General features: G+C 42.8%; 55 protein-coding genes and 1 pseudogene (1 of these 56 cut by a window edge). 36 read left to right on the plus strand and 20 right to left on the minus strand.

The window, feature by feature from the left end; translation table 11 throughout:
• On the plus strand, positions 1 to 446 hold the 3' portion of the coding sequence (coaE, locus tag JMY06_RS01020; protein WP_201615577.1) for a dephospho-CoA kinase. The gene continues 256 nt to the left of window position 1, outside the view; the window shows 446 of its 702 coding nt (coding positions 257–702); its start codon lies beyond the left edge, outside the window; its stop codon occupies positions 444 to 446.
• On the opposite strand, the gene rlmB is transcribed toward coaE, so the two are convergent.
• Together rlmB and JMY06_RS01030 are read right to left on the minus strand one after the other, a co-directional pair.
• Complete coding sequence (rlmB, locus tag JMY06_RS01025; RefSeq protein WP_201528751.1) at positions 409 to 1,179, minus strand: 23S rRNA (guanosine(2251)-2'-O)-methyltransferase RlmB; 771 nt, start codon at positions 1,177 to 1,179, stop codon at positions 409 to 411. The genes coaE and rlmB overlap by 38 nt on opposite strands.
• Before the next feature lie 208 nt (positions 1,180 to 1,387).
• On the minus strand, positions 1,388 to 1,723 hold the full coding sequence (locus JMY06_RS01030) for a pyrimidine/purine nucleoside phosphorylase (protein ID WP_201615578.1): 336 nt from the start codon (positions 1,721 to 1,723) through the stop codon (positions 1,388 to 1,390).
• Between the two features lie 655 nt (positions 1,724 to 2,378).
• On the opposite strand from JMY06_RS01030, the gene recN reads away from it, so the two are divergent.
• From recN to JMY06_RS01075, 9 genes are all read left to right on the plus strand, one after another.
• Positions 2,379 to 4,061, plus strand: a complete 1,683-nt coding sequence (gene recN, locus JMY06_RS01035) for a DNA repair protein RecN (protein ID WP_201615579.1) — start codon at positions 2,379 to 2,381, stop codon at positions 4,059 to 4,061.
• Between the two features lie 99 nt (positions 4,062 to 4,160).
• On the plus strand, positions 4,161 to 4,724 hold the full coding sequence (locus tag JMY06_RS01040; RefSeq protein ID WP_201615580.1) for a YqgE/AlgH family protein: 564 nt from the start codon (positions 4,161 to 4,163) through the stop codon (positions 4,722 to 4,724).
• 86 nt (positions 4,725 to 4,810) lie between these two features.
• A complete protein-coding gene (ruvX, locus tag JMY06_RS01045) occupies positions 4,811 to 5,374 on the plus strand; it encodes a Holliday junction resolvase RuvX (RefSeq protein WP_201529107.1) in 564 nt (187 codons plus the stop codon).
• A 100-nt stretch (positions 5,375 to 5,474) separates the two neighbouring features.
• Positions 5,475 to 5,957: a hypothetical protein gene (locus JMY06_RS01050; RefSeq protein WP_201615581.1), complete on the plus strand. Its 483-nt coding sequence runs from the start codon at positions 5,475 to 5,477 to the stop codon at positions 5,955 to 5,957.
• An 88-nt stretch (positions 5,958 to 6,045) separates the two neighbouring features.
• Entirely contained in the window at positions 6,046 to 6,306 is a 261-nt protein-coding gene (tusA, locus tag JMY06_RS01055) for a sulfurtransferase TusA (protein WP_201529111.1), read from the plus strand.
• 132 nt (positions 6,307 to 6,438) lie between these two features.
• Positions 6,439 to 7,656: a methyltransferase gene (locus JMY06_RS01060; RefSeq protein WP_201615582.1), complete on the plus strand. Its 1,218-nt coding sequence runs from the start codon at positions 6,439 to 6,441 to the stop codon at positions 7,654 to 7,656.
• A 149-nt stretch (positions 7,657 to 7,805) separates the two neighbouring features.
• Entirely contained in the window at positions 7,806 to 8,744 is a 939-nt protein-coding gene (gene xerD / locus JMY06_RS01065) for a site-specific tyrosine recombinase XerD (RefSeq protein WP_201615583.1), read from the plus strand.
• Positions 8,745 to 8,820: 76 nt separating this feature from the next.
• Positions 8,821 to 9,414 carry a hypothetical protein gene (locus JMY06_RS01070; protein ID WP_201615584.1) on the plus strand — a complete coding sequence of 198 codons (594 nt, stop codon included), beginning with the start codon at positions 8,821 to 8,823 and terminating at the stop codon, positions 9,412 to 9,414.
• Between the two features lie 347 nt (positions 9,415 to 9,761).
• Positions 9,762 to 10,370 (plus strand): class I SAM-dependent methyltransferase, encoded by a 609-nt coding sequence (locus JMY06_RS01075; RefSeq protein ID WP_201615585.1) that lies wholly within the window; start codon positions 9,762 to 9,764, stop codon positions 10,368 to 10,370.
• A 117-nt stretch (positions 10,371 to 10,487) separates the two neighbouring features.
• Here the strand turns inward: JMY06_RS01075 and lptG are convergent, their stop codons facing one another.
• Positions 10,488 to 11,741: an LPS export ABC transporter permease LptG gene (gene lptG, locus JMY06_RS01080; protein ID WP_201615586.1), complete on the minus strand. Its 1,254-nt coding sequence runs from the start codon at positions 11,739 to 11,741 to the stop codon at positions 10,488 to 10,490.
• Positions 11,741 to 13,027 (minus strand): LPS export ABC transporter permease LptF, encoded by a 1,287-nt coding sequence (locus JMY06_RS01085; RefSeq protein WP_201615587.1) that lies wholly within the window; start codon positions 13,025 to 13,027, stop codon positions 11,741 to 11,743. The genes lptG and JMY06_RS01085 overlap by 1 nt, the downstream gene beginning before the upstream one ends.
• 451 nt (positions 13,028 to 13,478) lie before the next feature.
• On the opposite strand from JMY06_RS01085, the gene JMY06_RS01090 reads away from it, so the two are divergent.
• From JMY06_RS01090 to JMY06_RS01110, 5 genes are all read left to right on the plus strand, one after another.
• Positions 13,479 to 14,084 carry a cysteine hydrolase family protein gene (locus JMY06_RS01090; RefSeq protein ID WP_201529125.1) on the plus strand — a complete coding sequence of 202 codons (606 nt, stop codon included), beginning with the start codon at positions 13,479 to 13,481 and terminating at the stop codon, positions 14,082 to 14,084.
• A gap of 287 nt (positions 14,085 to 14,371) precedes the next feature.
• Positions 14,372 to 15,985, plus strand: a complete 1,614-nt coding sequence (locus JMY06_RS01095; RefSeq protein WP_201615588.1) for a leucyl aminopeptidase — start codon at positions 14,372 to 14,374, stop codon at positions 15,983 to 15,985.
• Between the two features lie 46 nt (positions 15,986 to 16,031).
• Positions 16,032 to 16,523, plus strand: coding sequence for a DNA polymerase III subunit chi (locus tag JMY06_RS01100; RefSeq protein WP_201615589.1), 492 nt, complete (start codon positions 16,032 to 16,034; stop codon positions 16,521 to 16,523).
• Between the two features lie 388 nt (positions 16,524 to 16,911).
• Positions 16,912 to 18,114 carry a serine/threonine transporter SstT gene (gene sstT, locus JMY06_RS01105; RefSeq protein WP_201529166.1) on the plus strand — a complete coding sequence of 401 codons (1,203 nt, stop codon included), beginning with the start codon at positions 16,912 to 16,914 and terminating at the stop codon, positions 18,112 to 18,114.
• Between the two features lie 316 nt (positions 18,115 to 18,430).
• Complete coding sequence (locus tag JMY06_RS01110; RefSeq protein ID WP_201615590.1) at positions 18,431 to 19,636, plus strand: MFS transporter; 1,206 nt, start codon at positions 18,431 to 18,433, stop codon at positions 19,634 to 19,636.
• A gap of 367 nt (positions 19,637 to 20,003) precedes the next feature.
• On the opposite strand, the gene JMY06_RS11945 is transcribed toward JMY06_RS01110, so the two are convergent.
• From JMY06_RS11945 to JMY06_RS01130, 5 genes are all read right to left on the minus strand, one after another.
• Positions 20,004 to 20,261: a hypothetical protein gene (locus JMY06_RS11945; RefSeq protein WP_201615591.1), complete on the minus strand. Its 258-nt coding sequence runs from the start codon at positions 20,259 to 20,261 to the stop codon at positions 20,004 to 20,006.
• A 21-nt stretch (positions 20,262 to 20,282) separates the two neighbouring features.
• Complete coding sequence (locus JMY06_RS11975; protein ID WP_413786282.1) at positions 20,283 to 20,447, minus strand: FAD-dependent oxidoreductase; 165 nt, start codon at positions 20,445 to 20,447, stop codon at positions 20,283 to 20,285.
• The gene (locus tag JMY06_RS01120) at positions 20,419 to 21,117 is read right to left on the minus strand and encodes an MgtC/SapB family protein (protein WP_201615592.1); all 699 of its coding nucleotides are present in this window, start codon (positions 21,115 to 21,117) and stop codon (positions 20,419 to 20,421) included. The genes JMY06_RS11975 and JMY06_RS01120 overlap by 29 nt, the downstream gene beginning before the upstream one ends.
• Before the next feature lie 499 nt (positions 21,118 to 21,616).
• On the minus strand, positions 21,617 to 21,940 hold the full coding sequence (locus JMY06_RS01125) for a chaperone modulator CbpM (RefSeq protein ID WP_201529137.1): 324 nt from the start codon (positions 21,938 to 21,940) through the stop codon (positions 21,617 to 21,619).
• Between the two features lie 79 nt (positions 21,941 to 22,019).
• Complete coding sequence (locus JMY06_RS01130; RefSeq protein ID WP_201615593.1) at positions 22,020 to 23,036, minus strand: DnaJ C-terminal domain-containing protein; 1,017 nt, start codon at positions 23,034 to 23,036, stop codon at positions 22,020 to 22,022.
• Between the two features lie 498 nt (positions 23,037 to 23,534).
• Here JMY06_RS01130 and JMY06_RS01135 point away from each other — a divergent pair, with 498 nt between their 5' ends.
• Entirely contained in the window at positions 23,535 to 23,897 is a 363-nt protein-coding gene (locus JMY06_RS01135; RefSeq protein WP_201529141.1) for a septal ring lytic transglycosylase RlpA family protein, read from the plus strand.
• Positions 23,898 to 23,978: 81 nt separating this feature from the next.
• Here the strand turns inward: JMY06_RS01135 and JMY06_RS01140 are convergent, their stop codons facing one another.
• Positions 23,979 to 26,051, minus strand: a complete 2,073-nt coding sequence (locus JMY06_RS01140) for an ABC-F family ATP-binding cassette domain-containing protein (protein WP_201615594.1) — start codon at positions 26,049 to 26,051, stop codon at positions 23,979 to 23,981.
• Positions 26,052 to 26,554: 503 nt separating this feature from the next.
• On the opposite strand from JMY06_RS01140, the gene erpA reads away from it, so the two are divergent.
• The 10 genes and pseudogenes from erpA (at position 26,555) to JMY06_RS01190 (ending at position 36,545) form a co-directional block, all read left to right on the plus strand.
• Complete coding sequence (gene erpA, locus JMY06_RS01145; RefSeq protein WP_413786283.1) at positions 26,555 to 26,935, plus strand: iron-sulfur cluster insertion protein ErpA; 381 nt, start codon at positions 26,555 to 26,557, stop codon at positions 26,933 to 26,935.
• Positions 26,936 to 27,309: 374 nt separating this feature from the next.
• Positions 27,310 to 27,666 carry a roadblock/LC7 domain-containing protein gene (locus tag JMY06_RS01150; protein WP_201529145.1) on the plus strand — a complete coding sequence of 119 codons (357 nt, stop codon included), beginning with the start codon at positions 27,310 to 27,312 and terminating at the stop codon, positions 27,664 to 27,666.
• Positions 27,667 to 28,038: 372 nt separating this feature from the next.
• A complete protein-coding gene (gshA, locus tag JMY06_RS01155) occupies positions 28,039 to 29,625 on the plus strand; it encodes a glutamate--cysteine ligase (protein ID WP_201615595.1) in 1,587 nt (528 codons plus the stop codon).
• A gap of 45 nt (positions 29,626 to 29,670) precedes the next feature.
• Entirely contained in the window at positions 29,671 to 30,192 is a 522-nt protein-coding gene (locus JMY06_RS01160; protein WP_201615596.1) for a disulfide bond formation protein B, read from the plus strand.
• A gap of 333 nt (positions 30,193 to 30,525) precedes the next feature.
• A complete protein-coding gene (locus JMY06_RS01165; protein WP_227672098.1) occupies positions 30,526 to 31,257 on the plus strand; it encodes a copper resistance protein NlpE N-terminal domain-containing protein in 732 nt (243 codons plus the stop codon).
• Positions 31,258 to 31,448: 191 nt separating this feature from the next.
• Positions 31,449 to 32,150 (plus strand): IS1 family transposase, encoded by a 702-nt coding sequence (locus tag JMY06_RS01170; RefSeq protein ID WP_201615597.1) that lies wholly within the window; start codon positions 31,449 to 31,451, stop codon positions 32,148 to 32,150.
• Positions 32,151 to 32,233: 83 nt separating this feature from the next.
• Entirely contained in the window at positions 32,234 to 33,844 is a 1,611-nt protein-coding gene (mpl, locus tag JMY06_RS01175) for a UDP-N-acetylmuramate:L-alanyl-gamma-D-glutamyl-meso-diaminopimelate ligase (RefSeq protein ID WP_201615598.1), read from the plus strand.
• Between the two features lie 397 nt (positions 33,845 to 34,241).
• Positions 34,242 to 34,496 (plus strand): GlsB/YeaQ/YmgE family stress response membrane protein, encoded by a 255-nt coding sequence (locus JMY06_RS01180; protein WP_201529153.1) that lies wholly within the window; start codon positions 34,242 to 34,244, stop codon positions 34,494 to 34,496.
• Between the two features lie 249 nt (positions 34,497 to 34,745).
• Positions 34,746 to 35,306, plus strand: a complete 561-nt coding sequence (gene def, locus JMY06_RS01185) for a peptide deformylase (protein WP_201529155.1) — start codon at positions 34,746 to 34,748, stop codon at positions 35,304 to 35,306.
• 63 nt (positions 35,307 to 35,369) lie between these two features.
• Positions 35,370 to 36,545, plus strand: a pseudogene (locus JMY06_RS01190) (type III PLP-dependent enzyme).
• A 107-nt stretch (positions 36,546 to 36,652) separates the two neighbouring features.
• Here JMY06_RS01190 and JMY06_RS01195 read toward each other — a convergent pair.
• From JMY06_RS01195 to dnaJ, 5 genes are all read right to left on the minus strand, one after another.
• The gene (locus tag JMY06_RS01195) at positions 36,653 to 37,525 is read right to left on the minus strand and encodes a hypothetical protein (RefSeq protein ID WP_201615599.1); all 873 of its coding nucleotides are present in this window, start codon (positions 37,523 to 37,525) and stop codon (positions 36,653 to 36,655) included.
• A complete protein-coding gene (locus JMY06_RS01200) occupies positions 37,509 to 38,006 on the minus strand; it encodes a hypothetical protein (protein WP_201615600.1) in 498 nt (165 codons plus the stop codon). The genes JMY06_RS01195 and JMY06_RS01200 overlap by 17 nt, the downstream gene beginning before the upstream one ends.
• A complete protein-coding gene (locus JMY06_RS01205; RefSeq protein WP_201615601.1) occupies positions 38,007 to 39,368 on the minus strand; it encodes an AAA family ATPase in 1,362 nt (453 codons plus the stop codon).
• A 60-nt stretch (positions 39,369 to 39,428) separates the two neighbouring features.
• Complete coding sequence (dapB, locus tag JMY06_RS01210) at positions 39,429 to 40,271, minus strand: 4-hydroxy-tetrahydrodipicolinate reductase (protein WP_201615602.1); 843 nt, start codon at positions 40,269 to 40,271, stop codon at positions 39,429 to 39,431.
• 325 nt (positions 40,272 to 40,596) lie between these two features.
• Positions 40,597 to 41,736, minus strand: coding sequence for a molecular chaperone DnaJ (gene dnaJ / locus JMY06_RS01215; protein WP_201615603.1), 1,140 nt, complete (start codon positions 41,734 to 41,736; stop codon positions 40,597 to 40,599).
• A 511-nt stretch (positions 41,737 to 42,247) separates the two neighbouring features.
• On the opposite strand from dnaJ, the gene JMY06_RS01220 reads away from it, so the two are divergent.
• A complete protein-coding gene (locus JMY06_RS01220) occupies positions 42,248 to 42,907 on the plus strand; it encodes a DUF2939 domain-containing protein (RefSeq protein ID WP_201615604.1) in 660 nt (219 codons plus the stop codon).
• Positions 42,908 to 43,021: 114 nt separating this feature from the next.
• A complete protein-coding gene (locus JMY06_RS01225) occupies positions 43,022 to 44,005 on the plus strand; it encodes a homocysteine S-methyltransferase family protein (RefSeq protein ID WP_265087854.1) in 984 nt (327 codons plus the stop codon).
• Positions 44,006 to 44,074: 69 nt separating this feature from the next.
• On the opposite strand, the gene JMY06_RS01230 is transcribed toward JMY06_RS01225, so the two are convergent.
• Together JMY06_RS01230 and JMY06_RS01235 are read right to left on the minus strand one after the other, a co-directional pair.
• Positions 44,075 to 45,175 (minus strand): disulfide isomerase DsbC N-terminal domain-containing protein, encoded by a 1,101-nt coding sequence (locus JMY06_RS01230; RefSeq protein ID WP_201529753.1) that lies wholly within the window; start codon positions 45,173 to 45,175, stop codon positions 44,075 to 44,077.
• Positions 45,176 to 45,498: 323 nt separating this feature from the next.
• On the minus strand, positions 45,499 to 46,203 hold the full coding sequence (locus JMY06_RS01235) for a pseudouridine synthase (protein ID WP_201615605.1): 705 nt from the start codon (positions 46,201 to 46,203) through the stop codon (positions 45,499 to 45,501).
• A 129-nt stretch (positions 46,204 to 46,332) separates the two neighbouring features.
• Between JMY06_RS01235 and JMY06_RS01240 the strand changes: the two genes are divergently transcribed.
• The 4 genes from JMY06_RS01240 to JMY06_RS01255 all read left to right on the plus strand — a co-directional run bounded on the left by JMY06_RS01240 (position 46,333) and on the right by JMY06_RS01255 (position 49,281).
• Positions 46,333 to 46,932 carry a YigZ family protein gene (locus JMY06_RS01240; protein ID WP_201615606.1) on the plus strand — a complete coding sequence of 200 codons (600 nt, stop codon included), beginning with the start codon at positions 46,333 to 46,335 and terminating at the stop codon, positions 46,930 to 46,932.
• A gap of 240 nt (positions 46,933 to 47,172) precedes the next feature.
• Complete coding sequence (locus JMY06_RS01245; protein ID WP_201615607.1) at positions 47,173 to 48,147, plus strand: YheT family hydrolase; 975 nt, start codon at positions 47,173 to 47,175, stop codon at positions 48,145 to 48,147.
• 75 nt (positions 48,148 to 48,222) lie between these two features.
• A complete protein-coding gene (locus JMY06_RS01250) occupies positions 48,223 to 48,765 on the plus strand; it encodes an acyl-CoA thioesterase (protein WP_201615608.1) in 543 nt (180 codons plus the stop codon).
• 141 nt (positions 48,766 to 48,906) lie between these two features.
• Positions 48,907 to 49,281, plus strand: coding sequence for a DsrE family protein (locus tag JMY06_RS01255; protein ID WP_201615609.1), 375 nt, complete (start codon positions 48,907 to 48,909; stop codon positions 49,279 to 49,281).
• 349 nt (positions 49,282 to 49,630) lie between these two features.
• Here the strand turns inward: JMY06_RS01255 and JMY06_RS01260 are convergent, their stop codons facing one another.
• Together JMY06_RS01260 and JMY06_RS01265 are read right to left on the minus strand one after the other, a co-directional pair.
• Positions 49,631 to 51,514: an AAA family ATPase gene (locus JMY06_RS01260; protein ID WP_201615610.1), complete on the minus strand. Its 1,884-nt coding sequence runs from the start codon at positions 51,512 to 51,514 to the stop codon at positions 49,631 to 49,633.
• Positions 51,515 to 51,642: 128 nt separating this feature from the next.
• Positions 51,643 to 52,590 (minus strand): alpha/beta fold hydrolase, encoded by a 948-nt coding sequence (locus JMY06_RS01265; RefSeq protein ID WP_201615611.1) that lies wholly within the window; start codon positions 52,588 to 52,590, stop codon positions 51,643 to 51,645.
• A 157-nt stretch (positions 52,591 to 52,747) separates the two neighbouring features.
• Here JMY06_RS01265 and JMY06_RS01270 point away from each other — a divergent pair, with 157 nt between their 5' ends.
• The 3 genes from JMY06_RS01270 (at position 52,748) to JMY06_RS01280 (ending at position 56,005) form a co-directional block, all read left to right on the plus strand.
• The gene (locus tag JMY06_RS01270) at positions 52,748 to 53,794 is read left to right on the plus strand and encodes an NAD(P)H-dependent flavin oxidoreductase (RefSeq protein ID WP_201615612.1); all 1,047 of its coding nucleotides are present in this window, start codon (positions 52,748 to 52,750) and stop codon (positions 53,792 to 53,794) included.
• An 80-nt stretch (positions 53,795 to 53,874) separates the two neighbouring features.
• Complete coding sequence (locus tag JMY06_RS01275) at positions 53,875 to 54,273, plus strand: DsrE family protein (protein WP_201615643.1); 399 nt, start codon at positions 53,875 to 53,877, stop codon at positions 54,271 to 54,273.
• Positions 54,274 to 54,451: 178 nt separating this feature from the next.
• Positions 54,452 to 56,005 (plus strand): MATE family efflux transporter, encoded by a 1,554-nt coding sequence (locus JMY06_RS01280; RefSeq protein ID WP_201529735.1) that lies wholly within the window; start codon positions 54,452 to 54,454, stop codon positions 56,003 to 56,005.
• Positions 56,006 to 56,175: 170 nt separating this feature from the next.
• Here the strand turns inward: JMY06_RS01280 and JMY06_RS01285 are convergent, their stop codons facing one another.
• Positions 56,176 to 56,847, minus strand: a complete 672-nt coding sequence (locus JMY06_RS01285) for an aspartate/glutamate racemase family protein (protein WP_227672100.1) — start codon at positions 56,845 to 56,847, stop codon at positions 56,176 to 56,178.
• 373 nt (positions 56,848 to 57,220) lie between these two features.
• Between JMY06_RS01285 and JMY06_RS01290 the strand changes: the two genes are divergently transcribed.
• Entirely contained in the window at positions 57,221 to 57,475 is a 255-nt protein-coding gene (locus JMY06_RS01290; RefSeq protein WP_201528476.1) for a DUF2798 domain-containing protein, read from the plus strand.
• Positions 57,476 to 57,671: the final 196 nt, after the last annotated feature.

A 57,671-nucleotide genomic window follows, 5' to 3' on the forward strand; every position in this document is an offset into this window, starting at 1 on the left:
CTGCTGGAAATATGGATCGTGCAGCTGTACGTAGCCATGTCTTTACTCATCCTGAAGCACTGATGGAGCTTGAATCTATCACTCATCCGGCGATACGTGAGGCGGCAAAGGAACAATTAGCGGCAAGCACTTCAGCGTATGTAGTCCTGTCAGCACCACTACTGATTGAAGCAGCAGAAGCAGGATTGGCCAATCTATGTCAGCGCATCTTAGTCATTGATGTGCATGAAGACACCCAGCTGGCGCGTGCCAGCCTACGTGATGAACAAAGCGCGACTAAAATTAAAGCCATTATGGCGAATCAGCTCAGCCGCGAGGTACGTAATGGTCATGCTGATGATGTGATTGTTAATGAAGCTGATTTAGCTGCTCTACATTTGCAGCTACAACCCCTACATCAAACTTATCTTACGCTTGCGCAGCAGCTAAAGTACGCTGCCGATTAACCTCATATAGTGCCATTCCTGTTGCGACACTGACGTTGAGGCTTTGCAAATTGCCATGCTCGTTGCCGGACATTGGAATATAGACCAGCTCATCACAGCTCTCTGTCGTTAGACGGCGCATCCCTTCGCCTTCTGAGCCCATGATAATGGCGGTTTTGCCAGTCAAGTCAGCGGTATGTATTGGTTTAGCATCGGCATTGAGCGCCGTACCAAATACGAATACACCTGCACTTTTAATTTTTGTTAATGCCCGCGCAAGGTTAGTAACGCTAATAATAGGCATCATTTCAGCAGCACCTACTGATACTTTTGCTACCGTAGGAGTCAAACTGGCAGCATGGTGTTTGGGACAAATGACTGCATCCACCCCCATTGCAACGGCAGTTCGCAGGCAGGCACCAAAATTATGCGCATCGGTAATTTGATCTAATACCAGCAATAAACAGTTATCTCGAGTGACAAGCGTATCCAACAGCCCCTCATCGGCAAACCCTAATGGACGTGCATGCAGGACTACTCCTTGATGCTGCGGGCTACCACATAACTGTGTCAGGTTGTCTTTTTGAGTCGGCTGAAGACTCACGCCATTGGCTTGTGCTTGCTTTATAATGGCTTGCACATGGCTGTCCGTTTCGCGTCCTTGTTGCACAAATAAACTAAGTGCATCTAAGGGGCGATACTCAAGTAAGGCCTCAATAGCATGAATGCCATAAAAATAGCTGGGTTTTGCCATAACGTGCCTGCTGTTTGAAAAAGGGGTATCATTTAACGGGATAAAAGGTAGATGACTGCTATCAATAATATGATTACAAGACTAAAAACTAGCACAGTCTTGCGTGTTATTTTGTAGTATATATCTCTACGGTTTTCAGTCCAACTGGTATGTATTAACGCTCTTAACTGACTATCTACATTTTAGATAGGCAGTTGAGCATCTAACACTAACCTTCTAGATGGCAAACATACTGGGCGATTTCTTCGGTGCGTAAACTGAAGCCGCTATTACCTTCGACGACAAATGATTGGCCAGCCCGGTAATAGCTAAATTCTTCATCACCGTTGATTTTGACCTCACACTCACCGCTAATAATCTCAATGCGCTCAGAGGTGTTGGTGCTAAATTGATAGTGCTCCACACTATTATCGCACGGTAAAATAATACCTAAAGTTTTATGGCGGCCATCTTCGAACATAATTGTACGGCTGGAACAACGCCCATCATATGATATCGTGGCCTGAGCATCGACCGTCACGCTGGTAAATTGTGCCGCTGTCATAGTGACTTCCTTATCAAATAATTATTGCTAAACTAAAAAATAAGTGACTGATTAAACTAGTTAATCTAAACTCTCGCCTGATTTTCACCTAACTTCTCCCACGATAAAAAGGCACTGACACCTTATTAAGTAGCGTCATATCGCAGATGGTTGTGCCGTGAGTTATGATTAGGTGAGATTATGCTACCACATTATATCTATAAAGTTTGTTACAGCGCATCTAGGAATCGTACTTAGAACCTATAATTACTGCTATACAACAGGGCTAATCTGCTGTAGTACTAAGGGTAAGCTGCTGTATTTATTAAGTACGATTATTATAAAATAATTGGCAGAATAGCTTAGAATGAAAGCATAAACACCGCTACATTTAACGATGCGGGTAGTCTACTGTTTTAAAGTATTCAATAATGCCTAGAGCCTTTAATAACCCTTATTAGGGTAATAGCCGTTATAATAGTAGCCATTATAGAAAGTGTTAATGATCCAGTTGTGTATTTTCGTTCAGTTTTAAATAGTAGCCTAATTTGTATTTGGACTCATTTAACCTTATATACTGACCAGTACTTCCACCCAATTGACCTTTTTTTAAATCTACTTTCATAAATATTTATAAGATTTATTTGCGGTTAATTGTCCGCCATGAGAGGCTTTGATGCTGTTATCGTTAACCTTATCCCAGTTTGCGCTGATCGCTGAGCATGAGCTAAATGTTGCTGATGGCTTTAATGTGATCACCGGTGAAACGGGCGCAGGCAAGTCTTTACTGTTGGATGCTTTGTCCTTATGTGCTGGTGAGCGCGCAGATAGTGCAATGGTCAGACATGGCGCGGCACATGCGGATATCTATGCTCAATTCGACATCAAAGATAATGCGGTAGTCAATAACTGGTTTGCGGCGCATGAGCGCACTTTAGCAGAACCAGAAGTTCTCATTCGGCGGCAGCTGAGTAGTAGTGGGCGCTCAAAAGCTTGGCTTAACGGACTGCCAGTCAGCCTAGCTGAACTCAAAAGCTTAGGGGCGTTACTGGTGAACATTCATAGCCAACATGCCCAGCAAGCTTTGCTGAAACCACAGTTTGTGGTGCAATGGTTGGATGCAATGGCACAGATAACACCATTAGCGCTACAGACTGCCACTAGTTATCAGCAGTATCAACAGCTCAAACGCCGAGCAGATGACTTGGCTAGCCGCGAAGCCCAACGCCAAGATAGAATGCAGCTATTACAGAGTCAGTTGGCTGATATTGTCCCGCTACTCGCAGTTGACTATCGGGAGATTGAGGCAGAACACGAAGAGTTATCTAATATCGAAGCTTTAATGCAAGAAGCCAGTCATGGTCTGCATCTACTCGATAATGACAGTGATGAGCCCGATGTCATGACCCTTTTGGGACAAGCGATTAAGCTATGCGACCATCAAATAGAAGTCAGTCAAACCTTTGGGCAAGTATCAGAGCAACTGCATTTAGCCCAGCAGCAAATTACCGAAGTGACAGCGCTGTTATCCGATTATGCTGAACAGCAACTGCCTGACCCTGAGCGTCTGCAAGAATTGGATAGTTTAATAAGTCTGGGTCACCGCTTATCACGTAAGCACAGCTTGCCAGCAGGGGATTTGATAAATGAGGCAAAGGGCTGGCAGCAGCAATTAGCGCAGCTAGAGAATGAGCCCAGCAGTGATGCCCTTGCCGCACAAATTGATGAGGCATGGCAGAATTATCTCACACTAACCCAGCAGTTACATGAAGCGCGCTCGCAAGCAGCACCTACAATATGCGAGCAGCTCGTAGCCCAGTTGCAACCGCTGGCGTTACCGAACGCACGCTGCGAATTTGTCTTCAGTAAAAAAGCCGATTCAGCGCATTACAATGCTCAGGGTTGCTACGATATTGACCTGTTATTTAGTGCCAACGTCGGTATGCCGCTGCAGCCGCTATATAAGATTGCCTCAGGCGGTGAGCTGTCACGCATGGCGTTGGTGATGCAAGTATTGCAAGCGACCAGTAGTGATAATAATGCGGCAAAACCTATGCTGGTATTTGATGAAGTCGATGTCGGTATCAGTGGCGGCACTGCGCAAGTGGTCGGTGAGTTATTACGCACCCTCGGGCACACCCAGCAATTATTAGCGATTACCCATCAAGCACAAGTCGCTGCTCAAGCCCACCAGCATATTTTGGTGCAAAAACACCACCATAAGCAGACCCAAAGTGAGATGTTTATTTTGACTGATAGCGCGCAGATCGATGAGCTGGCGCGGATGTCAGGTGGCGTTACCATTACCGAAGTCACTCGCGAGCATGCTCGTAGTTTGCTGACCGATGTAAAAATTTAAATGGTACGCAGACTATAACTGTAACAGACGTCTGTTGCTTTCTTGGTCGATATCGCCATATAGTAATATCTCACCCCTTTTTATGTTGCGTTTGCCTCTATGCCTAAAACCAATTTGACACATCATTTTTTAATTGCAGCACCCGAGCTATCAGACCCACGGTTTGAGCGGGCGCTGATATATATCTGTCGTCATGATAAACAGGGCGCTTTAGGTTTGATGGTCAATCGCCCGCTTGGCCAAGCTCGCGTTGGCAAACTGCTAGAGGATTTAGATATTGAAGTTACCGATCCGCAAGTGATGGAAGATTTGGCATTAGATGGCGGGCCTATGTATCCTGAAATTGGGTTTGTGCTGCATACCGGTCAGCCACAGTGGGCATCCTCCTTTGCTATCTCAGAAAACGTCTGCATTACTACCAGTCAAGATATTCTCAAGCGTATCGCGGCGGGTCAAGGAATTGGTCATTATCAGCTGTGCTTGGGCCATGCCAGCTGGGGCAGAAAGCAGCTTAATCGTGAAATTAATAACGGTGACTGGTTGATTTGCCCTGCTGATTTGACCTTGTTATTTGACACCCCATTTGATGAACGCTGGCAATTGGCGGCTGATAAAATCGGAGTGAATTTTGATTATTTAAGCAGCGACATCGGTCATGCCTAATATAAAGAACTTTTAGTAAAAATATTTAAAAAAATCTTTATATAAGATAAGTTTAATGTAAATAAATATGGGAAAAACTTGCTTCTATGACCACAGTAGACACTAATACTTCAACAGATATTGGCATTGAGATTAACAGCGAGAGTGAGGGTGAAAACTTGCTTATTGATAATACTGAGCCAGCACCAAAAGCGCATCTTATTCTAGGGCTAGATTATGGCGTCAAGAAAATGGGCATGGCGTTAGGCAATACCATTACTGAAACTGCGAGCGCCTTTGATATCTTGGCGATGAATAATGGCCAACCCGATTGGGACAATCTGCTCGGTATTATTAAAGTTTGGAGCGTGTCACAAGTGGTGGTTGGACTGCCGCTAAATATGGATGGCAGTAGTTCAATGTTGTCCAAACGTGCCCATAAATTTGCACGAAGGCTGGCACATCGACTGATGGAACAGCATATACCGGCAACGGTAATGCACTGCGATGAGCGTCTGACCTCAGTGGGCGCACGTGAGATTGCTTGGGAGCAAGGCTGGATTAAAAACGAGCGTGACCCGATTGATGATATCTCCGCCTGTATTTTGCTATCCACTTATTTTGCTGATCCTGATAGTGCCATAGCCATTGACGCTATAAAAGCAGATTGAATAAAAACCTCTAATAACAATTATCAGCTTTAAGCATCAATCACTATAAGCACCTATATACTTCTCTTAATAATATCTACCCAAAAGATGACAGCTTGTTATGACCACTGCCCCAGACCAATCTTCGCAAAACGCCTCACAACACGGTTTTGCTCCGCTTGCTATTGCCCGTATTAAAGGCGCACAGCGAGCGAACCAAATTGCGATATACCTGATTTATGCCGCCATCTTCGCCTTTATGGTCTTTGGAACGATTGCCAGCATAAAGATGTTTCATGACAATCAGCTGCTGTATCGATTGTTTTTTAATCTACCCTATATCCTGATTGCCCTGACCATTCCTATGACGCTTTATGATGCGTTTATTATTTATCGCTATCGTCTTAATCAAGCCTCGATGGTAGTCATGACTATTGGGGTCTCGAGTATTATCCTTATCGGTGGGCTATTATTTGCAGATACCGCTTGGTTGGGATTGGCTTCGTGGCTGGGCGTGGCATTTTTATTTAAAGTCAGCTTTAAGCGCTTTTTTGACTTTTTAGAGGTGGATGAAGATGAAATCACTGAAACAGCTGATGATTGAGAAAATCCACCGCTATGAATAAAGACCATGCTCAGACTTGAGCTCAACCCTATTCAAATTCATTAATTTACTTTGTAAAGCTAAGACTATGACAACTTCGACACTAAGCAACACTATCAACCATCATTTGGATACTCAAGGGCTAATTTGCCCAGAGCCCGTGATGATGCTGCACAAAACCATTCGTAAAGCCGATGGCGGCGATATTATCGAAATATTGGCTACCGATCCGGCCACTACTCGCGACATTCCTAATTTTTGTCGTCATTTGGGGCATACTCTTGTCCAGCAAGAAACACTGAATGACGCACCAACATATCGCTATTTGGTCAAGAAAAAGAGCGCTTAATAGTTGCTAATTGTCGGTTGCCAACTTGAATGCATTCAAATGACCATAGAACACAGATAACAGCGCAATACCCAACGCAAAATATCTTTGTGTTATAGAGAACATATCATTCACAGGTTAAAGGTAGGCCGCGTGTTACCAACAGAAAAGCAGTATGTGCAGTGGTTTGAGAACGAAACCTTACGTCATCGTCATGCCCGCTGGTTGTCCCAAAGCAATCAAGTGCCGCCTGCGCGTATTGTTTCGGTCGACGACAAGACAACAGCAGATGAAGCCTATCGCTTGGCTTGCGCGGGCACGTCAATGCTGTGGTACGGTGACTTTCAGAATGCGCGGCAATTACTGCAAGCCCTCACTCGACGCATTGAGCGCAGTGAGCAGCGCAAAATCAGCAAAGCGGCCAACAAGAATAAATCTGCTGAACCTACGGCTGAGTCTTTGGTATTACCTGAAGTGTTATCTAAACGGATACCTAACTTGTTTCATCAGCAACGCCAAGCCCAAGCCCAGCGTTCGCGCATCTTAAGCCGTTTGCTATTAGAGCTTGATGCCGGTTATGTCAGCCAGTTACGTCGCGCCCCCGATGTGAGTGCTGCCTGTACCGCTGCTTTTGGTGAGCTGGATGAGTCGTGCTTACTCTCGTTTCGTGACCTGCAAGGTGTGTTAGGCGCGGCGGGGTGGCGCGCGAAAGGGGTACCTATTGAAAGTTTAGGCCTATCAGTTTTTCCGCATTATGGTGTGTTTGCGCCAACACGTCATGAGTATGTACAGCTCTTGCTGGATGCACCGCTGCCGGATGCTTGTGATGTCGCCTTTGATATTGGTACCGGAACCGGTTTGCTGGCAATTATCTTGGCGCAGCGCGGTGTGCAACAGGTCGTTGCGACGGATTTAAATCCGCGTGCTTTGGCCTGTGCAAGCGAGAACTTTGCGCGTTTGGAGTTAGATGCCGTGCAGTTGCAGCAAGCAGATTTGTTTCCGACTGATGCGCCACTGGCCAATCTGATTGTCTGTAATCCACCTTGGTTGCCCGCTAAGCCCACCTCGCCATTGGAATACGCCGTCTATGATGCCAATAGCGCGATGTTGCGTGGGTTTTTGCAGGGCGCGAAACCGCACTTAGCCGAGCAGGGAGAGGTCTGGTTGATTCTGTCGGATTTAGCGGAGCATTTGCAGTTGCGCAGCCGTGATGAGTTATTGGGCTGGTTTGCGGATGCCGGTTTGGAAGTGAAATATCGTCTTGATACCCAACCTAAACACGGTCGCAGCCAAGACACTACTGACCCACTGTTTGCGGCGCGCAGTGCGGAAATCACCTCTTTATGGTGTTTAGTGCCTTTTGATAATTGAAGTAATACCTGAATAGTACCTGAAACATAAAAACTGCTTAACAAAAATTTTATTAATACTTTATTAACATTGCTATGCGCTAAAACTAGGCGATAAACTTCTAAACGAATCAACCTATCCTGTCCTATACAACCACCGAGTATTGCCTTATGAGTCGCGACCGTGCCGTACAGCCGCGCCAGCCCAAAGCGTTGACAGTAGATGACGAGCCGACTTATATGACCGAGTTTCGTCAGGCCATGCTCGCTCGTGGTTTGGCAACTCGTACTCGCAATGCTTATGTGCGCGATTTGCGCGCCTGTGAGCTGACCAGTCATACCGCACTCACGCGTTGGCAACCCGAAGATATACTGCACTGTCTATCAATCCTCGCCCAAGACGGCAAAACACCACGCACTCAAGCACGAATGCTCTCCAGCCTACGGCAATTCTATCTATGGATGATTGCCAGTAATCTGCGTGAAGACAATCCTTGTGAGCGTATCAAAACCCCAAAGATTGGTCGTCCATTGCCCAAAGACTTAAGCGAGGCAGATGTTGATAATCTACTGGCGGCACCCGATAGTAGCACGGCGCTTGGTCTACGTGATAAAGCCATGTTAGAGGTGCTATATGCCTGCGGTCTGCGGGTCAGTGAATTGGTGAACCTATCTATTGAACAAGTGAATTTGAACTCAGGTTGGCTACAAATCACGGGGAAAGGTAATAAAACACGCTTAGTACCATTAGGAGAATATGCGGCGGATGCGTTAGAGGACTATTTAGCCCATGGACGCGGTGATTTGATTGCTCATTTGAAGGCAGGAAATTGCCAAGCAGTATTTTTGACCACCCAAGGCGGCTATATGACGCGGCAAAACTTTTGGTATCTGCTAAAGAAATATGCCAAAGTTGCCAGCATTGATAAAGACTTATCGCCGCATACTTTACGTCATGCTTTTGCCACGCATCTGCTAAATCATGGCGCGGATTTACGTAGCGTGCAGTTGTTATTGGGTCATAGCGATCTATCGACTACGCAGATATATACGCATGTGGCGACGGCTAGATTGCAGAAGTTGCATGCGGAGCATCATCCGCGGGGTTGATAGGTTTGTTTGTTTTTTAAAATATAGTTTGGCGAAATCTTGTTATAGCTCACTTTTAAATTAAAGGAAAATATTTATGGACGCTAATCTCTACTTTGCGCTTTCTTCAGGTTTTCCTCAGATTGTTGGCTTGCTTGCAACTTTTTACTCTATCAATAACGATAAAATTGGCCTAGATGATTTTAAAGAATGGTTAGATGAGACAAATAATGAATACGCTATTAAAATGATTGAAAATAGCACCCAGCTACAAAACAATTTATCAAATTTTATGAATGCTAATCATGAAGAAAATATGAATAAGTTATCTGAACTAACTGATTTAGTAATTGATATAGCTAGTAAGATTGAAGGCTTGGATAAACTGACTGATTCGTTTATTGTCAACAACAACCTATCTGAACAAGCTGTTAGTATACTAAGACAGTTCGTAAAATCGAAAAGTCCTAATATGCATTATATGAATAACAGCTCTCTTGACGGTTACCAGCATGACTATATTCTAGAAGGCCCTTATGATATTGAATATGATGATTCAGTTTTCATAGAAGACGATATTAAAAGTCTCGTAGATAAAGGCCTGATAACCAAGACGTTTAACAGTAAAGGCGGCATAATTTATAATATAACTAGACAAGCCGTTGCTTTTATTAAGTCTACAGATAACTAATTGAATTAATGTTGCTTCAAAGCAGCCCGTAGGGTGGGTTAGCGAATGCGTAACCCACCAATCATGGAATTATGAATGTAGGTTACGTTACGTCTGCGCCTTACAAGCTTGCAAAAACTAACACGCCCTTGTATCTATCTTGACTAGATGCTAAATCACACATCAACACACGTAATTCTCTTATATCACTTCCTCTCAACACCAATCACAATTTCTACTAACCCATAGCTGCAAAAATCCCTTTTTCTCGTTACAATACCCACTATAAAACGTCCGCTTATTTTGGCTTATTGATTGTCATCAATTGGACGCACTAAACCTTTTCATATCCATTATCCGAGAAAACTATGAGCCATAGACCTCCTGCTGACCTATTAGAAAAAGCAAAACACTGGCGCGATGACATTACCTTTCGTCAAGACGTACTGGGCAAGCCTTTTGACTTTGCGACCACGTGGGGTATTTTTTCGCCACAAAAGCTTGATGATGGTAGCTTAATGCTTCTCGATTATATCGATTTTGAGCAAGATGATGATTCGATTGATTTGGGTTGTGGTTATGGGGTACTGGGCATGACAACAGCACGCGAGTGTCCAAATGGTCAGCATACTTTGATTGATAAAGACTTTATGGCTGTAGAATATGCACGTCGTAACTGCGAGAAAAATGGTCTAAATAATGTTGATGTACATTTATCAAACGGTTTCAATCATGTCGATAAAGCGAAGGATTTTAGCCTAGTGATGTCAAACTTGCCGGCGAAGGTCGGTAAAGAGCAACACTATCTCTATTTCCTCGATGCGCATGCACGGATGCGTAAAGGCGGCCGCTTTTATGTGGTAACCATTAATGGCTTACGTCAATTTATGAAGCGCTCATTTACTGAAGTATTTGGTAATAGCGAAAAAGTAAAGCAAGGTAAAACCTATACTATTACTATGGCGACCAAAGACTAAGTAACCACTATTAAGTAGTGAAATTCGAATAAAAAATTTAAGCCAAAAAGTTAAATTAAAAAAGCCCACTAAAACACAATAGTTTTAGTGGGCTTTTTTTGGCTAGTTATAACTATATTACATCTGCCGTTTTATCAGATAGCCACCCAATATCGTACTGCCAATAATTGGTAATAGCACCATCAGCAGCGGTGAAAATCCCGTCGCCAATGACACAAAGCCGACCAAGTCCTGAACATAGCTGAACAACAAACCGAATAATAATGCCACCACAATACGCAGACCTAAACTGTGCGTTCGTAATGAGCCAAAAACGAATGAGCAGGCGACAATCACTAGCGATAGGATCGATAAAGGCGACAGCAGCTTTTGCCAAAATGCCAGCTCGTGGGTCAATGAGCGTTTACCTTGCTGACGCATAAACTGGCGATGTTCATACAGTTGGGTAAGCGATAGACTGTCAGCCTCCCGCGTGAGTAAATAAACCGACTCTGGTGCAAAAGGCAAACTTAAGGTATCTGAGGCGGCTTTGGATTGAGTACTATCAAAGCCTTCATTGATAGTGAGCTTAGTCATATTGCTCAGTTGCCACTCGTAGCGATATTGCTCGCTAGGTTTAGCACTGGCCTCGTTCACTGTCTCACGACCAGAATAGCGCCCGCCTTCAGCATGAACCGCCGTTTGTAGATTGCCATTATTATCCAAATGCCAGCGCTTTACCTCGCCGATATTGCCTTGCACATCGGCATAATCTATATAGAGAATATCATTACCATCTGGTTGTACACTTGCCATATCTGAGCTGTTATTAACATTATCAGAACTATCAGCAGCCTTAAAGCGTGGTTGTACCGTCCAATAACCACTCACTGAGGCGACCAGAGAGCCGCTATTTTCGTCATTAATTTCATTTGCCAGCTGATTGCTATGCGGCAGTACAAACTGGTTGATTGCTAATGCTAATAACACAAATACCAACGCGGGCTGTAATACCCAACCGACAATACGGTAAATACTGACCCCAGCGGCACGCATTACTATCAGCTCGCTTTTATTAGCCAGCAGACCTAAACCAACGACTGCGCCTAACAGCGCACCGGTCGGCATAAACTCTTCTAAAAAGTAAGGTGATCGATAAAAGATATACTTAAGCGCATCAGACATCGTGTAAGTGTCTGAGAGCGAATCAAGCTCGGACAAGTAAGAAAACAAAACTTGTAATGCCCACAATCCCAAGACGGCAGCGATAATCGCTAATAACGCATTGGTTTTGACGTAGCGCCCTAGCACTTGTAGGTTGGCAGATTGCGAATGAGAGGTCTGAGCCTTAGATGGCTTTTTTGATAGCTTTGTAAATGGTGAGGAGCGCATTATAACTGCCCTCCTTGTGAGCGGTTTGGCGTTTCAGTAGTGACTTGTTGCTTATCTTTTAAGCGCACCCGTAGTCGATGCTGGATGCGACTGCCCCAGTTTAGATACAGCGCTAGAGCCATAAACCCTACTATCAGCCACGCATATGCCCACACGCTAACGCTGCCTTTACTCACCGCATTCTTCAGAGAGATGACGCCTAATGCACAGCTGACAAATAATAATATCGCTGGGAACAAGCGTAACCAGCGCCCTTGACGGGGACGCACTTGCGCCAGCGGTACCGCTAGCATGGGAGCAATAATCATCAGCCATGGGAGTGACAACCGATAGCCAAGCTCAGATTGGGCGGCACGCATGGCATTGACGCCACCCACTTCTGCGCTACCGGTCGCCGCTTGCCATAACGGCATAATAGCTTGGGTTTCGATATTGTCTTCGGTCACTACTTCTTTGGATGATTCGGACAAGGTAATGCGATAGCGATCAAAGCCGACTTGATTATATTTGCGACTGCCTGCGCCCACTTCATAACGTCGCCCTTGGAATAGATCCAATTGGGTCACGCCGCTACCGTCCGTATCCACTTGCTCTGCGCGCCTCGCTAAAGTAATAGTATCTTTACTGATAGACGGATTACTATCCATACGCTCAACCAGCTCTTTAGGTAGCTTGTTGCTTAAATCAGTGCTGGTAATGTCTGCATCGATACTGTTTGAATTGGTACTATTTATATCCGTACTTTTAGCGTCTAAGCCTTTTTCTGGAGGTTCAGTTTGAATCAGTATCACGTCTTGCAGCTGCTTTTTATCGTCGCTGAGACTGCCAACATACAGATGATAATTGCCGCTACTGATAAACTCATTAGGCCGAATTAAATCAAAGGCGCTGGTCAAGGCTTGCTGTTGCCAGATGGTCTCAGATGAGCGCACACCCCATGGCTTACCAACTATGGATAACGCAGCTTCACCTATAAATAAAGCTGAGATGAGCGGTATCATTAGCCGCGCAAGCTTACCCCGTGAAATCCCACTGGCATTAATAACCGCCATCTCTTGATCGATATAAAGACGCCCGAATACCAGCATGAGCGCAATAAAAAAGGCCAATGGTAGTATCAGCTCTAAAAAGTACGGCAGGTTATAACCGATAATGGTAAATAATAAACTGATATCTAAGTTGCCTTCAGCAGCAATACCGAAATAACGAATAAGGCGACCGCCAAGCATAAGCACCATCAAAAACCCCAATACCAAAGCGGTGGTTGAGGCAACCTGACGGGACATGTAGTGGCGTAATATCACAATAGGGACTCTTAGAAGTTGGCAATTACGCGGTTAGTCGCGAGCATATCGAAAATTATCAGAAATTTTGGCTGAATGTTAAAGCCCTATTAAGATGCAAAAAGCCTAATAGGCGCAACTGCTAATGCTAGCATATTTTTGTAAAAAATGACTGGGCAATGTGTTTGGAAAACATTATTTAACCCTTACTAACTGCGCACTTATCGCCTGATAGTCGACATGCTTAAGTTAAGACATAAAAAGATTAGTTAAGACACAACAACAGTAATTAAGAAGTCACCATTAAGTTTTAACTGTATTTTATTCCCTACCATTCAAGCGGCTTTGTGTGTTGTACGTATCCTGTACTGAATACTATTAGAATTAATTGTTAAAATTTAGACCCATAACACTTATTACTTTTCATAATATTAATTACTTAACGGAGAATAAAATGTCTAACCCTTCTACATTATTAAAACTTGGTGGTGGTGAATTTGGCACGGTCGATTGGTCAAATTGCGCTGTTGTGTTTATTGATTTTCAGAATGAATATGTCGATGGCGAGATGCCTTTAGGTCAAGCCGGTGCCAAAGCCACTGCCAATGCTCGCCTAATACTGGATAAAGCTAGAAACGATAATATTCCTGTTTTTCATATTGCCCATCATGGCGAAGATAACGGTAATGTTTTTGACCCATTATCATCGAAAGTGAATATCGTTGATAGTATGCAACCTGTTGATAGTGAAAAAACCATCGTCAAAATGCATCCTAATGCCTTTTATGATACCCCGCTGCAAGAGCTTATCGAGTCTACTGGTAAAGAGCAGATTATCTTTACTGGGTTTATGAGTCACATGTGTGTCAGCTCCAGCGTGCGCGCTGCGTTTGATTTGGGCTTTGAGAATTTTGTTTGTCATGATGCCTGTGCGACTCGCGACCTGCCTGATGTCAAAGGCAATGCTATCAGTGCGGATGTGGTACATGAAACGGCAATGGCAGCACTACAAGATAGATTTGCAACTTTAGTAGCGACTAATGATTTGGTTAATGGTTAATAAAAGAATAGCGTAGCAGCAGGGTTTGGACACATTACCTAACCTTTGCTGACTGCGTACTCAGCAGCTGATATGCTACACTACTACCCACGCTTGATAGGCGCACTTATCTAAATTAGCTATTAATTTAAACTTCAGTATTAATTTAGATCTTTAGATTTGTTACTGATTTAATTTAATAGCATACTTTATCCGCGCTTCCTAAATAACGCACTCGTTATTCGCCTATTAAGTCACAGTTCTAATCACAGCCCTATAGCGCATTCATCTAATAAGGATAACAACATATGAATATTAAATTAACGCAACATCTACCAAAAACACATACCAAAAAAATTCTAAAAAACGAAGCCAAAGACAAAGACGCCGCTTGTTTAGTAGTATTAGTCGATAATAAGAAAAATATACTTGCAGAATCGGCTTTAACTGATTATCAAGAACGTATTGAGCAATTAATTGAAGTATCACACTTTACTGGTAAAGCTTGTGAGACTGTTGCTGATTATGCCTTGGCTGGCGATAAAAAAACGGCTAAAGAAAACCCAGTGCAGTTATTATTAGTGGGCGTTGGTTGCTGCGACAAGCTGAATAACACTATCCTACAGAAAATTGCTAATACCATTTATCAAAGCACGCAAAAACGTGTAGCTTCTATTACCGTCGCTTTAGGTGATGCGTTAGAAGAAGACGAGTTCGGTCAATTTGCCCTGAACCTATTGGCAGCAAGCTATCGTTTTGATAAATATAAATCTGAGCAAACCACACCAGTATTAACAGCCATTTATTTGCTAGCTGATAAAGCATTACAACCCGCCTTAGACTTTGCAGAGTCGGTATTTACTGGTCAAAGCTTGACCCGTGACGTTGCTAATGAGCCAGGTAATATTTGCTTCCCAGCATTTATGGCAGAGCAAGCACAAGCTTTAGCTAAAACCTATCCTGACTTATTAAAAGTAACGGTACTAGGCGAAGACGAGATGTCAGCGCTGGGCATGGGCTGCTTTTTAGCCGTGTCGCAAGGCTCTACCAAAGAAGGCCAATTGGTCATCATGGAATACCAAGGCAAATCTAAATTCAGTGCTAAGGCAGCCAATAGCGGTCTAAAAGCACTTACTGATAAGCTCCCGCTAACCGGTACCAGCAAAAAATCTAGCAAGAATGCCGAAAAAGTAAACGCTGATGCACCTATCGCATTAGTCGGTAAAGGCATCACTTTTGATTCAGGCGGTATCTCAATCAAGCCTGGTGCGGCAATGGATGAGATGAAGTTCGACATGGGCGGAGCGGCTTCAGTATTGGGTACGATTAAAGCGCTTTGTGAAGCACGTTTACCGATCAACGTCGTTGGTGCGCTTGCCTGCGCAGAGAACATGCCATCAGGTGACGCTACTCGCCCCGGTGATATTGTCAAAGCGATGAATGGCAAATCGGTCGAAATTCTAAATACCGATGCCGAAGGTCGTTTAGTATTAGCAGACACTTTATGCTACGTCCAGCGCTATCAGCCATCAGCTATCATCGATGTCGCCACTCTAACAGGCGCTTGTGTGGTTGCGCTTGGTCATGTCCGCTCAGCAGTATTCAGTAATGATGAAGACGTATTGTTTGCCTTAGAAAACGCCAGCGACCAATCAGGTGATTTAATTTGGCATATGCCAATGGATGACGCCTATCAGCCGCTACTTGACTCACCTATCGCTGATATGCAAAACATCGGTGGTAAAGGCGCTGGGGCAGTCACTGCCGCTTGCTTCTTATCACGTTTCATAGAGGACGGTCAAGCATGGGCGCATTTAGATATTGCAGGTACGGCTTGGAGCTCAGGTAAAGACAAATCGGCAACCGGTCGTCCTGTGCCATTATTTATGCAATACTTAAAAAATAGTATAGATATGGCATAATTGTTATAAGCTGTTATAACACCTATTAATGTGAAATATTTGTCTTATGCAAATTAGCTTTTATGTATTAAGTAACAGTAAAGCCCAAGATTTCTTGGGCTTTATTTGTCAGCTGTCCCAAACGGCGCTGAATAAAAGCAGCCAGTCGCTACTCATCCTTGCTGAGGATGAAGCGTTGCTTGGCGAACTTGACTCTGCCCTTTGGTCACATGATGCCAGCAGCTTTATTCCGCACCAATGTCTAGTGGATAATAACAAGACTACCGCTACAGAGGCTATTGCCACAGAACTCATTGTTAAAGAGCAGCCTTTAGCAGCGCCGGTTTTACTTGGCTCTTATATGCCAGTGGAATTTAACGGTATCGTAATTAATACTACGGCTCGTCCGGTTAATGACTTTATGAATGCCACCAGTAATGCGCAACCAACACGCGTGCTTGAAACTATCAAGCCTGACGCCACAAGTGTACAAGAAGGTCGCAATAAATATAAGCATTATCAAAGTTTAAAGTATGAGCTAACGCATTTTAAAGTGTGATAGTTTTATTTTATTTATTTGCAATAATAGCTCCTTCCTTTTAATACGCTTTGTTTCTTAGTACACCCTATCTTTTAACACTCCTTCTCTTCTATTCCTAAACTCATATAATCACTATTATATGAGTTCTTTTGCGTGGTCATTTATCCTTATTTTTTAAGTGCTCGACGCTTTTCCTATCCAATAATTATTACTATATCCCAAGCTTTTTCATCCCTGTACTTGTGGGTTACCGTTAGGCTAATATCTAAAAAAGTGCTACCATTCCTCGGTTATTATACGGTTAGTATGATTGATTTCTCATGACTGATTTTTGTTATTAGTTGCTATTATTAGTTTCTAGTAGCTGAGTTATCGACTCAGTTACTGTCTCGTTAAAGGTGGAATGATGCGTTCATTTATTGCAATGTACCAGCGAATAGGTCTGGTGCCGCTGATTATTATTGGCTTAATATTGGGTACATTAATCGGCTGGCTAGCGCCCAGTTTAGGTATGGCCCTAGGCATACTGGGGACGCTATTTGTCGGTGCGTTAAAAGCAGTGGCACCGATACTGGTGTTTATTTTAGTGATGGCAGCGATTTGCCAACATCGTAGCGGTAATAAAGTCTACGTCAAGCCCGTACTTATTATGTACTTAGGTGGCACTTTCGTGGCTGCTCTAGTTGCCGTGGGTGCAAGCTTTTTATTCCCGACGGAATTGACTTTAGTGAACGCCACCATTGAGCAAGTCCCACCGGCGAACTTAAAAGAAGTCCTGACCAACCTGTTGCTTAATCTGGTCGCCAACCCTGTTGATGCGATTGCCAATGCCAACTATATTGGCATTTTAGCCTGGGCCGTTATTATCGGCTTTGCATTACGCCAAGCCAGCGACACGACGCGTACTATCATCGTTGATTTCTCTGATGCCATCTCAAAAGTAGTGAAATGGGTGATTGCCTTAGCACCCTTTGGTATCTTAGGACTGGTTGCCAATACCGTCGCTGATACAGGTTTTGCGGCTTTGGCAGGTTATGCTCGAATCTTAATGGTATTAATAGGCTGTATGCTGTTTATTGCTTTAGTGACCAATCCTCTGCTGGTGTTTTTCAAAACTGGTAAAAATCCTTATCCGCTAGTATTCACATGCTTGCGTGAATCAGGAATTACCGCCTTTTTTACCCGCAGCTCAGCGGCGAACATTCCTGTTAATATGAACCTTGCGCATAAGTTAGGTCTGCATGAAGACACTTATTCTGTAACCATTCCACTCGGCGCTACTATCAATATGGCGGGCGCTGCAATCACCATTAATGTGTTAACGCTTGCGGCGGCTCATACCTTAGGGATTGAAGTCAGCTTTGGTTCAGCTCTGTTATTAAGTTTGGTTGCTACGATTAGTGCTGGCGGAACATCAGGCGTGGCGGGCGGATCATTACTTCTAATTCCACTTGCTGCTAGTTTATTCAATATACCCAATGATATTGCGCTGCAAGTAGTCGCTATCGGCTTTATTATTAGTGTGGTGCAAGACTCAGCAGAGACCGCGCTAAACTCATCGACTGACGTATTATTTACGGCAGCCGCTGATCCTAAGTATTCCCGTTAATTACGATAGCAGCTAACCATTCAAAACATATTTGTTTATCAAAAAAAGGGCAGCTACTGCTCTTTTTGGTCGGCTAAAATTAATGGTTTTTCGCTATGATGCAGTACTCGATAAACTAAAATTAAATAGCTGTTATATCCTATATAATAAAGGGTTCAGCTTTATAGCTAAGTCTGAGCACCTGAATAGTAAGATTGATTGACATCCTATTTAGAACGATTATAAAAGAAGTTAACATGAGCATTAATAGAAACATGAACATCGCCAGCTTCACCATATTCTGTATGACCTGTATAGCAATAGGAGCTATTGCTATATGAGTGTCAACGATGAGAAAAAGCCTGAATTTACTGCTCCCAGCTTACCTATCTGGAAGCTGCTAGCGTTCACCTTGGCAGGCTTCCTCGCTATCATGACTGAGACTATGCCCGCAGGTCTCTTACCGCAAATCAGTGCCGCTTTAGGAGTGTCAAAAGCGCTCGCCGGTCAGTTAGTTACCTTTTACGCGTTGGGATCTGTGCTGGCTGCTATCCCCGTTATCGCCGCCACCCGCAGTTGGAACCGCCGCCGGCTGTTCTTGCTGGCAGTCGCGGGGCTATTAATATTTAATATCGTCACGGCCTTATCTAGCAGCTATACCATTATTATAGTGGCACGCTTTGCCGCTGGGATGGCAGCTGGGGTGATATGGGGCTTACTACCAGGCTACGTGCTGCGTATGGTGGCGAGCGATGTACAAGGGCGTGCACTGGCAATAACCGGCGTAGGTCAACCCATTGCTTTGGCTGTTGGCGTGCCGTTAGGAACTTGGCTCGGCCTATTATTCGACTGGCGCGGGGTGTTTTGGATTATGTCAGCACTAACTTTGCTGTTATTAGTCTGGGTACGATTAGCGATACCAGACTTTGTTGGCCAGTCGGCCAAACAGCGCCTGCCTATTCAACGCATTTTCTTAATGCCAGGCATTCGTCCCGTATTGCTAACGCTATTCGTCTGGATATTGGCGCACAATCTCCTCTATACCTATATCGAACCCTTTTTAGCATCGGTCGGGCTGGATCAACGCGTGGATGTCGTGCTGCTGCTGTTCGGCGTTGCCGCTATGGTAGGCATCTGGCTTACTGGCTTGTTAGTCGATCACTGGTTTCGCGCTATGGCTTTGACAAGTCTGAGTGCGTTTGCAGTGGCGGCATTAATATTAGGCTTTTCCGGTGGCTCCACGGCTATCGTGCTAGTAGGCATAGCCATATGGGGGGTCACCTTTGGCGGTGCACCGATACTGCTACAAACTGCGCTGGCGGGTGCAGCAGGTGAGAATGCCGATGTGGCTCAGTCTATGTTTGTGACGATATTTAATCTAGCGGTAGCTGGCGGCGGGGTGGCAGGCGCCCTATTATTGAGTCGAGTGGGTGCAGTGTCATTCCCGTGGGCAGTGTTCGCGCTGGCGTTACTGGGCTTATCAATAGTATGGACAGCTAGAACTAATGGATTTCAAGCTAAGAATCAGGAAGCTGCGAGCTAACTGAGAGTATGCCACGTTAATCATCGACTTATATCCGTCAGTTTTGGCAAGCAAAATGTAGTGGATGCTTCAGCCATTCTTTAGTCCGATCAAGGAATTTAAACTTCTAGAGTCATAGAGTTGATAATATTTATAAATGTTATTTTGACAAACGTTTGCGGATCGCTATTTTTTTATGGTGCCATCTTTCATTAGCTGTTGGCCCTTTGATAGTAGTTATTTATAAAAATATAATGAAAGTTTTTATGAGCGGATTTAACCAACGGCTTTTTGATGTTTCCTAAGCTCAGCCATCACTAGCTGACACTGATGGCATAACCTTTATTCTATTTGTCTAGCGAGACTATCAATGGTTATAAAAGCGAGGTTAATGTAGTTCTTGATATTGTTCACAAGGTTTATGGTCGTAGCGAATGACCGGCTGCTTCCATTGCTCTATCCAATCAATAACAAAGAAGAGTGCTCCGGTTCTTCTCAAAGATTTCCATACTTCATTTTTCTTAGAAATTTCAGATGGATCTTTTCCTTCTAGCTGAATGAAAGGCAGTACTATACACTCCGGGTGTGGCAAATACGGTGCATTTTCATAGACAATGGCTCTTCCCTCGCCAACATCCGCCACCAACTTTATATCCATCTGCTTTAATTAACTCAGCCCTCCCTGCACTAACTTTGTCGAGCGGCACCACGAACCCGCTGCAAAATATTGCCTCTCAAAGAGTAAAGTTTTCACGCCACGTGTGGCAGCATCCAATGCGATACTTGTGCCGGTAATTCCGCCTCTACCCGATAATTTCCACTGTATGCACATGCTCAATTCTTTTCATCGCATCATAAATGACTGGCAGCGTTTGATCGGAAGGTACTCGCACTTTAATTTCCAATAAATGCATGCTTTCTTTATCCATGTCTTTAATACGTGATTGCATAACGATGTACCGCTGACGCCCGAGCTCAGTGATAACGGCTTCAATTCCTGCTTGTTCAAGTACCCTGATTCGGAAAGTGAATTCTCTACGACGTAAGCGCTTCGGCCCGTATTTGAGAATATAATAAGGTATCAGCTCTACACTAATCAGCAGCAGCAACACCCCGAATATGGCTTCCGTATAAAAGCCAGCACCTACCGCAATCCCAATACCTGCCGCTCCCCAAATAATTGCAGCGGTCGTCAATCCTGAAATCTGTTCGTTACCTCGCCGCAAAATAACACCAGCGCCCAAGAACCCAACACCTGACACAATTTGCGCAGCTAAACGTAGAGGATCCATTTGAATCATAACGCCCGTACGACTGTCAGGAAATGTATAGGCCGACTCAATGGATACAATCGTTAACAAACAGCTGACGATACTGATGACCAAACTTGTCTTTAATCCCAGGGGTTTCTGCCTCAGTTCTCTCTCTAACCCAATGACTAAACCAAGTACTGCAGCAATGCTGAGTTTCATCAGCGTTTCAATGCCTAACCAAAATTCCATCCCTCCACCTCCATACACCCAAACATATCTTCTTTCTTCAGTCTACTTGATTACCACCCGAAACCCTCCCTAAATGAACGAACCTTCTGCTTTATAAGCATTTATCTTTCAATAGGCTTATTTTTTCAAAGTTTTTGGGTAGCTGCTGAATATGATTAATGGCAGTATGAGTAGTGGTATTAATGGATTTTTGGTCAGCAATGACTATCAGAGTAAAAAAGGGAAACCTGATAGTCATTGCTGAAAAATGCTCTTTAAAGAAAAAACGTTAAGAACAGCGTGTGAAAAACCGGTTCACACGACTACTCTTGTTAGCGTAAAAAAGGGGTGTGCTTTACCAGAGTTGTTTAATATCGTGCTGGAAGTTGTTCACCTAGCTTATAACAAGTCACGAAAAGATAACGCCACCGATGCTTGATAGATTAAACCCACGATAAGGATTGTTTTATGAGTGGCACTTTATAAAAGACTGGTCCATAAAAAGCTAAGTCATAACTTACTATTTTAAACTGCTGACATCTACTTCTATCATCGTTGAATCAGCATCCCATTGGCGCTTGAACTCACGCAAATTTTCTAGCTCATCTAAGAGCTCAATGATTAAGCCAATCGCAGGCACGCTAGCTTCAAAATCACGGCTGAGACGGGAGGCGCGGCGAACGGTAGTCAGCTGATAACCGCTGAACTGTTCACTTTCAGGGACGTCATACTCAATGATATTTTCTTCAATTAAAGCGATAACCCATTGGCGCTCTTGACCACAGGCAGATATCAGCTCATCTAAGCTCATGATAATGTCGGTTAATTCAGGCGAGTGTTTCATAATTATTATCCTCGTTTGCTCTTTAACAAATGGTATCGGTAACGCTGTTATATACAAAACCTACTTTTGACAACGACTATTAGCGGTTAATACTGCTATCGGCAAAGGCTTGTTTTAGCTGCTCATAAGCTGCTTTTGCCGCATCCGTGCTGACGTCTGGGTTGACGATATTCATTGTTAAGTATAGATCGCCAGCTTGTTTAGCAGGAATACCTTTGGCTTTAAGGCGCAAGTTACTACCAGATTTACTATTTTTAGGGATATTAACGCCCAAAGTTCCTGCTGGGGTAGTGACGTTAATTTTTTCACCGAGCGCCGCTTCCCATGGGGTGATATTCACAGTTTGATAAACATTAGCGCCTTCTAGACGAATATTGGCGCTATGGGTAATTTTAACTTTTAAGAATAAGTCACCATTTTTGCCGCTACCACTGCCGGCTGCACCTTGTCCAGTTAGGCGAATTTGTTTGCCGTCAGTGATGCCTTTGGGAATTTTAATTTTGAGCGTTTTATTCTCATAGTCCACGCTACCATTAATTTGACGGACAGGAACATTCAATTTAATACTGTAGTCATCGCCATTATAGACCGACGCCAAATCAACATTAATCTCCGCGTGCTGGTCTTGACCCTTGCTATCTTGTGCGCTAAAACCACTGCCAAATTGGTCAAAACCGCCACGCTGTGACTGACCCTGACCGCCCGTTTGCCCACGAGCACCGCGACCAAAGGCTGAAAAAATATCATCGAAGCGAAAGCCACCATCGCCGAAGGCTTCACCGTCACCGAATTGGTCTTTCATATCTTCCCAGCGGAAACCGCCTTGTTGACCGCCTCCTGCCTGCCCCCCAAACCCAGCGCCACCACCTTGACCGGCAAATGGATTGTCTAGCATGGCGTCATATTGAGCGCGCTTGTCTTTATCTCTGATGGTTTCATAAGCATTGTTAATCTCGGCAATCTTATTATCAGCGTCTGGATCATCGCTGACATCAGGGTGGTATTGTCGTACTAGCTTACGGTATTTTTTTTTGATATCCGCATCTGAGGCATTTTTTTTAACCCCTAAAATGTCATAATAATTTTTCTCGGCCATGTTATTGCTCCTTTTATTTTTTATGCTCGTATTTCTTATGCTTATGAATAGGCTACGTCTATAGCATAACGTAATGAATCAATATTTTATGTTTTTTAAAATTAAAATATAAAGAGTGCTTTTATAGTTATGGTGAGTGATATTTATATTTGGCGCTATGCTTACTTTTACAATCCTCTCTTTTAAAATTTTTTATAAACCACTTTACACAATAGGTCATCGTCAAAGCGACTTCAAGGTAACCATAGTATAAATTGAAGCTAATGGTTAAGAGTACTAGCAGTTATGCATATATCATTAATCAAATTACTCATGGATTAATAATATTAATAAGTATGAATATACTAAGAAATATTTAACTTGAGTGTTTCTTTACATACCTGTAAGAATATGACAAGTTTTTTATTGTAAAATGATTGTATTATTTGTACTCGCAGGGAGTATAGATAACATAGGCAAGAGTACCTGTCTATCTCCTCAATCGTAAAAAGGTATTAAATGTCTTATTTAATCAAGTCTTTAGTTATCACGTTATCACTGCTGTTAAGTACCACAGTTTTTGCCGCTAACACCAGTTACTACGGTAAACAGTTTCATGGTAAACGCACAGCTAGTGGTAGTATCTTTAATATGAATTCCTTGACTGCTGCGCATAAAACGCTGCCGTTTGGTACGAAGGTACAAGTGACCAACCAAAAGACAAAGCAGAGCGTGATAGTGAAAATTACGGATAGAGGACCTTTTATTCGCGGACGAGTCCTTGATCTATCTAAAGCCGCTGCTGGTAAAATAAACTGTCAACTTTGTACGACTAGTATGAAGATACTGTCTTACGGTGATGGTAAATACCGTAGACAATAACTTAATAACGTAATGAAAAGGGGAGAGCTTGCGCTCTCCCCTTTTTATGTCTCATTTTCTTATTTGTAGCTATTTACCCGCTTAGCTAAAGTCAGTTTCCATCTCTTCAAGAGTAGTCATCGCCATCAATAAGCTTTCTTCATTGTCGCTATGCTGCTGCTGTAACGCTGTTTGCTCATCTAGTAAGCGTATCAAATCAGCTTTTCGGCTTTCCTCATAAAGGTCAGTATCAGCAAGCTTAACCTCTAAACTTGCCAGCTTATCGTCAATCTTCACTAAAGCCTTTTCGGTATCTTCAATCTCACGGCGAACAGGGGCCGTAAGCTTGCGCTGGTCGGCGGCCAGTTTGCGCTGCTCCTCTTTTGTAAGCGATGATGAAGCGGTAGTGTTAGTATCCGATTTAGGATTTGCTAGTTTTTTTTTAGTGTGCGTTAAATTATCAGGCTGAGAACTGCTATTTTTAACATCAGTTTCACGTGAAACATTCTCTTTATTAACGAATTTTTTCTTAGCTTTTTTATTCTTACCTTTTTTATCACTACCTTTATCTGAGCTATTGGTTTCTTTACGCTTATCAGACAGCCACTTACCGTAATCACTGATATCGCCATCAAACTCTTCAATTTGACCGTCATGTACTAGATATAGCTCATCGCAGACATTAGCAATCAGCTCGCGGTCATGGGATACGAGTACCACGGCACCCTCGAAACCTTGTAGCGCCATGGTTAATGCTTGGCGCATTTGTAGGTCTAAATGGTTGGTCGGCTCATCGAGTACCAAGACGTTAGGACGCTGCCAAACGATTAAAGCTAAAGTTAAGCGCGCACGCTCGCCACCTGAGAACAACTCGCTTGGGGTATCAATACGCTCACCGCGAAAGTCAAAACTGCCTAAGAACGAGCGCAATTCGGCATCGGATGTTTTGCCAGCTAGACGACGCATCATCTGTAGCGGAGAGGCGGCGGCATCTAAAGCATCCATTTGATGCTGGTTAAAGTAGCCTAATTTTAAAGTATCAGATACGCGATAAGTGCCGGATAATACGCCAAGCTCGCCAACCAAAGCCTTAATCAAAGTCGATTTACCCGCGCCATTCATACCCAGTAGACCGATACGCGTATCAGGAGTCACTTGCACGTTAGCATTGTATAAAAGTGGCGTGTCCGTATAGCCAATATCTGCATGGGTCAGCTCAATCAATGGCGAGCTCATGTTGGCGGGCTCATAAAATTGAAACGAGAATGGGTTGTCTGCCATCATAGGGGACAGCTCGCTCATGCGCTCCAGCTGCTTGATACGGCTTTGTGCTTGCTTGGCTTTACTGGCTTTGGCGCGGAAACGGCGAATAAAGTCATCTAAATGCGCCTTAGTCGCTTCTTGCTTCTCAAAGGCTTGCTGCTGCTGCGCCATGCGCTCATGGCGAGTACGAATAAACTGCTGATAGTTGCCGGTATACATGGTGATTTTTTGTTGCTCAACATGCAAAATATGACCAATAGTATTGTCCAAAAACGCTTGGTCATGCGAGATTACGATAACCAGACCGGTAAATGCATTGATCCAAGTCTCAAGCCATAAAATAGCATCTAAGTCCAAATGGTTAGTCGGCTCATCTAACAACATTAAATCGGCGCGGCTCATCAAAGTCTTCGCCAAATTCAAACGCATGCGCCAACCACCGGAAAAACTGTCTACTGGAAGTTCATGTTGCACCGTACTAAAACCAAGCCCCGACATAATTTGTGCCGCTTTAGTAGGTGTGCGATAGCCGTCGATTTCATCGAATTGCTGATGCAATACCCCAATTTGGTCATCACTAACGGTGCTTAAATTACTCAAAGCAGCATTAATCTTATACCACTGCTCATCACCGCTCAGCACATAATCAATTGCCGTCTGCGCACTCGCGCCCACTTCCTGCGCCATATGCGCCACCTGCCAGCTATCCGGAATAGTCACTTCACCGCGATCGACCGTTACTTCAGTATCACCTGTGCCCATGCGTGTCAGCAATAAGGCGAATAAGGTGGATTTGCCAGTGCCGTTATTGCCCGTTAAGCCAATCTTTTGGTTAGGATGTAGCTGGAAGCTCGCACCTGAAAATAATTCACGACCATCACGGCGAACACCAACGTCTTTAAATTCGATCATAGGGTTTTTTCATCTCAAAGGTTTTGTAGAATGTATTTTTGACAAAAACAAGTTTCTAGGTACAGTACACGAATGGTGTACTAACTGACGGCTATTATTTCAAACGCCTAGACGATAGGCAAACGATTAAATAAGTATTTCATCTTTAAGCGTTTAATATTGATAAACTAAGACTTTATAGTAGATAGATTAAGCTTTTCTTTTAACAAAGACAGCTATCGCTCTTGACAAATTAATCGTCACCCCAATTATGATATAATATCAAAACACTATTGACATCAGGCAGTTAAGCGCTATCTGTCTTAGTCTTAGCCTAACTAATTTGCCATAATTTTTCTATAATGAACACCGCCCCTAATCGAATCAATCACGCCGCCGTACCTTACTATCTATAAGTAACGCCTATCAAGCGCCGGCAGACGGCCAACGTCAATATAAAATGACAGTAAGAATCGACAGTATTTGATTGACAGCAGTATTTGATTATAAACACTGAGGTAGATATGAACGAAGCAACTAACCAATACAATCCAAGTGCCAGCCAGCCTATGGATCCTACCGTTTTAAACCTTACCGACAGCGCGGCTCAAAAAGTACGGCGTCTGCGTGAAGAAGAAGGTGACAGCGATTTGATGCTGCGGGTTTATGTAACCGGTGGTGGCTGCTCAGGCTTCTCTTACGGCTTTAACTTTGCCAATGAACTCAATGATGATGATGCCAATTTCGATAATGATGATGTCACCTTAGTCATTGACTCATTGAGCTATCAGTATCTGCAAGGCTCTACCGTTGACTATACCGAAGGCTTAGAAGGCGCGCGTTTTGTGGTGCAAAATCCTAATGCGACTACCACTTGCGGTTGTGGCTCATCTTTCTCTATTTAAGCCGCTGTTATATCATTAACGGGTATAGTATTAAAATTTAAGGTAAATGACGGTATCTTACCGTCATTCTTAATTTCAAATGACGGTTTTCATTATATAATTTATCCGTTTATAAACTTATCTTAGTATGCAGATGTACTCTCGATAATATTCTTGTTACTGATTAACCGAACAATAATACAGCTGGTCGGTTATTAGTTGTATTATTGTCAGCCTGTGCTTAAATTTAGTCGATAATTGGTTAGAAATACTAATGAGTGTTAATTTTTGGCATTTATGTACCATGAAAATAAGGCTTAACGATTACGGCTTTTACCAATTACTACTCAAAAAAAATTCAATACTCTTTTATATATTCTCGAAGGAATAGTACGATGGCCAAGTTATCACTCGATCCATTAAACGAAATTGACGGCTTTATCGCAGCCGCTTTGGTTGATAGCGAATCTGGTCTGGCGCTTGCTACAGTAGGTACGGGTATTGATCTCGATCTTGCCGCTGCTGGCAACACTGAAGTGCTACGCGCCAAGCGTAAAGTTTCTGAGGCGTTAGGTCTTAATGAAAATATCGAAGATATCCTAATCACTTTAGGTAGGCAATACCATCTGCTACGTCCACTCGTACGTAACAGTAACTTATTTTTATACCTAGTGCTTGATCGTCAAAAGTCTAATCTAGCAATGGCCCGTCATAACCTAAAAAGCTTTGAGACTGAACTCGACTTCTCATAAGCGTAGATTGACCCAATTGCTTAGGCCGCTATAAAAAAGCATCTCTCTTACAGATAGATGCTTTTTTATATGTTAATTTACGCTTTATATGACTTTAGCATTATAGAAAGCCATCTATTGATTCAATAAACTGTCCTTATTAATGCCGTTACTGTCTAATAAGCTAGGTATGATTGACTAAATATCAGCAAGCTCGCCTTAAACGAAGGTTACTGGTTTTGTAATTGTGCGTGGTTTTCAGACCCACTTTGGGCTAAACTGACTGCATCAATGACACTGTATTACCCTCTGTTCTAAGCAAGCCCTAACTATTCTGAGCAAGCCCCGACCCGTCTTTGCTCTGCCATAACGAATAACAACAGATGAACTATTATGAGTAATTTTGCACCGACCTTTACCAATTTTGAAATCCCAAGCTGGTTTGCCAGTCAACACTTAACGGGGATGCTACGCGGTATCGAAAAAGAAGGGCTACGCGTTAGACCCGATGGTTATCTAACTCAGACCCCGCATCCTGCGAAGCTCGGTTCGAAATTGACCCATCCCTCTATTACAACCGACTACTCTGAAAGCTTACTGGAACTCATTACTGATCCTAGAGAGTCACCGAAAGACACGCTAAATAAGCTGCGTCAATTACACGTCTTGGTCTATCAAGCGTTGCCTGAAAACGAGCTGATGTGGCCGCTGTCTATGCCGTGCATGCTATCAGCCGACGATGCAGATATTCCATTGGCGGACTACGGCAGCTCTAATACAGGTAAGCTTAAAACCCTTTATCGTAGTGGCCTTGGCATTCGCTATGGTCGCCGGATGCAGACCATTGCCGGACTTCATTATAATCTGTCTTTTGGTGATGGACTGTTCGAATCATGGCAAGAAAAAGTGGCCTCGACTCAAAACCAAGAACAGCCGCAAACACTGACAGAGTTTAAGAATGATAAGTATTTAGGCCTCATTCGTAACTTCAAGCGTCTGACCAGCCTGGTCTTGTATTTACTGGGAGCCAGTCCTAGCGTCTGCCCGTGCTTTATTGCCGGTCGTGAGCATGACTTGTTATTAATGAATGACTCGACCTATTATAAGCCTACTGCCACCAGCCTACGCATGGGCAAACTGGGCTACACCAATAGCGTTCAAGAGCATCTCGATATTCGTTATAACCATTTACCTGAATATATTGAAGGTCTGCGCCGCGCCATTCAAACGCCGCATGAAAGCTTCCAAAAATTGGGCTTGAATGATGATAATGGCAATCCCATTCAAATTAATGACCATATTTTACAAATAGAAAACGAATACTACAGCCCTATCCGCCCCAAACAAATCGCTGAGCGCGGTGAAACTCCAACTGAAGCACTTGAACGCCGCGGTATCGCTTATGTTGAGTTCCGCGCTATTGATTTAGACCCGTATAGTGATGTCGGTATTCGTTTATCCAGTGCCTGTTTTTTGGAGGTGATGGCGCTATATTGCCTGTTCAATGACTCACCAGATCTGTTGCCTATCGAGGAAGAAGAGCTGGCAATAAACCTTGAGCGCGTGGTCAATGAAGGTCGCCGCGATGGTCTACATATCTTAAATAACGGCACTGAGCAACCATTAGAAGGTTGGATGCTGACACATTTAGCCAATATGCGTCCATTAGCAGCCATGCTTGACGCGCATTATGGTGGCAATGATTATCGCACCGCAGTAGCACTGATGCAAGGTAAAGCAGTGCACTCTGAATCGACTATATCTGCCCAAGTTAATGCTGACAGTGAGCGTTTAGGCAGCATGTGGCAGCTTGGATTTACCTTAGCAAAGCAGCATCGTGAACTGCTATTACAGCAAACACTGAGCCCAAATACACAGGCTAAGTATGAGGTACTGGTAGAAAAGTCGATCTTGCAACAGGCTGAGCTCGAAGAGGCTGAGACTGAAGACTTTATGGAATTTTTACAGCAATATCGTTAGTCGCACTCCACTGATCTTGCCACACTATATAAGAATACTGACCTGATGCAACGACTGACAACTTACCGCCGCTTGCAAGTATTTTTGGTACTGATGACTGTCATTGGTATGAGCTTTGCGCTGTTTTTTTTGCAGCGCTATATGGGATTTCCCCCTTGCCCACTGTGCATCTTTCAGCGTATTGGCCTAATGGTAATGGGCAGCTTTGCGCTGATTGCTGCGTTATGGCATCCTAAATCAGTGATCATCAAGCTGCTATTATGGCTTGGTAGTCTGGCAGGTATAGGTTGGGCAACAGCGATAGCAGTGCGGCATGTCTGGCTACAGCATTTGCCCGCAGATCAAGTACCTTCGTGTGGACCGGGTCTCGATTATTGGCTCGATACCTTGCCTATGAAACAAGTCCTGAACGAAGTGCTAGCAGGCTCTGGCGAATGTGCCTCGGTTGCTTGGCACTTTTTGGGGCTCAGCATCCCAGAACAGTCGTTAATATTCTTCAGCGTTTTATTGATTATCCATGCTCTGGTATTTTGGCGTATTCTGCATCCTATGGTCAGCGTTCGTTAATAGTAGAATCTCAATCCTTATGACTTTTTCATAGCCTCGTAGCTGATTATTAACTAAACAGCTACGAGGCTTTTTAATACATAATTTTTACACTGATAACAAAAATTCCACATAGTCGCCTTTGGTGTTTGATACCTTATAGCAGTTTATCTGATTTATCCAAATTTGGAATTATATTATGCCTTGCAGGATATAAGCATCACTTTTTTGATAAACAGATTTGTCTATCGCCCTGAGAACCTATTGTTATGACGATAACTGATTTAGTTGGCGTGATGATGCTCGCACTTATCGCTGCTCTCTAAATGACGTTTGTTTGTTGTAGGTATGATAATGATATATTCTATGCTGATACTGCCCATGTTTAATAAGTTTGCTAAGTTTGCTAAGTTTGCTAAGTTTGCTAAGTTTGCTAAGTTTGCTAAGTTTGCTAAGTTTGCTAAGGTTACCAACCATACCACTACGTTATTACGAAGATTTGGATGCTTAGGGTTGCCGCTGTCCTTTTGTGTACTGTTGATGGGCTGTGACAGTCAGTCCACCGCTGCGCCTGTCGCTGATGATACACTTTTGTCTACCCAAGCGGCGCAGGACTCCACTGCACAAAGGGTGGCATCCGAAGAGGCAAACACACAGCAGCAAGATGATCAACTAGAAGTAGAAGGCGAGGATGAAGGCCAATCGCTCATGGCCGCCGCCAAAACAGATGATAGCGTGTCACCACGACGGACGCCGATGATTTCAGAGAAGAACGCTGATAGTGCCTTACAAGCCACTTTGATTGGTGATTATGTCGGTATGCTACCCTGCTCATCCTGTGAAGGGGTTACCATCACCCTCAATTTGTTTGCCGATGGTTCAGTCTTAAAAACCAGTGTTTATAAGAACCCAGAACCCGCACAAGCTCCCGTGGTTGAGTCGGGAATTTATCGTCAAGACGACGTCACTATTACCATTGTGTATGACACCAAGGATATCGAAACCTATTGTATCCAAGACAATCACTTAGTAATGGTGAATGAAGACAAAACGCTCGATACGGACTACATCTTATCGCGTAAGTAAAATCAAAATCATAGTAATGAAACCTTATTGACGCCTACTTATTGGGCGTTTTTTATTGGTCATGTATTAGGCTTTACTTTACAATAAGTACAGTTATAGTGGCCTAGATAACGTCTTGGTGGTGTAACAGAAAGTATGCTGAGGAATTAAAGGAGAGGTGACAGCCAAAGCAAGATGTTATATTTGAGGTTATGAAGACACAAATAGATATCAGCTGCCCCGACTGTCACAGTACAAGTTTTTCGATCAACGGCATAAAAAGCTATGGCAAGCAGAACTACCAATGTAAGTATTGTCAGCGTCAATTCATTGGCGACCATGCCTTAACCTACCAAGGCTGTCATTCTAGAATAGAAGATAGAATACGGCTGATGACTGCTCGAGGCTGCGGTATCAGAGACATCGCTGTCATTACCTCGATTAGTATTGGTAAAGTACTGAGCACCTTAGGCTCATCCGTGTATAAAACTACTCCTAAGAAGCGTTATTATGAACGCTTAGAGGTTGATGAGTTTTGGACTTACGTGGGTCGAAAAAAGCGTAAAGTCTGGCTCATTTATGCTTATGATCGTGACACCAGTGAGATTGTGGCTTATGTTTGGGGTAAACGTGACTTAGCCACGGCAAGAAAGCTACGGTGCCGTCTCAAGTACCTTAAAGTGACGTATAGCTCTGTTAGCATGGATAACTGGAACAGTTTCTTAACGGCCTTTAAACCAGAAAATAAACGGATTGGCAAACAACATACTGTAGGTATAGAAGGCAATAACTGCCGTCTTAGACACCGACTAAAACGAGCCGTTAGAAGAACCTGCTGTTTCTCTAAAAAGCTTGATAATCACTTTAAAGTCTTTGATTTGGTGTTCTTTTATATCAATTATGGTTATGTTTGATGCCAGCATACTTTTTAGAACACCACCTATTGTTTATCTCTTTTCTATACTCATCCATTCATCTTATATTGCGCGGAACGTCTATGCATATTCATATCCTTGGTATTTGCGGCACATTTATGGGATCGCTTGCCTTACTGGCACGCGAGCTTGGGCATACGGTGACCGGTTCCGATGCCAATGTTTATCCGCCTATGTCTACCCAACTCGAGCATGCTGGCGTAACGATTAGCGAGGGCTATCTGGTAGAGCATTTGCAGCCAACCCCAGATTTGGTAGTGGTCGGCAATGCGATGAAGCGCGGTATGGAAGTGGTTGAATATATGTTAGACCAAGGTCTGCGTTATACCTCAGGCCCACAATTTTTGTCTGAGCAAATATTACAGTCGCGTCACGTCATAGCGGTTGCCGGTACCCATGGTAAAACCACAACGACGACGATGCTGGCATGGATACTTCACTATGCGGGTATCGATGCTGGATTTTTAATTGGTGGCGTGCCGCTCGTCAATACCACTGATGAGCACTTGCAGCAGGTGTTTGCACACAGCAGTTATTTAGGTGCTGACCAAACTGCGTCAACTGTTACTCCATCAAATTATCTTTCATCAACCGCTACTTCGTCCAAAAATTTATCAACAAACAGCACAGCTGAAACTTCAACTTCTGGTTATTTTGTCATTGAAGCCGATGAATACGACTCTGCATTTTTTGATAAGCGCTCAAAGTTCGTCCATTATCGTCCGCGTACCGCTATCTTGAATAATCTTGAATTTGATCATGCCGACATTTTCGCTGACCTTAATGCCATTCAAGTACAGTTTCATCATATGGTACGCATGATTCCACGTACGGGCAAAATCATTATGCCGGCGGCTACTATCAGCTTAGAAGACACACTGGCTAAAGGCGTTTGGACACCTATTTGGCGCACTTCAGTCACTGATAATAATTTATCCAGCAATCAATCGGGTGGTGCAGAAAAAGACGTAAAAGTGACTGGCAATAGCGACTGGCAAGCCACTCTTATTACTGAAGATGGTAGCCAGTTTAAAGTCAGCTTTAATGGTGATGTTGATAATGCAGCTGATATTAGTACTGATAATAAGTCTAATACTGAAGCAACGGCTGCCGTGGATTGGTCGATGAGTGGCATTCATAATGTTAACAATGCACTAGTAGCCGTCGCAGCGGCCTACGATGTTGGTGTCAGTGTTGAGACCGCCTGTACTGCCCTGTCAGCTTTTGCCGGCATCAAGCGCCGGATGGAGCTTATCGGTGACGCCAATGATATTTTAATATTTGATGATTTCGCTCACCACCCGACTGCCATCACCACCACCTTAGATGGTGCCAAAAAGAAACTGGTAGGCAGGCGCATTTGGGCGATTATTGAGCCACGTAGCAACACCATGAAAATGGGTGTGCATCAGGACAGTCTCGCCCAATCAGCAGCGCTTGCTGACCAAACGCTTTGGTATGAGCCGACAGGTCTTGAGTGGGGATTACAAGAGATTATTGACCATGCAAATGCAGCGAGTAGCAATATGGGCAACCAACAAGTTATGACTAGTGTCGATGCCATCATTTCGCATATCAGTACCCATGCACAGGCAGGCGATGCGATTATTATCATGTCTAATGGCGGATTTGAAGGGATCCATCAGCGCTTACTATCAGCGTTACAGGAATAATTCGCTTAAGCTGTACTTAATATGATGTCACTTTCTCCCTGATCTTATCTGGCCCTATCCTAATATAACCAATGGCAGAAAGATCAATAGCGTCAGACTTTGTTAAGAGTCTGACGCTATTTTTATAGCTCGTTTTCTGTAATTTATTGCTATGGAGAAGAAAATAAAAAATTATAGCCACTAGCTGTATGCTTACCTTTGTAACCTTTCATTTACCTAAAGTCCGCGAATAATAGCAAATCACTGAATTTCATCACATAGCGCCTACACAGGTAACACTTTGCACTTACTTTTTGAATGGTCGAGTGCTTACAATAGATTCATCAAATACGCATTACTTATAAAAGACACGATTAATAAAAACATTAATTGGAATAAATAAATTAGGAGAATGACAATGGGTTTTATTTGGATGATTATCGTAGGTTTGGTTGCTGGTCTATTAGCCCGTGCTATTAAACCAGGTAGCGACCCGATGGGTTGGATTATGACTATAATCCTTGGTATTGTTGGTGCAATGCTTGGTGGTTTCGTAGCAGGTCTGATAGGTATTAACGCTGACGGTGGCTTTATTGGTCTAATATTCTCAGTAATTGGTGCTATTATCCTGTTGTTCATCTATGAGATGATTATGAGTAAACGCCGCGTATAACTAATAGCTTATTAGTATCTATAACGCAAATAAAAATAGCATCAACAAAAAAGACCTTATACTACTTAAGGTCTTTTTTTATGTTTATATAAAGTAAAAATCAGTATTAAGCCCTTTATACTATTTGGTTTAGATGTTTAGAGCGCATTTATAGTGATAAGTATTGAAAGTCATTGATAAATGTTACTTTTGCCCCCATTTATCTTATAATAATCCGCCTACTCCATCCGTATTTTTGAGGTGAGCTACATGGCATTACTCCCTATTTTAAACTATCCCGACCCGCGTTTGCGTACCATTGCTACGCCGGTAAAAGAGATTACTGACGATATCAAAACCTTAATTACTGACATGATTGAGACTATGTATGACGCGCAAGGTATTGGCCTCGCCGCCAGTCAAGTAGATCAGCATATCCAGCTGATTGTCATGGACTTGTCCGAAGACAAAGATACCCCGATGGTATTCATCAATCCTAAAGTAACGCCTTTGGTAGAAGAAAAACAGCCCTATGAAGAAGGCTGTCTGTCCGTACCAGACGTTTATGATAAGGTTGAGCGCCCTAATAAAGTACATATCGAAGCCTTAGATGAAAACGGCAAAGCTATGGATAAGGAAGTCGAAGGCTTATTGGCAGTATGTATCCAGCACGAAATGGACCACTTAAATGGGGTGATATTTGTGGATTATTTATCGCATCTTAAACAAACCCGTGCCCGTGATAAAGTGCGTAAAGTACTCAAAATTCGTGAAAAGCAAGAACAGGACGACAAGCAAATAGATAAGCAGCCCCAAGCTACTAACATTTAAGACTTTTATTGCTTCAATCACTTATTGTCTATATTCTTTATTGTCATTAGGGGGTTCATCACCATGATCAAAATTGACCAATATTTTGACCCTGCCGGCTGAAAGAGATTCACTAAAGCTGCTGAAGGTCACGAAACTCCTTTTTTGATGGTGGTCTTAAGCCGTATCAAAACTAAATACGCTGAGATGGTAGGACTGTTTCCTAATGCTAAAATACATTATGCGATGAAGACCAGTCCTGCGATTGAAGTGATTAACTTATTGGCAGATTTGGGTTCAAACTTTGACTGTGCCTTCGTTTATAAGCTTGATCGAGTACTCGATTGCGGCGTTGATGCTGCGCGTATCTCTTACGGCAACACCATCAAAAAGGCTCGAGACGTTGAATACGCATATAATAAAGGCGTGCAGCTATACGCTACCGACTCAGAAGCGGACCTCAAAAATATTGCTAAATATGCTCCTGGCTCAAAAGTATTTGTACGCATCTTAGTACAAGGGTCAGAAACCGCTGATTGGCCACTATCGCGAAAGTTCGGCTGCCATCCTAATATGGCGATTGACTTGCTAATTCAAGCACGCGATTTGGGCCTTGTGCCGTATGGTATCTCCTTCCATGTCGGCAGTCAGCAAAAAGACGTCGCAGCATGGGACGATGCGTTGGCCAAAGTTAAATATATGTTTGATTGGATGCTTAACGAAGAAGATATTAAGCTGCAAATGATTAATTTGGGTGGTGGCTTCCCTGCCAATTATCTCAGTGAAGTCAATCCTATTCAGGTCTATGCCCAAGAGATTAAACGCTATCTAACCGATGATTATAATGATGAAGATATGCCGGAGATTATATTGGAACTGGGGCGCTCACTAGTCGGAGGTTCAGGGGTATTGGTCAGTGACGTGGTGCTGATTTCACGTAAGTCGCACACGGATTTGACCCGTTGGGTATATACCGATGTGGGACTGCTCCAAGGATTGATCGAAACTTCAGGTGAGGCTATTAAATATCCGGTTTATACCCCGAAAATGGAAACCTCAACCAACAAAGGGACGGTAGTATTGGCAGGGCCGACTTGCGATTCAACCGATATCATGTATGAAGAGGCGGGCTAACAGTTACCTGAAGAGCTTGAAATTGGCGATAAAATCTACTGGTTAACTACGGGTGCTTATACCAACTCTTACTCGTCTGTTGAGTTTAATGGTTTTCCACCGTTGGAAGTAGTCTATATTGACTAGCATTGATTGATTAACTTGAAATGAAACGTTATTAATAAAAAAGCGCGGTACTGCGAATAACAGTGCCGCGCTTTTTTATGGAGTATTAATTATTTATTCATATAAAACTACTGCACCAATAACCAAATAGGTGTGCTGTTGTTACTGATCCTAGTACTGTTACCGCCGTAACCTGAGCTTTGGTTTTGTGTGTTCTGTGATATCTGACCTATATTAATCCATTGTCCACACGGGACAATAATTGTGCTATCTAAGCCTTGGCGCTTAATCGCATTCGTTGGATAACTGTTATTAGAATGAGTGTTACGATTAAAGCCTACCAACTTTTCTTCAACTTGCGATAAATTAACTTCGATTTGTCCATTGGGCAGCAATCGTGGTTTGACTTGAATGCCTTGAGTTGTTGGCAATAAAATTTGCTGCTGAATAATAATTTGCCCTAATGGGCGATTATATGACGGATAAACATTGGCTTGATAAATTTGGGTGAGTGACCATAGCGTGCCAGTGCTGATACTTGCTGCACTTCCTGACAAAGTCTGTACCTGATATAAGCTGTTATTTTGCTGTTGGCTATTGCGTTGGTTAATAATACCTGCGCCTTGAATGCCTTGGTCACTGATAATCACTCGGCCTTGATTAATATTACTTTGGGCGTTGATATTATTACCTACTCTTACAGACACAGTTAAGGCTTGCGGTTGGCCATCAATTTGCGTTAGGAGCTGCTGCACTGCTTGATAATTAGCAGTAGTGGTATTTAGGACTAGTTTATCTTGATAAGTTGCAACCGTACCGCCATCACGGCTGGCGCTCAGCTGGTGGCGAACGGCAGGTAGCAGAGCCTCACCGCCATAGGTATGGATGACATAAGTTTTATAAGAGTTTTGATAAGGGGCGGCTATGGCTGGAGAATACAAAGCAAAGCTTGCGACTGTAGCCAGTAATGGGAGCATTGAGTTTTTAATAAGAGCGTCCATAAGCACTTAAATCCGAATCAAGTGACCAAATAAATACTTTCACATGCTTACTTCTGTTAGCTGTATTCTTGGCTTGTAAGGAATCGTATTCTTTGATAATAGATAAGTCTGTCAGGCTCATACCCTCATTAGGCTTAGCGGCTGTTTTATTTTGTCCAGCTCTATCAACGAACTCACCAATCCAATTTTGCCATTCATTTTTTAAGTCAAAATCGCTAATTTCAAATGGCAAGTTACCTGCAAATGTCTTGTTCATCATATCAACGAACCTTCTAGCAATTTTTCTGCGGGTTCCTCCATCACCATTTTGGCTAATATGATTACCAACTTCCACTGCTACAGATAATGGGATAATGAATCGACAATTTGATTGAGCATAGATTTCAAAATCAGCTGTGACCGAAACTATCTCTTGATTTTTATTCGGAACATTTAATATATTTAATAATATGCTAGTGTCTAATAAGCAGATATCCGCCATCTAATCAGCTCCTTGTAGCTGGCTAAGCCAATCTAATGCCTGTTTTTTACGTTGCTCTGGAGTCGTCGGATGTTTTACAAAGCGTTCAACGATACCTTGAGTAACTAAGTCACCTAATGAGCCTTGAGCGACTAAGCCCAGATAATCATCTAGGTCGCCTAACCGCACTAACTTACTATCGCCCGCTTGCGGGTCTCTATAACAGAATACTGCATCTGCCAAAGCTTCGTCAGGGAGTGCATCCATTAGTGCAGGATTATGGGTAGATAATAATAAATTAAGCTTGCGCTCTTTTGCATACTGACGCAGTAAACTCAGGATTTCATGAGCTCGAGTAGGATGAATACTATTATCAATTTCTTCAATGACTACGGTTGCACCTTCTGGCACAGACAATAGCGCAGCTGCAATACCTAATACTTTTAAGGTACCGTCAGATAACAAATCCATGGTGCGTTCAGTAGATGCGCTGCCAAAATTTTCGCATAGTAAAAACTCTACACGCTCTCTTTTGTCTGTATAAAACTTGATATCCGTAATGTCTTGCTCAGGTAAACTCTGTACTAGCTGTAGTATTTTTTCTTTATACTCTGAATTTTTTTTACAAAGGTGACGTAAGACACCTGCCAAATTTGAACCACTATTACTAAGTATTTTCTCTGAAACACTATCTTGACGCATGACGCCAGGCACAAAATCATAAAAGAAAGTATCAATCAGGAAGTCCGTCAAATCATCAAAGCAGTTTATATTAATTGGACTGACCTGAGATGTATCATGAAAGCCTTTCCAAATAACGTCATAGAAATTTTTCATAGATAATACAGATAAATCTTGATCTGGAAAATTAGCTGCTACTTCAAAGTCACCAAATCTTTGAGGTATCCAACTATTCTTATTTACTTCAAGAATATATTTCAAAGAAGCAAGCTTTATGGTGTCAGACGCATCAAGATATCTCAGAGCCAAATTAATATATTTACCGCTTCTATGAAAAAATAACTTATTTTCTTTTTCTTGATAAATTTCTGCTACTACATAAAGTTGGTTATCTTCATTTAGAAAAACACCAGAGTAACTAATATTGGAAGCATAATTGAATGAAAGAGAAAAGCTGTTTTCGTGGTTAAAGGCTAAGTCTTTGATACTGCCTCGAACTACCTTATCACTGTCATTGACCCTATTTTTTAGCGTAGAGAGACGCTCACCGCCAGCCACCCAACTTAAAAAGCGAAAGGCTTCGATAGCATTACTCTTCCCTGACGCATTCGCCCCTATTAATAAAGTCAGAGGGGATAACGGCAGGGTCGCATCTTTATAGCTTTTGAAGTTTTTAATGGTGATACTGGCGTTATCTGTCATTATAATCTCGCTTATAGTCAGTGTACTTAACTACTTATTTAAACCATAGCCATTTAAACCTTACTCATTCAAACCCAACACATCTTGCATATTATATTGGCCAGCCGCTTGTTGAACTATCCACGTAGTGGCACGGATGGCACCAGCGGCGAAAGTCATGCGCTCCCGCGCGCGGTGAGTAATTTCGACCACTTCTCCATCAGCGATAAACATCACGGTATGGTCGCCAACAATCTCACCGCCACGAACCGCATGAATACCAATCGTACCCGTTTCGCGCGCGCCTGTTTGCCCTTCGCGGCCGTATACCACCACATCTTTTAGGTTCTGACCTCGCGCCTGCGCTACAGCTTCGGCCATCATATAGGCAGTACCCGATGGTGCATCGATTTTATGCTTATGATGCGCTTCGATGATTTCAACATCAGCATCGGTACCAAAGGCCTTAGCAGCCATCTCTAACAGCTTCAACGATAGGTTAACGCCGGTGGAATAGTTACCAGCATAAACGATAGCGATATCTTTACTTGCTGCGGCTAAGGCTTGTTCTTGCTGCTCATTAAAGCCTGTGGTACCGATAACCATTGCGACTTTATGCTCGGCACAGATTTTCATGTTTTGCTCAGTGGCATCAGGCAAGCTGAAATCGACCAGCACATCAATGTCATTAATTACTGCCGTTAAATCGTCGACTATTTTTATGTTTAAAAGCCCTATAGCAGCCACTTCGCCAGCATCGGCTCCAACAAGGCTTGAGCCTTGACGCTCAATGGCGGCGCTTAAGTTGGTTTGCGGATTGTCTTGTACCGCTTCAATCAACATGCGTCCCATACGTCCGCCTGCACCAATAACACCAATATTTATACTATGCTTAGCTACTTTATTATCTACTTGTTGAGTCATATTTTATCCTAAAATTTTTATTATTTAAAATCTGATTTTTTAAGGTGATAGGGTCGATTCGAGATAAAAGAGTTATGATTATAGCAGCGTGCTACTGGAATAAATTTTTCTGGCTTGCTGTTTGCAAGCGTGACAGAGGCTGCAAAAAATTCATTCCAGTAGCACAGTACCTTTTTTCAAATTAAATTAACTATAGCCATCAATAAATGCTTTTAATATCATAGCATGAATTGATTTTTGTACCTTATTGACAGCCATAAAAAAGCCCATAGGTTTCACGTGAAACCTGTGGGCTTAGATTAACTACTTTTAATTAGCTAGCTAATTAGTCAAATAAGTCGCCAATTCGCTTAAAGAAAGATTTCTTGTGCGGTGATTGCTGATGCTTGCTATCGCCATCGAGCGTATCTTGGAACTGACGTAACAGGTCTTTTTGATCTCGCGTTAGATTGACTGGTGTTTCGATAAGCACACGACAAATCAAATCACCTTTCATGGTGGTGCGCACAGGAGTCACCCCTTTACCACGAACGCGTAGCAGCTTGCCACTTTGCGTACCCTCTGCGATTTTAATACTCACTTTACCATCAAGCGTTGGGATTTCAACTTCTTTACCAAGCGCGGCATCAGTGATGCTGACCGGTACATCCATATACAGATCTGCGCCTTGACGGGTAAATACATCGTGCGGCTTAACCCGTACTTCGACGTATAGATCGCCATTTTGAACACCGGCACCGCCTGCTTCGCCTTCGCCTGCTAAACGTACGCGGTCACCATCGTCAACACCGGCTGGGATGGATACTTCCAAGGTCCGCGATTTGTCTTTGACACCGCTACCATGACAGTCAGGGCATGGATTTTTAATTTGCTTACCCGTACCGCCGCACTGAGGACAGGCTTGTTGTACCTGAAAGAAACCTTGTTGCATGCGTACTTGGCCTTGACCATGACACATCTGGCAAGTGACTATGTCCGAGGCATCTTTTGCACCTTTGCCATCGCAAGTGTCACAAGGAGCTGGCGCAGAAAAGCTGATTTCTTTTTGACAGCCGCGCACTGCTTCCTCTAATGTCAGTTCCAACATATAACGCAAGTCTGAACCGCGGCGCGAACGCCCGCCACCGCCGCCACGCGCTTGACCAAAGATATCACCGAAGTTACCAAAGATATCACCAAAGATATCCTGGAAGTTACCGCTGCCCGCGCCACCGAAGCCGCCACCACCGCCCATACCATTCTCAAAGGCGGCGTGACCCATACGGTCATAGGCTGAACGCTTATCGCTATCACTGAGTACTTCATAAGCCATCGAGGCTTCTTTGAATTTATCCTCAGCATCAGGATCATCAGAGTTGCGATCCGGATGATATTTCATTGCCAGCTTACGATAAGACCGTTTAATCTCTTTGCTATCTGCTGTTTTACTGACGCCTAATATCTCATAAAAATCGCGCTTACTCATGGGCTCTCCTATCGTCATCACAGTGCCACCGGCTGGCATGTCTGCCGACTATTGCGCTCATATTTTCATACTTATATCCACCGGAGTGTTTCACATGAAACACCGCGAATAACGAGTTGAAAAAAGCGAGTAGTGACGGAACGTTGCAAAATAAAACGGCGGGGTGCTGCTTAACCAAATCAATTAATAAAAGTTTGGCCTATTAATGGAGATGGTAGCTCGATTTATCAAGTTATCGGCAAGATAAATTATATGTTTAACTTATTAGGGAGCACTAAAGAGCATGATAAAGGCAGTAACAAAGGGAGTACTGATTCAGAGTGCTAAATTTTTTGAATTGATCATATTATTATCACAATCCCATATAACATTTTCATACCTTTATTAGGCTAAGTCATGCTAGTATTTGTCGCCATACTGTTTTAATGATATTAAATATCACCATTTCAACAGTAGTCGTTTTAGTTATCACCATTTTGGCGGCAGCAAGTTTGCAATAGGTAGCAAAATTATGAAAAAGCTATTCACATTACTCCTATTACTGGTCATCGTCGCCGTAGCAGTCTTTGCCGGTTCGCCTTACTACAGCGCTTATCAACTCAAAAACGCCTATGATGCTAAAGAGGGGGCAACTGTCGCTGCTGCTATCGATTATGAGCGGGTACGCCCTAGTGTGGAGAGACAATTGACCGATAAGTTTGCTAATACCATGACCAAGTACCCCGGAGTCGCCGCGCTTGGCGGCGAGCCCCTGACAGAAGCGGCTAACGGCTTTATTATACAAGCAGTCGATGGTGCCATCACCCCGCAAAATATAGAAAGGCTGATCAGTAGCCAAGGCCAAGCCAACTCCGCTACTAAAGAGCTGGCTGCAGCATGGGCCATCGCCAGTAATCAGGTAGATCTAAAAAACTTGATTCGAGATATGATTATTCGGCGCGGCGATATCGATGCGGTGGTCAAAAACCAAGTGCAAAAAATGATGGACAAACAAGCCAATCAGCTAGAGCAGCAAGTGGCACAAGGTACGGATAGCGACAAACCCAAACTCAGCTATTGCGGTATGAACTGCTTTACGATTAGTGGCCAAGTTAAAGGCTATCCAATCACTATCGAGATGCAGCGCCAAGGATTTATCGATTGGAAAATTATTGATGTGGTGTTGCCTTAATATAAGACGCTTTAATGGCATCTTTTAGTCTATTAAACTATTTTAAGTGAGCTTATAATGCACTCTCAAATAATTCCTAAGGTGATGAGCGCTCAGTCTGCTGCCCCAGCGCCAATGACTATCTTAGATGGTGGGATGGGACGTGAGCTTGAGCGCCGCGGTGCCCCCTTTCGCCAGCCTGAATGGTCAGCGCTGGCATTGAGTCTAGCGCCAACTAGTGTTCGTGATATCCACTTAGACTACATAAAAGCTGGTGCCACGGTTATCACCGTCAATAGCTATGCGGTAACCCCTTATCATTTGGGAGATAGGTTCTTTGCTGAAGGTGAAGGTCTCATAAAAACGGCAGCGAAGCTCGCATTCGAAGCAGTCCAAGAACACAACAAGCAAGCAAACAAAAAGCCTAACAGTCCAGCAACCGTACAAATCGCTGGCTGTTTGCCGCCCCTGTTTGGCTCTTACCGACCCGATTTGTTCGATTCCAAGCAAGCCCCTGCCATCGCGCGTCCGTTATTATCCGCGCAAGTAGACTATGTGGATATGTGGCTGGTGGAGACTCAAAGCAGCATCGTTGAAGCGTTAACGTGGCATCAGCTGATTACTGAATTCACAGCTACTCAAACAGAGATCGCACAGAAACCCATTTGGATCGCGTTTACGCTAGACGACGGTCAATTAGATATCGCCACTAATGACACTATCGAATCCGATCAAGCCATGAGTACACCTATGCTGCGCTCTGGCGAACCAGTAGCAGAGGCTGTACAGGCTATGATGGCATTGAATGTCGATGCAGTATTATTTAACTGTAGTCAACCTGAAGTCATGAATTCAGCATTGCAAGTTGCGAAGGAGATTATCGACAAAGCGTCCTATTCTCTACAGCTGGGCGTTTATGCCAACGCTTTTGTCTCAAAACAAAGCCACAAAAGAGCCAATGCTCAACTGCGCCAAATACGTGAAGACACTACCCCTGAGAATTATTTGACGTGGGCCGCGCTCTGGCAAGCCTCTGGTGCCAATATCATTGGTGGTTGCTGCGGTATTGGCGTCGAGCATATCGCACAACTTGCGCAGCACATGGCTGCTAGGCAATGATGTCTTTTTAAGTTTGTAACTTTGTCGCCTTATAATTTCGTCGCTTTATAACTTTATTTATGCATTGGTTTATTCTACTCCCAAAAACTCTAAGAATTCAGGGCTCTCAAAACTAGCTTGGAACAATACCCCATCATCACGATAAATCGCAGGCGTAGCGACAACTGCAAGTCCTGCTGCTTTTTCGCGATTGGGTGCAAGGTAATTAGCGCTACAACTTGCCGGCGCTGGAGTCATTTTACCCTTTAGCATCGCATTATCTAAGGCGTTACGGCGACTCGATTCGTCAGCCTGACACCAGATACCACGCATTTGCTCAGGCGATTTCTCATAAATAGGATAGCCAATCGTTTTTACCGTGACGCCCTTTTTATTGAGCATATCCATTTGCTTATGTAGCAGGCGGCAATAAGGACAATTGACATCGGTGGCAACATAGATGACTGCTCTCTCAGGGCTGGTAGCCGGATAAGTAATCAGTTGCGTGACATCCAAGCTCTGAAATACCGATTGGTTTTTGCGTTTTTCAAAATTTTCATCTAGTCCTGTGAATTGACCATTTTCAATCACTGATATCTCGCCATCAGTGACATATTGCGCATCATCTGATACTAAGAAGGGGACGCCCTCTAAGGTTGCGCCCCAAACCACACCTGGCACTGCCGTATAAAAAAATGGCGTCTTGGTACTCATATTTTTGAGCGAACCCATATTGGCAAGCATGCTAGATTTGGTTTTGGGATTGACTGGTATTCCAGCTTGTGCACTACTGCTCCGCACTGGGGTTTGAGTCACTAAACGCTTACTTGGGTTCTTTTGTAGCTCGCCCTGAATGACGTATTTGCCATCAGCGGTGATATGTAGCGGCGGCTGACCTGCAAGGTCAACTTGATACATATTGGGCAAGTTCGATGGCGTGATAGCGGTAATCTGGGTCTTAATACCTGCTTGAGTAAGTACTTGACGCAAACGGTTATCGATAGCCGCAGTTACTTGTCCGGTGGCTTTAGCATTAGGAGCGCTTTTTACATTTGCAGAAATTTGGGTATTTGGTGTGCTTTGACTGACACTTCTGGTTATAGTTTGAGTGCTGCTAGGCTGAGCGCAGGCGGTTGTCGCTAATAGTATGGCGGCGATAATACTACTAGATTTTAATAATTTTTTTTTCACAGAAAGAGTCCTATCAAATTTTAATAAGGAATAACTTTTTTAAAAAGTATCGAAATAAGCGCTAACTATTAAAACGTAAAAATAGTATGCAAAAAAGCAGATTAAAAAGATGACGAGACTGTAGCACAGTAGCCTATTTTTATATGAGCTTGATAAGAAATAGGCAGCTTATTTTGCAAATCTGCTACCCAGCTTTAAGAGACAAGCAATAGAGGCAAGCGTTTGGGTGTGAATAAAATAAAATGGCAGGATACAAACAATAACGGCAGCCAACTGACCTAATTAGGGAGCTGCTGCCGTTATTGTTTTAAATAAATTTTATTTTAAAACTTGGCAACTTCTTCAGCGGTTAAAAAGCGGCTGTCACCTTTCGCCAACCCATCCAAAGTAATATGACCGATGCTAGCTCGGTGCAGCTCAGTCACTCTATTACCAAAATAACCCATCATACGTTTAACTTGATGATATTTACCTTGCTCTAGCGTCAAACGTGCATGAGTCTCATCAATAAATTCAAGAACGGCAGGCTTAGTTTCTTCATGGTCGCCCTCTAACAGGATACCTTCAGCAACTTCAGCTACTGCATTGGCTTGCTTAGCCTCATCCATAGGATCAGCCAAAGTCAGCTCATAAATTTTAGCATGTTCGTGCTTCGGACTGGTCACACGGTGCAACCACTTGCCGTCATCACTGATTAGTAACGCGCCAGTGGTATCGACATCAAGACGTCCAGCGATACGTAAGCTGCCAATCTCAGGAACTGCTATCAGCTCAGTAACGATAGGATGTTCTTTCACCTTTAGGGCACATTCAAAGCCTTCAGGCTTATGCAATAAGATATAACGATTGCCAGCTGCAACCGATAATGGCTCATTGGCCCACATGATTTCATCATTTGAGATATCAACGTGAAAGCCGGAATCTTTAACCACCTCATCGTTAACGGTGACTTCACCGGCGTGCAGGATTTTTTTGGACTCTTTACGTGACAGCTCAGTGGCTTTACTAATAAATTTATCTAAACGCATACTATTTACTACCATCAGTTTTGTTATAGTGGGGAATAAAATGTAAACAGCGCCAAATACTGGCAACTGTAATAATAATGCAAGTTTAGCATATTCTGCTTAAACCCATGGTGTGACATCAATGAGATTATGAGCTATCAAACCCTACAAAGAACAGTTACTGCCCGCCTTGAAATAAAAAAATCTGAATTTATCGCTTATGCGTATCCGGTGACCTCACGTGAGCAAGCTATGTTTCACGTGGAACAGCTGCGATTGCAATATACCGATGCGCGTCACCACTGCTGGGCTTATATTGTGGGCGACCCTGACAATACCACTAGCGCTGGCTTTGACGATGATGGCGAGCCTAGCGGTACCGCCGGACGGCCGATATTAAATGTGCTCCAGCATAAGTCGATTGGCAATATTATCATTGTTGTGGTGCGCTACTTTGGCGGAATAAAATTGGGCGCGGGTGGCTTAACGAGGGCTTATGCGGGTTCAGCACAAGCAGCAGTTGATGAGATGAAGCTTTGTCCTTATGTAGCAATGGCGCAAGTGCAGATACAAGCAGATTTTGCCACTGAAGCCCAATGTCGCTATGTGGTTGAGAGCTTAAACGGCACTATTGATGACGTTGCTTATAGCAAAGATGTACTATTAAACGTGACTGTTGCTGAGCGCGATATTGAGGTATTAAAAATTGATTTGGCGATAGCTGGTAAAGTAGTAGAGACGACTGATTAGACATTGTATTAGTAACTCTATGTTCACTGCGCCGTTCACCGAACAATATTGGCACTATCCCCACAGCTCAGTATGATAGTCAGCAAAGCAAGCGCTGGTCAACTGACCTCAGTTGTAATCTACGGCTCTTACGCTTATTATTGTTTCACGTGAAACTTAATCTTTTAGATATTAAGTATATTTACTGAATAATAATAAATTTTCATCCCTTTCTTACTTAACCACCTTTGATGCCATTTTATGAGTAATTTTACCTATAACGAATTTAAGCCGCCATTTTGGTTGGCCAATGCCCATCTGCAGACCATCTTGCCAAAGTTTGTTGCGCCTAACGTGCCTATTTATCGACGCGAGCTTATAAAAGACTCACTTAACGAAAGTGAAGTCGCCTATGATTTTTATGATGCTAATGATTTGTTATTGGCAGATGACAAATATAATAAGCCGCTAGTAGTGTTATTTCATGGTATGGAAGGCAGTAGCGACAGCCATTATGCGCGTACTTTAGCGTATGCCGTACATCAACAAGGCTGGCATTTTGTGGTTGCTCATTTCCGTAGTTGTGGCGGCGTACCGGTCAAAGGTACTGTATTTTATGACGCCGGTGATACTGCTGAGGTGGAGCACGCGCTACAATATTTGGCACAAAAATATAGCACTATCTATGGTGTTGGGGTGTCATTAGGCGGCAATGCCCTGGCTAAATATATGAGCGACTATGGTCAAAAAGCTATTTGTGCAGCGGCAGTAGTCGCTTCAGCTCCTGTGGATTTAATATCCTCGTCGCTGGCGATGGAACGCTTTATCGGGCGCCGCATTTATACCCCTTATCTACTCAACCCTATTATTCAAAAAGCGATTGATAACAACTTATCAGATGAAGAAGTAAAAGCGATCAAGGCCACGAGCCGTATCAGCGAGTTCGATAATATTTTTACGGCCCCAAGGCATGGCTATCGCTCCAAGAATGACTATTACAATAAAGCCTCTGCCCTACCGCATCTGATTCATATTGCCAAACCAACCTTAATGATTAGTGCCAAGGACGACCCTTTCTTAGGCGCGACGGCTACGGGTGGCGATGTGTCCAAAAGCGTGACGTTACTGGATACCAAACATGGCGGACATATCGGCTTTTTAGATTATCAAGACCGTAAGTTTAATTTAGAGTGGTTACCAAAAACGGCAATAAGCTTCTTTAAAGATGTCGGTTAAGCCAAATAAAAGACAAACTTATAAACGCTTAATAAAATTTAAGTTATTTAATCTATTAATAATAAGAGTGCTGCTATGTATCCGTTTATTCGTTATGCCACCACTATTGCGCATGCCGCGCTGCAAGTTAAAAGAGGCAATACCTTAGGGTTTGATGACGTCAGCGAAATTACCTTGCGTTGCCGTTTGACGGATATTGATAACTTCTTAGAGATGAATAACGGTCGCGTCTTAACGCTTTATGATTTAGGGCGCACAGACTTTGCAGTACGTACGGGACTTGGAAAACAACTCCTTAAACAACGTTGGGGCTTAGTCGTTGCAGGCAGTACCATTCAATATCGTAAGCGTATTCGTGCCTTTCAAAAGGTGACGATGAAAACACAAATAGTTGGCTTCGATGAGCGCTGGATTTATATTGAACAATCTATGTGGGTTAAGGGCAAGCCGTGCTCATCCGCGCTATTACGAACCGGCGTGACTGAAGGCGGTAAAGTGGTAGAGACTGCACGGGTACTTGCTGCTTTGGATAAGTCGGATTGGCAATTAGCGCCTGAGCCTTGGGTACAGGAATGGATAGATGGTGATAAAGACCATCGTTGGCCGCCGATGGGATAACTTTTACAAGCAATTAACCTTAGAGCTACTATTTCATAACAAGACATTATATAAATACATATATTAAATGCTAGGATAGTAGTTAGTTTATTATTCAATGAAATATTATTTGATTAAATACAAACCTATAAGGAGAGCAACATGCTTACCACTACAGATTATGTCGGTACTTTATTTGATAATGAAAGCAATCCAAACAAAATTACTTTAGCTTTCACCATGGCAGTCAAAGCGCTAGAAAAAGGTCATTCCGCAACGGTTATCTTGATGATGGATGCCGTGCATTTAGCGCCACCTAAGGCACTAGACAGTATCGATATAGGTGCGCCGTTTGAGCCTGCTGCTAAATTGCTGGCGGCTTTTATGGAAAAAGGCGGGCAAGTATTGGTCTGTAAAGCCTGTATGGTGCATAATAATGTTGATGAATCAGCCATTGATCCGCGCTTCAGTATTATTAGTGGCGATGACGTGGTTGAGCTGCTTATGAGTGCAAAAGGCTCGTTGCAGTTGAACTAATAAATAAGTAGGCGTGAGGTGAATTAAGGATAATGTAACTCACCAAACACGTTGAAAATTTTTAGTATTGAAAGGGAGATTCTTTAATTAGAATTTCCCTTTTTTATTATGATATTTTTATTTGAATAGTGAGTGGGTTTAAAAGCTAACCTACTCTATCGGCTTACTACTTTAGGCAGGTCAGATGAGTGATTAGCACCTGAATCTTTAGTACAAGAATGGATAGATAGGGATAAAGAATATCGTTAGCCGCCGATGGGTTGATTAATCTTAAAAATTTTAATAAGAGTTATCAGTTCAAACTGATAACTCTTATTAATTCATAAAATAATTTAACTAACTATGATACTTACTCTGCTGTCAACTCACTTGGTAAATGCTTTAGTAAGTGCTGATGACTATCATGATTGAACTGTAGATAGTTAAGAGCTTTTTCTTGAAAATTACCTATATTGAAGTTTTTGTTAGCTATTATTTTTAATCCTTTATCATTAATGACAGACAATGCTCCATCATAGTTTTGATTATCTATAATGTTTTGCAACTCACATTCACGAGCATTGTGCCACTCATCGATATTGATATTGCTTGTAAAGTTAGCATAATGCGTTTTCACAACTTCTAAGGTATTTCCTTTAGAGACATGAGAGCTCTTAAAGTAGTAGTTTATTTTGGCAGATATATAATTTGCCACTTGTAATCCTTTCGTTTCAGATAATCTTGTTAGTACATCACTTTTTATAGTAGAAACTACACTTTCACTACACATCATCTGCTTACTAAAACCCTTCAAGAACTCCTCATCAAATAGCAAGTTTTCAACTTCCGATACATTCAATGAAAAAATATTTTTAGCTTTTAAACTTGTTAACCTAGCTGGCTCATGATGGTCTGAATCAATCAAGCCAAATGCTTCCGTTGTCATATTCGGTAGCTCGTTAAATGCTTTTGTATAATTAATTACATCAAAGCATGTTTTTACTGGCGTGATAGTAAAATTCAGTAATAGAAGATTATAGATTTTTTCATCCATTTTACCGCTTTCACTTTCACAAAACAGGATACGCTTGCGACTACCTAAAAGTTTTAAAAGTAAAGCTTCAGGAAGTTCATTATTTGGTATATCTTCTATTTCCCATTTATCAGGGTGATTAAAAGATTTTATCCAGACTTTTTTAGCAGTGTTTCGGCTAGTGGCAAACTCTAAATCATGAGTAAGGTAGATAAATATACAGTCTTCTCGCTCTGTTTCTAAAATATCCCATAACTTACTTAAAAGTGTCTTGTGGAGATACATTTCTGGTTCATCAACGATAATAAAGCCATCCTGAGGAGCTTGTAATACATGAGAAATATAATACAAAATGACTTTTTCACCGTCATTCATCTGATATGCAGGATAAGTATTTTCAGAATTTCTAGCCTTTAAACTAATGTTAATACCATCAGAGCATTCTAAAACTCTATGTTCAATAAGCGAGTTCCAGATTTCGATAGTATTAATCAATTTAGATTCTGGTACGTTGCAATTCTCACCTTTCCTTACTGACTGAACATACTTATTATTTAAAGTGCTATTTTCTGATAATAAGTTATTTAACAGAATTTTAAACTCATTTTTAATTGCATCAGACTCTGGGGAATAGTTTGTATCGGACTCCAACTTAAACTTAGTAGATTTTTCGTAAGCTTGAGATTTTCCTAACTCCTTTATAGTATCATTCGGATTAGTGATGTTTTTAAAAACAGGAATAACAAGTAGTTTTTGAGCCGAAATTGTCATTGCTGAGTCAGGTAAATACTCTTTAAGCTTTGCTGATAGTGAAGACTTGCCACTACCATTAGCTCCGATAGCTACAATATTTTTATCAAAAAAACTGAATTTACTAAATATATTTAAGTTAAAACTAGCAACCTTTGTATTGTATTTGAATTCATCTAACCCCTTCTTAATGTTGATTTTATAAAAATCTTTATACATTTGAGATATTTCAAAATTAGTTGAAAAGTTTAATGATTTCATAATGTTAGAACTATCAACTTGAATCTGTTCCTTGTAATTTTCCTTTAACGGCTCATGTGTATGTATAGAATTTTTTAATTTATTGAAATAACAAATCGCTTCTTCAAAGGGTTTAATATTGATGTCGCAAAACTTTGCTATTTCTAGGTATCTTTGAAGCTTAATTATGTTTTCATCAATCAAATTCATTAAAGAATTATTCTCTAACATTTTCTAAGTTCCTAGTTTTTGTATACCAACACTTTAACAGTTTCACTGACATAGTAAAATGCAAGTTTTCTGGCTACAAGACCGTAGTTAATCATCTTAAATACAACTTTGTAGTCAACAAATAAACATTACTCTGTACTCAACCTCGCACGGAAGGCTTTATAATCATTAGCCGTATCTTTGACCGCCTCTATCATCGGTACATGACCGACTTCAGGCATGATAATAATTTGCGCTTGTGGCATCAAATCACTCATTAATTTAGCGGTCTCAGTCTTTATCACTTTGTCCTCGGCTCCCCAAACAATCAATGTGGGAATATTGTACTCTGCGACGACTTTAGCACGTTCCTCTACATTATCTTCAACGATTTGTTCGATGATTTTGGCTTGCAGATCACGATTGGCTATATTTTCTTGTGCAAAGACGGCTTGCACCGTTTTAGGAATATAAGGTGGCTTGTACATGACCAGCTTATACAAAGAAAAATATTCTTCCGTAGTATCAACTACCAGCGGATTATTATCAGGGGTGGCATCCAAAAACTCTTCCCGCAAACCTACTGACCAAAAACCGCCACTGTCCAATAGCCATAAGCTTTTGACATTATTAGGATACATTGCCGCATAGGCGACACTAATGCCGCCGCCCATCGAATTACCGCCAACATGAATGGCAGAATCTAGTCCTTTAAATTGTAGGAGCTCATGTAAACGCAACGCTTGCGGGTCTGCGCGGTAGTCTGCCGCCATCGGCTTACTAGAATTACCAAAGCCTAATAAGTCTGGGATAATTAGATGATAATCTGCTAACTTATCCGCAATGCGCGTAAAGTTATCTTTATTACCGCCAAAGCCGTGGATTAACAATAAGGGCTTACCAGCTAAATTGCCGCCTTCTAAATAAGCCATCTGCTCACCGGACGTCAGCGTGAATACTTTGCTTTCAAGGTTTGACTTCACTCTTTCATGCTGTATAAGCTTTTGGGTGGTGGCGACCGTTAAGGTGTTGGGCGTCGTACAGCCCACTATAGAAAGAGTCAGCAGAGCTGCAAGGCTTGTGCGCATAAATGTCATCAAACTGTCCTATCAATAACTGGCAAAATTAAATAAAAGCCGCAATTTTAGCACAAGCTAATTTTAAGCATAAGAAATAATAACAATTGCCCTGCTCTCAAAACTCTACTACAGTCAGTTATAGAGAATTAAATACCCATCACAGGAAGTGTAACCAATGTCATTATTAGAACAGTTAGGAATAACTTACCCTATCGTGCAAGCCCCAATGGCAGGCGGTGCAACCACACCTGAGCTAATTGCTGCTGTCAGTAACTTCGGCGGTCTTGGCTCATTAGGCGGTGGTGCGACCAGTCAAGACGCCTTAAATAAACAGATTGATGCAATTAGAGCACTCACTGACAAGCCTTTTATGATCAACTTAATGGTGCTATCAGAGCATGATGCCAGTACCTTTGATACTTCAATGCCAGATTGGCTTAATAAATACTATCAAGAGCAGCAGATTGATACGGTACTACCTGACAAGCCAGCGCATAGCTTCACTGAGCAGCTACAAGTGCTCTATGACAACCCAGTACCGGTTGCCAGCTTTACCTTTGGTATTATTAGTGCGCAGCAAGTTCAGCGCTTGCAACAGCTGGGCACTCGCGTTGTTGGTACAGCAAACCATACGCTTGAGGCAAAAGCATGGGCAGATATTGGCGCAGATGCGGTATGTGTACAAGGGATGGAAGCTGGCGGACATCGTGGCGGCTGGTTACCACAAAGCGAAACTGATCCATTAGGGCTATTGACTTTAATTGGCCAAACCCGAGCTTGTACCGATATTCCGTTGATTGCAGCGGGTGGCATCATGAGCGGACGAGATATTAAAGCCGTACAAGCTGCAGGCGCACAATTAGCTCAAATGGGTACGGCATTTTTAACTACCGATAAATCAGGTATTAATGCCACTTATAAGCAAGCGTTACTTGATGCGAGCAATGGTACGCGTAACACTGAAACGCGTCTAACGCGGCTGTTTTCTGGGAAGCAAGCACGCGGTTTAGTGAATAATTATCTACGTGATTTTGCAAGTTTTGATAAAACAGAAGAATTACCGCCTTATCCACAATTAAACGCGATGACTAAATTCATGCGTGCCAATGCTGCAAAAAACGGTGATGCGGAACATCTCTCGTTATGGGCAGGACAAGGCGTTGCGTTGGTCAAGCAAGAACGTACGCTTGAGTTATTAGAGCGATTGGTACAAGGGTTATAGGATTACTATTGCATCGCAATCATTATACAGAATAGTATATTAAGTGCTAAAATATTAGGTAGAGTATCATTTGATTAAATATATTCCTACAAGGAGAAAAATATGGTACTACAACAGATTATGTCGGTACATTATTTGATAATAGTGAATCCAACCCAAGCAAAATCACTTTAGCTTTTACAATGTCTGGCATTGCCCTGAAAAAAGGGCACTCTGCATCAGTTATACTAATGGTAGACGCGATACATTTAGCGCTGCCGAATGCCCTCAATAACGTTGATATTGGTGCACCATTCGAACCTGCTCGCAAGTTGCTAGAAGCCTTTATTGAAAAAGGCGGTCAAGTATTGGTTTGCGGCGCATGTATGAAGCATAACGGTGTTGAAGAATCAGCAATTGACAAGCGCTTCTCTGTTATCAGTGGTGATGATGTGGTCGAGTTACTGATGAGCGCAAAGGGCTCATTACAGTTGACCTGATAACCGCTATAATCAAACAGCTCTAATCAAAATGGTACGAGCATTCTCGTTTACAATAAGTATTTTCGTTTAATCAGTTTTAAGTTAACTATCTGGCATCTTTCGTAAGACGCTTCCTTATAATCAATCGAGACAATTAACTGAGGCCAACAGTTCGGGTGGCGCAAAAGGAAAGACATTGAGTAAAACAGATACCTCCACTGGTAAACGACGTGACCTCACCGAAGGGTCGATTGCCAAAACGATGCTCCTGTTTGCATTGCCAACACTTGGATCATCGGCACTACAGTCGTTAAACGGATCGATCAATGCCGTCTGGGTGGGCCGAACTTTAGGTGAAGAAGCGTTGGCAGCAACGGCGAACGGTAATATTTTGATGTTTATACTGATCTCCTTCGTTTTCGGTTTCGGTATGGCGTCTACTATTTTGATTGGTCAGGCAATGGGCCGACGCAACGACACCATGGTCAAGAAAACTATGGGAACGGCGCTAGGTAGCATTATTCCGATAACTATATTGGTGTCGGCAGTAGGGTGGATATTTGCGCCGACCCTACTTGATCTACTTGGCACGCCGCCAAGTGCTGCAAGACTTGCCCTGACATACCTGCGGATGATTTTTATTGCGATGCCCGTCACACTAACGTTTACGCTGATAATGATGGCACTGCGCGGGACGGGCGATTCTACGACGCCGCTTTGGTTTATACTCATATCGGTCATTATTGACCTGATTTTGACGCCGACGCTCATTTTGGGTTTAGGACCATTTCCCGAATGGGGTATATTTGGCTCGGCCTTCGCAACAGCCGTCGCCAACACTCTAGCGCTTATTGGAATGGTCGTCACAATGTATCTGCGTGGCTCTGTGCTAACACTCAGCATGCCAGAGCTTCGCTTTCTGCGCGCAGATCGAGAAATCCTGAAGTCGATGTTCTCAAAGGGGTTGCCGATGGGCCTTCAGATGATCGTCATCTCTTCGGCGGCATTGACGATGCTGTCGCTGATAAACCGCGAGGGTGTACAGACGACAGCAGCTTACAGCGCGACCCAGCAGCTTTGGACATACGTGCAGATGCCTGCAATGGCGCTAAGTGCCGCGGCCAGTGCTATGGTTGCACAGAACATCGGTGCCAATCAATGGCATAGGATTTCAGGGATCACACGATGGGGGCTCGCTTTTAACCTGATATTGACAGGAACACTTATCGGGGTGCTGACAATTTTTGATCAAACTATTTTGGGCTTTTTTCTTGGCAGTGACAGCCAAGCGGTACCGATTGGGCGCCATATTCAGTTAATGGCGACATGGGGCTTTATCTTTTTTGGGATAGCGCAAGTGCTGTTCGGCACAATGCGGGCGAACGGCTATGTGATTTGGCCGCTGATCGTTATGGTGATTTCGATGTACCCAGTGCGTCTTGGGTTTGCTTTTGGGCTTTATCCATTACTTGGAGACGATGCGCTTTGGCTGTCGTTTCCAGCAGGCATGGTGGCAACCGCCGTGATGGGGGCAGGGCTGTATCTGCATGGCGGATGGCGTAAGGGAAAAATCTTGCCCGCAGAGGAAGCTGCGCAAAAAACCGAGGGCTATCGCGCGCATACAGGCACCAGTGCGTCGCTTCGTGATATTATACCAACGACTGTATGGAAGCGACTACCTTTGCGCCGTATCACAAGATTGCACCGACGACTTCATAGACGCCATATGATAAAAAAGAATAAACGATAATAGCGTGGTTCATATATACACGCATAGCCGAGCGGCTTTTGTTCATCAGTGCAGAGGATAAACTGCTGATAGTACTTACTTATTACTGGGAATTTATTACTAGGAATACTGAACCCAGTAATAAGTGAACAAGACTTTGGTATATCAGAAAGCGTAGTAGGTAAAAGCCTTCACTGCGCTAACAATGTACTGGTAAAACATTTAGAGTTTGCATTATCCAATAAAAATCCTACCGCCGCGGCTGCATGAATCGTGATGGTATCAAATACTGGAATAGGACTGTCTTCTTGGTTAATAAATAGGCCAATTTCCGTACAGCCCAAGATGACGCCTTCTACTCCTTGCGCAGCTAAGCCTTTAATAACTTCAATAAAATACTGCCGCGAGCTGTCCTTAAACTGCCCTTGGCACAGCTCCTCATAGATAATACGGTGTATTTCTTGTCGCGCTTCCTCATCCGGTATCACTACCTGCAAGCCAGATTTAATAAGGCGCTGCTGATAAAAATCTTCGGTCATGGCAAATTGCGTACCCAGTAAAGCAACTGTCTTTAGCACTTGCTTATTGATGGCTTGCGCCGTTACCTCGGCAATATGAATAAGCGGTAAACCTGTTGCTGCTTGTACTTCATTGGCTACTTTATGCATAGTATTAGTCGCCATTAATAAGCCTTGCGCACCAGCGGCTTGTAGGCGTTTGCCACTGCTGGCCATAATCACACCCAATTCATCCCATTCACCTTGGGCTTGCATGTCACTAATCGGTGCGAGACCAACACTATGAATCAGCAAATCTGCTGAATGTAGGCCGCCTAAATTCTCTTTTACACCTTGATTAATCATTCAATAATAGCTTTGGGTACTCTCCCAACTCATGCCACCGATGAAGCCTAGAGTTTTTTGTTGAAAGTTTTGCTACTTATCATTTAGCATTAGTGTTCCTTTTTCATAGAGCTTATTTGTAGAGCATTTTACCGTAGCAAAATTTACTTTACTCAAGACTGTTTTTTATGACTACTTTTATGACTGATAGAGCATAACAATATAATATTGCGAATCTTATGATTAATAATAACCGTTTTACCAATTCATCAGGACTCTATATGATAGTTGCTAATAAAGGTAATAACGCTTTAAATAAGCATTTACTACACAATAAAATCACGCTTACATAGTCATTTTAGCGTATTTATTTTTATAAAAAATGAGCATCACCATGGCAAAAACCCCTACTCTCAGAATACGCACACGCCGAAAATATTACCGACTAATCTTTACTGGCCTGATGGCGATGATGATGTCGCTTATCATATCAACCGCGCTCATATTGGTAAAAGTAGGGTTTATTGATGGTTTCTTCATGGAGCTTTTACATTCGTGGGGACTGGCGTTTGTCTTCGCGTGGCCAAGTGCTTATGCCTGCGCCTACTTTGTGCAGGAGCATGTGTTAAGTAGAATTGAGTTTTATTAATATAGCTAGAAGTTAAAGTACGACAAATTACGACGCCACTATGAATCAAAAAGTCTGTGTCAATATATCGGTCTCTTGCAGACAGATTATGACCGAATAAAAAGTACAGAAGTTTTCATTAGCCATCTATAACCAACAACGTTAGTTAACCAAAGTAATACTGCGCATGATAAGGCAGACTTGTTACTGTAAATGG

Origin of the sequence: Psychrobacter urativorans (genome assembly GCF_904846675.1) — a bacterium.
GTDB classification, from domain to species: Bacteria; Pseudomonadota; Gammaproteobacteria; order Pseudomonadales; family Moraxellaceae; genus Psychrobacter; species Psychrobacter urativorans_B.

Coding starts and splice junctions, on each gene's coding strand:
- JMY06_RS01285 (WP_227672100.1), bottom strand. CDS start 56,847: ATGATTAATCAAGGTGTAAAAGAGAATTTAGGCGGCCTACATTCAGCA.
- JMY06_RS01290 (WP_201528476.1), top strand. CDS start 57,221: ATGGCAAAAACCCCTACTCTCAGAATACGCACACGCCGAAAATATTAC.
- rlmB (WP_201528751.1), bottom strand. CDS start 1,179: ATGGCAAAACCCAGCTATTTTTATGGCATTCATGCTATTGAGGCCTTA.
- JMY06_RS01085 (WP_201615587.1), bottom strand. CDS start 13,027: ATGTCCCGTCAGGTTGCCTCAACCACCGCTTTGGTATTGGGGTTTTTG.
- JMY06_RS01030 (WP_201615578.1), bottom strand. CDS start 1,723: ATGACAGCGGCACAATTTACCAGCGTGACGGTCGATGCTCAGGCCACG.
- JMY06_RS01250 (WP_201615608.1), top strand. CDS start 48,223: ATGTATCCGTTTATTCGTTATGCCACCACTATTGCGCATGCCGCGCTG.
- mpl (WP_201615598.1), top strand. CDS start 32,234: ATGCATATTCATATCCTTGGTATTTGCGGCACATTTATGGGATCGCTT.
- JMY06_RS01150 (WP_201529145.1), top strand. CDS start 27,310: ATGGCCAAGTTATCACTCGATCCATTAAACGAAATTGACGGCTTTATC.
- JMY06_RS01120 (WP_201615592.1), bottom strand. CDS start 21,117: ATGGAATTTTGGTTAGGCATTGAAACGCTGATGAAACTCAGCATTGCT.
- def (WP_201529155.1), top strand. CDS start 34,746: ATGGCATTACTCCCTATTTTAAACTATCCCGACCCGCGTTTGCGTACC.
- JMY06_RS01180 (WP_201529153.1), top strand. CDS start 34,242: ATGGGTTTTATTTGGATGATTATCGTAGGTTTGGTTGCTGGTCTATTA.
- recN (WP_201615579.1), top strand. CDS start 2,379: ATGCTGTTATCGTTAACCTTATCCCAGTTTGCGCTGATCGCTGAGCAT.
- JMY06_RS01235 (WP_201615605.1), bottom strand. CDS start 46,203: ATGCGTTTAGATAAATTTATTAGTAAAGCCACTGAGCTGTCACGTAAA.
- JMY06_RS01100 (WP_201615589.1), top strand. CDS start 16,032: ATGCAAATTAGCTTTTATGTATTAAGTAACAGTAAAGCCCAAGATTTC.
- JMY06_RS01070 (WP_201615584.1), top strand. CDS start 8,821: ATGGACGCTAATCTCTACTTTGCGCTTTCTTCAGGTTTTCCTCAGATT.
- JMY06_RS01195 (WP_201615599.1), bottom strand. CDS start 37,525: ATGGACGCTCTTATTAAAAACTCAATGCTCCCATTACTGGCTACAGTC.
- JMY06_RS01050 (WP_201615581.1), top strand. CDS start 5,475: ATGACCACTGCCCCAGACCAATCTTCGCAAAACGCCTCACAACACGGT.
- JMY06_RS01160 (WP_201615596.1), top strand. CDS start 29,671: ATGCAACGACTGACAACTTACCGCCGCTTGCAAGTATTTTTGGTACTG.
- JMY06_RS01270 (WP_201615612.1), top strand. CDS start 52,748: ATGTCATTATTAGAACAGTTAGGAATAACTTACCCTATCGTGCAAGCC.
- JMY06_RS01260 (WP_201615610.1), bottom strand. CDS start 51,514: ATGTTAGAGAATAATTCTTTAATGAATTTGATTGATGAAAACATAATT.
- lptG (WP_201615586.1), bottom strand. CDS start 11,741: ATGCGCTCCTCACCATTTACAAAGCTATCAAAAAAGCCATCTAAGGCT.
- JMY06_RS01110 (WP_201615590.1), top strand. CDS start 18,431: ATGAGTGTCAACGATGAGAAAAAGCCTGAATTTACTGCTCCCAGCTTA.
- ruvX (WP_201529107.1), top strand. CDS start 4,811: ATGACCACAGTAGACACTAATACTTCAACAGATATTGGCATTGAGATT.
- JMY06_RS01245 (WP_201615607.1), top strand. CDS start 47,173: ATGAGTAATTTTACCTATAACGAATTTAAGCCGCCATTTTGGTTGGCC.
- JMY06_RS01125 (WP_201529137.1), bottom strand. CDS start 21,940: ATGAAACACTCGCCTGAATTAACCGACATTATCATGAGCTTAGATGAG.
- JMY06_RS01140 (WP_201615594.1), bottom strand. CDS start 26,051: ATGATCGAATTTAAAGACGTTGGTGTTCGCCGTGATGGTCGTGAATTA.
- JMY06_RS01265 (WP_201615611.1), bottom strand. CDS start 52,590: ATGACATTTATGCGCACAAGCCTTGCAGCTCTGCTGACTCTTTCTATA.
- JMY06_RS01165 (WP_227672098.1), top strand. CDS start 30,526: ATGATATATTCTATGCTGATACTGCCCATGTTTAATAAGTTTGCTAAG.
- JMY06_RS01205 (WP_201615601.1), bottom strand. CDS start 39,368: ATGACAGATAACGCCAGTATCACCATTAAAAACTTCAAAAGCTATAAA.
- JMY06_RS01170 (WP_201615597.1), top strand. CDS start 31,449: ATGAAGACACAAATAGATATCAGCTGCCCCGACTGTCACAGTACAAGT.
- JMY06_RS01200 (WP_201615600.1), bottom strand. CDS start 38,006: ATGGCGGATATCTGCTTATTAGACACTAGCATATTATTAAATATATTA.
- xerD (WP_201615583.1), top strand. CDS start 7,806: ATGAGTCGCGACCGTGCCGTACAGCCGCGCCAGCCCAAAGCGTTGACA.
- sstT (WP_201529166.1), top strand. CDS start 16,912: ATGCGTTCATTTATTGCAATGTACCAGCGAATAGGTCTGGTGCCGCTG.
- JMY06_RS01255 (WP_201615609.1), top strand. CDS start 48,907: ATGCTTACCACTACAGATTATGTCGGTACTTTATTTGATAATGAAAGC.
- JMY06_RS01090 (WP_201529125.1), top strand. CDS start 13,479: ATGTCTAACCCTTCTACATTATTAAAACTTGGTGGTGGTGAATTTGGC.
- JMY06_RS01130 (WP_201615593.1), bottom strand. CDS start 23,036: ATGGCCGAGAAAAATTATTATGACATTTTAGGGGTTAAAAAAAATGCC.
- JMY06_RS01095 (WP_201615588.1), top strand. CDS start 14,372: ATGAATATTAAATTAACGCAACATCTACCAAAAACACATACCAAAAAA.
- JMY06_RS01240 (WP_201615606.1), top strand. CDS start 46,333: ATGAGCTATCAAACCCTACAAAGAACAGTTACTGCCCGCCTTGAAATA.
- tusA (WP_201529111.1), top strand. CDS start 6,046: ATGACAACTTCGACACTAAGCAACACTATCAACCATCATTTGGATACT.
- JMY06_RS01225 (WP_265087854.1), top strand. CDS start 43,022: ATGACTATCTTAGATGGTGGGATGGGACGTGAGCTTGAGCGCCGCGGT.
- gshA (WP_201615595.1), top strand. CDS start 28,039: ATGAGTAATTTTGCACCGACCTTTACCAATTTTGAAATCCCAAGCTGG.
- dnaJ (WP_201615603.1), bottom strand. CDS start 41,736: ATGAGTAAGCGCGATTTTTATGAGATATTAGGCGTCAGTAAAACAGCA.
- JMY06_RS01075 (WP_201615585.1), top strand. CDS start 9,762: ATGAGCCATAGACCTCCTGCTGACCTATTAGAAAAAGCAAAACACTGG.
- JMY06_RS11975 (WP_413786282.1), bottom strand. CDS start 20,447: ATGTGCATACAGTGGAAATTATCGGGTAGAGGCGGAATTACCGGCACA.
- JMY06_RS01040 (WP_201615580.1), top strand. CDS start 4,161: ATGCCTAAAACCAATTTGACACATCATTTTTTAATTGCAGCACCCGAG.
- erpA (WP_413786283.1), top strand. CDS start 26,555: ATGAACGAAGCAACTAACCAATACAATCCAAGTGCCAGCCAGCCTATG.
- JMY06_RS01135 (WP_201529141.1), top strand. CDS start 23,535: ATGTCTTATTTAATCAAGTCTTTAGTTATCACGTTATCACTGCTGTTA.
- JMY06_RS01220 (WP_201615604.1), top strand. CDS start 42,248: ATGAAAAAGCTATTCACATTACTCCTATTACTGGTCATCGTCGCCGTA.
- dapB (WP_201615602.1), bottom strand. CDS start 40,271: ATGACTCAACAAGTAGATAATAAAGTAGCTAAGCATAGTATAAATATT.